This is a genomic window from Polaromonas sp. P4_F4, from assembly GCF_056401355.1.
In genome coordinates this window covers 1-56,203 of record NZ_JBFUJO010000004.1, presented here as the reverse complement: position 1 = coordinate 56,203, position 56,203 = coordinate 1, and the positions used below count along the sequence as shown (strand labels likewise).

The following is a 56,203-nucleotide window of genomic DNA, read 5'->3' as shown; positions in this document are numbered from 1 at the left end:
GCATGTGCAGTTGAGCGCACGCCGCGTTGAACGAGGTCACACCGGGCACGATGTCGATTCGCGCGTCCGCATCGAGCTCGCGCAGGACGCGCGCCAGGTAACAAAAGCTGGCGTAGGTGGAGGCATCACCTTCGACCAGAAACAGCACGTCTTGCCCGGTCGCCAACAAGTCGCGCACGGTCTCGGCCGCCTTGAGCCAATGGCGCGCCAGTTTTTCCACGTCATGCGTCATCGGAAACAGCAGTGACTGGTGTTTTTCGGGCAAAGGCAGGCCAGCGCGCAAAGCGATGTCCAGCGCATAGCTTTCCTTGCGCAGGCTGCGCACCGGGTAGGTCCAGACGGCATCGGCGCGCTCAAGCAAGGCCCAGGCGCGGCGGGTGATGAGGCCCGGGTCACCGGGGCCCAGCGATACGCCGTAGAGTTGACCGGGCTTAACCATGCTGAACTCCCGCCTGCGCACACACCAGCCACACCGGGTTCTCGGCCGCCATGCGGTTCATGTGCAAAATAGGTTTGCTGCGCGAGGCCTGGAGCTGCAGGACATCCCAGCTGGCGCCCAGGGTTTTGAGCGTTTCGACCGCCGTGCCCAGGTTTTCAATGGTCACAAAATTCATCACCAGCCAGCCACCCGGTTTCAGGCGTCTCAGAGTCAGCGCAATCAGCTCGGCCAATTCACCGCCCGAGCCACCGATAAACACCGCGTCCGGGTCAGCCCAGGCCGCCAGGCCCTCGGGGGCTTTGCCGTGCACCAGGGTATGGTTGCTGATGCCCATGGCCTGCCGGTTACGGCCCACGATGGTGCTGTCGTCGACGTTTTTCTCGATGGCATAGACATGGCCCTGGCGGCACAGCCGCGCCGCCTCCAGGCCGACCGAACCGGAGCCTGCACCGATGTCCCACACCACGCTGTCGGCACGCAGCTGCATACGCGCCAGCGAGACGGCGCGCACCTCGTTTTTGGTGATCAAGCCCTTATCCGGGTGACGCTGCTCAAAGCTGGCATCGGGCAGGCCAAACAACACCTGCGGTGCACGCAATTTGCTGCGCCACAGCAGCACCACGTTGGGGTCGGCAAACGGCATTTGGGCGGCGGCATGAATGCTGATTCCGCTGACGATGCGTTCATCGTTCTGGCAAAGGCGCTCGGCCACCGCCATTTCAAAGTCATCGGCCAGGCCTTCCGTCACCAGCATGCGGGCGATGCGATCGGGCGTGTTGTCGGGGCTGGTCAGCACGGCCAGGCGGTCGTGCTGGCGGATGTCGCGCAGCAGCGCGTACAGGCCGTGGCTGGGCTCGGCGCCTGCCACCCAGTCGCCCGCGTCGCGGCTGTGCACGGAAGAAAATTTCATTTCCTGCCACGGCAGCCCCAGGCGGGCGCAAGCCAGCTGCAGTGTAGAGACATTGGGCAGCACCTCGATCGCCTCGATGCACAGCCGCGAAGCCAGGTAAGCCGCAATGCCGTGGCACAGCGGATCGCCCGTGGCCAGCACCACCACGCGCTGCCCGATGGCCTGCGCGGCACGAATCCACTCGGGGACCTGCGACAAGGCTCCGGTCAGGTCGCGCTGCACCGCATCGGGGGAGATCTGCACGGCCAGCAACTGCAGCGTGCGTGCGCCGCCAATCACCAGCTGGGCAGATTGCAGATGCGCCAGCGCACTCTGGCTCAGGCTGTTGATGCCGTCGTCCAGCACGCCCAGGATGCGGCATTTTTCAATGGCTTCCACGGCTTCCGTGGTTTCCATGGCTTCGATAGTTTCGATCGGTTCAGAATTCAAGAGGCCTCCGCAATCTTGCGACCGTCAAAGTCGCAGACCAGCACTTTCAGTTCAAATTGATCGGGGTAGCGCGTGCGCAGGGTCTGTATGACCCGCTGCGCCAGCGCGGTGTGAAAGGCCTGCCCCAGGCCCAGCGCGTCCATGCGCTCGCCGGCGTAGCGGGCGGTTTCGTTGCCACGGATGGCATCGCACACATCGGGCGCTGCGCCCACGCTGGCAGCGAGTTCGGCCAGCAAACCTGTGTCCACCTCGGCCCGGCCCGCGTGGGTGATGGTTTCGCCTTGGGCAATCTTGGTGAGCTTGCCGACCATGCCGCCGATGACGACTTTCTTCAGGCCCGCCTTGACCGCCGCACCCATGGCGTAGCGCAGGAAGTCGCCCATCTGCACAAACGCGGGCTCGGGCAGTTCGGGCATTTCTTCCATGACAAACTTTTCGGTGCGCCCGCCGGTGGTGAGCACCACCACGCCGTGGCCCAGCGTGCCCGCTACCTGCACGCCCTGCACCACGCTGGCGCGGTAGGCAGCAGTGGAATACGGCTTCACGATGCCGGTGGTGCCCAGGATGGAGATACCGCCCAGAATGCCCAGCCGCGCGTTCAAGGTCTTCTTGGTCATCTCCTCGCCCTGCGGCACGGAAATGGTCACTTCCAGCCCCACTTCATCCAGCAGGCCCTGCCCCACGGCACGCACATTGGCCTCGATGTTGCGGCGCGGCACCGGGTTGATGGCCGGGCCACCCACCGCCAGACCCAGGCCCGGCATGGTGACCGTGCCCACGCCAAAACCACCGGCCAGCAACACCTGGCCCGGCAGATCATGACGCAGCCGCACATCGGCGGTGAGATGCGCTTTGTCGGTGCAATCCGGGTCATCGCCCGCGTCCTTGATGACCATGGCGTGGGCTGATGCGCCCCCACCCACGCCTCCACCCACGCCCTCAACGCGGCCATCCTGCACGGCGAAGGTCACCAGGTCGCCATTGGGCAGCAGGCACTCCACCGCATCGGGCACCTGACCGGTGACCAGGCCAATCACCGCCGCACGCGCCGCTGCAGCAGAACACGCACCGGTGGTGAAACCGGTGCGGGTGCCGCGGGGCGCGTCTTTTTTCATCATGCGGCGAGTTCCCTGGCCTCGGCCAGACCCAGGAGCGCATGGATGGCTGCCACCACCAGGGTAGAGCCGCCCTTGCGCCCACGGATCACGACCCAGGGCACCTCGGTTTCCAGGGCCATCAAGTCCTTGGATTCGGCGGCTGAAACAAAACCCACCGGCATGCCCACCACCAGCGCCGGGCGGGCGCCCTCTTCGTGAATCAGCCGCACGATCTCGATCAGCGCGGTGGGCGCATTGCCGATGCCGACGATGGCGCCGTCGATCAGGCCCAGCCGGTGTGCCTTGCGCATGGCCTGTACCGCACGGGTGGTGCCCTCGTCTTTGGCGGTCTCGATCACATCGGCATCGCTGATGAATTGGTGCGTGCGCATGCCGAAGTGCCCCAGGCGTGGCGCCGACAGACCGACGCAAATCATCTCGACATCGGCCACCACGCGGGTGGCGCGCGACACGATGGCGGCCAAACCCGCGTTAACCGCCGCGGGATGGAAATCGGTCAGGCCGTTGAAATCAAAATCCGCATTGGCGTGAATCATGCGACGCACAATGGGCCACTGGTCGAGGCTGTAGGCGTGCGGCCCCACTTCGCGGTCGATCACGGCAAACGAGTCGTGCTCGATGGCCCGGCCGGCCGCAGTGAGCTGCTCGGTGACAGTGTTGACGCTGCTCATGCCCGGACTGCGCTGGGAGCGTGCTGGTGATGTTCGTGATGCTCGTGATCGTGGGGATGATCGTGACCATGGTCATGGTGAGCGTCGTCATGGCGATGCCCTTGCCACTGCGCCGCTTCCGCGCTGACGGGCACCGCCGCCAGGCTCCCATTAAGCAGGCCCTGCACCCGCTCGGCCAGCAGCTCGGCCACCTCGGGCTCGAAACCAAAGTACGAACCCAGCGCGAAGCGCACACCAGGGTACTGCAGCCGCAAATGCGCCACCTGGCGCCCGATGCGCTGGATCAGCGTACCCGTGAACAGGTAGTACGGCAACACCACAATCTGGCGCAGACCGATGAGCGCCTGGCGCTGCACCACGCGTTCCAGCCGCGGGGTCGTGATACCCGTGAAAGCGAGGTCGACCAGTTCATGGCGACTCTCCTCCTGCAGCCAGCGCGCCATCTTGGCCATCTCGCCATTGGCCAGGCGGTCCGACGAGCCGCGCCCCAGCAACACGACACCGGTGCCACCGGGGTCGGGCATGTCCAGCGCCTGCATGCAATCGCGCAGCTGGCGCTGCAACACCGTCAGCAGCGGATCGCACACACCCAGGTGCGGTGCGTAGTCAAAGCGCACACCGGGAAAGCGCTGGCGGGCCTGCGCGATATGCGCCGGGATCTCCATCTTCACGTGGCCGGCCGCATTGAGGATCAGCGGCACCACGATCACCCGTTGCGCCTGTTGTGCAGCGCGCGCCAGTCCCTGGTCCACGCCGGTGTCGGCGAATTCGATGAAACACAGCTCGGTATGCCATTGCGGATGGGCCAGGCGCCAGCGCGCGGTAAAGGCCTCGATCTCGTCGTTACCGGCGGGCTCGCGCGAGCCGTGGCCCACCAGCAAAATGGTTGTCATGGTCATGGGGTCTCCTGGATGAGGTTTGAGACTGGGACGCTGGCGCGCCGGAAGCGATGCGTGAAACTGGCGTCATACAGCTTTGACTTGGCCAGGGTCGTCCACTGGCGCGCGCCCAGCGTCGGGCTGGCAATGATCATGGCCTGGCTGACAATTTTGGCCTCGCGGCACAGGCTCTGGATGGTGCTCACGGTGCCGCGAACGATCTTCTCCTCGCCGGGCCAGCTGGCCTTGTGCACCACCACGATGGGGGCATCCGGCGACCAGCCCGCCGCGGTCAACGCCGCGGTAACGCGGCCCATCAAGGTAATACTCAAGAAAATGCACAGCGTGCTGTGGTGCGCGGCCAGCACCTCCAGCGACTCGCCCTCGGGCATGGGCGTGCGGCCTTCCACTCGGGTAAAGATCACCGTTTGTGTCACCTCAGGCAGCGTCAGGCTTTCCACCGCAGCCGCAGCGGAGGCCATGGCGGACGACACACCGGGAACGACCTCGATGGCGATTCCAGCAGCGTCCAGCGGTTGCACCAACTCAATCAGCGCCCCATACAAACCGGGATCGCCGGTTTGCAGGCGCACCACGGTTTCGCAGCGCCCAGCCTGCTCAATCAGCCAGGCCGACATCTGCTCCAGCGTCATGTCCTTGCTGTCAACAATCACGCAACCCACTGGGGCCCAGCGCGTGGCAGCCTCGCTGACCAGCGAACCGGCAAACAGGATGGCGCCCGCACGCTCAATCAGCGCGCGGCCCTTGACGGTGATGAGTTCCGGGTCGCCCGGCCCTGCACCGACAAACCAGACCTTGCCCGACGCAGCAGTGTCGCGATCAGCCTCCGGATGCGAAGTGAGAGTTTTCATGATGTGTTGGGGTTTGAAGTTTGCTGGTGACGCGCTAGATTTTTGGCAAAGTCACCCACTGGCCCGAGAGCTGGTGCACGGTGATGCGATGATCAAACACCTCCTCCAGCGCGCGGTGCGTGGCGGCATCGGTGCAGGCCCCCTGGTGCGTCACCCGGCCTTTGTCCATGACGACCAATTCATCGGCCTGCAACGCGATTGAAATTTCGTGCAGCACGCTGACCACCGTTTTGCCGCCCGCCACCAGCTCGCGCACCATAAGCAGCCAGTCGGTCTGGTGCGGCGGGTCCAGGTTGGCAAGGGGCTCGTCCATCAGCAGCACCTGCGCCTCTACCGCCAGCGCACGCGCCAGCAGCACGCGCTGGCGCTCGCCGCCCGAGAGCTGGCCTAAGGGGCGGCCGCGCCAGTCCCAGGCCTGCGTGGTGCGCAGGGCCCGCTCCACCGCCGCGCGATCGGCCGCGCTGGGCGGCGCCAGCCAGGCCTGGTGCGGCAGACGGCCCAGCATGGCGACGTCGTAGGCGGTCAGATCTTCCGCCGAGCTTTCGTTCTGGCCCAGCCAGGACAGCTGCCGGGCACGCTCGCGCGCGCGCAGCGCGGCCAGCGGACGGCCCAGCAGGGCCACGTCGCCGGCGTGAGGCAGCAGGCCTGCCAGCACCTTGAGCAAGGTGGACTTGCCCGCACCGTTGGGCCCCACGATGCTGCTCCAGCGTGCCAGCGGCAGCGCCAGCGTTATGCCGTGCAACACTTCGACATTTCCGAGGCGAGCCCTGACGGCATGGGCGCCAACCGCTATGGGATTCATGGCGACCGGATCCATGGAAGCCATCACAATCCTGCCCCTCTTCCGGTATGCCGGTGCATCAGCCACAGCAGGTAGCCGCCGCCCAACACCGCCGTGAGCACGCCCACGGGCAACTCCTGCGGCGCAATCAGCCAGCGCGCCAGAATGTCGGCGGCCATCAGCAGCACCGCGCCCATCAGGCTGGACAGCACAATGAGCCGGCCGTGCGTCGTCTTGACGACCGAGCGCACCAGGTGCGGCGCGGCCAGGCCGACAAAGGCGATCAGCCCGGTTTGCGCCACTGCCGCACCGGTGGCCAGCGCCAGCACCGCCACCAGCGCGGCCCGCATCTGCGGCAGCTGCAAGCCCAGGCTTTGCGCGGTGGCCTCACCCAGCGCCAGGCCATCCAGCACATGGCTCATCATCCAGGCAGCAATCACGCTGACGGCCAGCACCAGGGCCATCACGGCACAGGCGGTCCAGTCCACAAACGCCGTGCTACCCAACATGAAAGACTGCATGGCCTGCATGATGTTTGGGCTCAGCAGCAAAATGAGCGAGCTGACGGCGCCCAGCACCACCCCCACGACCACACCGGCCAGCAGCAGCCGCAGCGTGTGTTGCACGCCCTTGGCCAGCACCAGGGTCAGCAACACGGCAAGCACGGCGCCGACAAAGGCAGCGCCCGTCAAGCCAATCCGCACGAGCCAATGCGCGGCCAGAGGCGATACGCCCAGCAGCACCATCGCACACGCCTCACCCAGCAAAGCACCCGAGGCGCTGCCCAGCAAATACGGGTCGGCCAGCGGATTGCGAAACAGGCCCTGCGCCACGGCGCCTGCCAGGCCGAACAGCGCCCCCGCCAGCCACGCACCAGCCGTGCGCGGCAGGCGAATCTCCCAGACGATTTGCATGGCCTGCGGGTCGCGTTGCATGCTCATCACGCTCTCAAAGCCGATGCTGCCCACGCTGGCGCCCAGCAGCAACAGCGCCGCGGTGGCCACCAGCAGTGCGCCGGCCAGCCAGAAGGCCTTGCGGTGCTGGTCATGCACGGCGAACGAACGGTCCGGTGCCCTCACCGCTGCTTGCCTTCAAGGCACTTGGCCATGATGCGCGCCGCCTCGGCCATGCGCGGGCCGGGACGCACCACCACGTCGGACTCGTCCACGTCGAACACGCAAATACGCCGCTCCCTGACCGCCTTGATGCTGCCCCAGCCGGGGTAAGGCTCCATGGCCTGCATGCTGCGGTTGCCGATCATGATCACGTCCGGATTGGCGCGCACCACAAATTCGGGGTTCAGCTTGGGGAAGGGGCCGAGCGACGCCGGCACCACATTCTTCACGCCCAGCCGGGTGAGCGTTTCGCCAATGAAGGAGGACTCGCCGGCGGCATAGGGCCCCCGGCTGACCTCAAAGTAAACCCGACTCTCCCTGGCTTTGGGCGAGAGCGATTGCGCGGCGGCCGAGACACTGCTGTCGATGACGCGCCACAGGCGGTCGGCGCCAACGTCGTCGGGAACCTCCAGCAGCGCGCCGAGCTTGCGAAGCACGCGCCGCACATCGGCATGGGTTTTTGGCTCCAGCGCCACGACTTTTATGCCCAGCGCCTCCAGCCGGCCGGTGGCCCGGGAAGACGTGGCCACCAGGACCACATCGGGCTTGAGCGCCACGATGCCCTCGATGTTGGGATCGATTCCGCCGCCCAGCACGGGCAGGCGCTTCACGCTGGCCGGGTAATTGGAATAACGATCCACCCCTATAAGGCGATGGCACTGCTCGAGCGCGCAGACGCTTTCGGTCAGCGAAGGCAGCATGCTGACGATGTGCTGCGGCGACTGCGCAAACGTGAGGGTCACGCCGCGGTCATCGGTCAATTGCAAGGGCAAGGCGCGGGCCGGCGCTGCCAGCACCAGGCACAGCAAAACCAGCCAACCGGCGATGCGCTTCACGGCGAGCCTTTCAGCGTGAGCGGCAACCCGGCCGCCATCAGGGTCACGCGTTCGCAGGCGCCGGCCACGTCCTGGTTGAGCCAACCCAGCGCATCGACAAAGGCGCGCGTCTCACGGCCCATCGGAATCACGCCCAGCCCGATTTCATTGCTGACCAGCACCACCGGACCGGCAGCCCCATGGATTGCGCTCGAAATCATGGCGATATCCGCGGATAAATCACGGGCTGGAGCTTCTGTTGGCCGTGAACTTTCACCTGGCCTTTCACCTGGCCTTTCCGCAGGCATCAAGCGATTGGTCAGCCACAGGGTCAGGCAGTCGACCACGACCAGGGTGTTGCTGCGGCTGCGCTGCGCGATGGCCTGCGCCAGGTGCAGCGGCTCCTCCACAGTGGCCATGCCGGGCAGCCGCTCGGCCCGGTCCTGCCGGTGGCGTGCAACGCGTTCGCGCATTTCATCATCCCAAGCCTGGGCCGTGGCGATGAACACGGCGCCATGGTCCGGTGAATCAGCCAGCCAGGCTTGCGCGAGCCTTTCTGCGCGACGCGACTTGCCGCTTCTCTGGCCACCCAGAATCAGTTCACTGCGGACCACCGGCATGTTCGTCATGGCGTGCTTTCGGGGGGCAAGGACGACCCGCCGGTGCCGGCCGTAGCGCCCACGGTTTGGCTCCAGGCCATGATGATCCGGTGCAATTGCTCCACGCCATCTGTCAGGGCGGCCGGACCTGGCTGCAGAATTTCGGCCGACTTGATCTCGAACAGCTGCCTGTTTCTGACGGCATTGACGTTTTCCCAGCCGGGGCGCGCCACCACATGCTCGGGGCGAAACTTGCGGCCGCACCAGGAGCCGAAAATAATGTCGGGGTTGCGCCGCACGATCTCGCTGCCGTCGGCAATGATGCGGTCCTTGCCCATGGCCTTGGCGGCGAGCTCGGGAAAGCAGTCGTCACCCCCGGCAATGCCGATCACTTCCGACACCCAGGCAATCCCGCTGATATGCGGGTCGTACCACTCTTCAAAATACACGCGCGGGCGGCGCTTGAGCGTGGCCGCGACCTGCTCAATCTCCAGCAGGCGGCGCTGCATGCCCTGCATTAACTCCAGGCCCCGCGCTTCCTGGCCCACCATGGCCGCCAGCTGGTACAGCATGGAAAAAATCTCGGCCACGCTGCGCTGGTTGAAGATCGTGACCTGAATGCCCTTTTTGACCAGTTGCGAGGCAATGTCGGCCTGCAGATCGGAAAACCCGATCACGCAGTCGGGCTGCAATTCCACAATCTTGTCTATCTTCGCGCTCAGGAAAGCGCTGACCTTGGGTTTTTCTTCGCGCGCACGCGGCGGCCGCACGGTGTAGCCGGAAATGCCGACAATGCGGCGCTCTTCACCGAGCAGGTACAACCACTCGGTGGGCTCTTCCGTCAGGCAGACGATGCGCTGCGGGCCATACAGTTGACGGACGGCCGAGGTGTCCTGCTGGCCAGCCAGCGCACGCCAGTCCATTTGCCAGCCCATTTTCTTGTCAGTCATGGCGATCTTTCAGGAACAGGCGCGCCAAACAACTGCGCGGTCGCAACCGGGCAGGAGGCGAACCAGGCGTGAAAATAACTGGCCCTCACCGAGGAGGTCGGCCCGGCCACAAACAGCGCCTCGCCCTCACCACGCAGCGTGCGCCCGGGGGCCGCCCGGGTTCGCGCGACGGCTTGCAGCGGCGTGACGCAGGTGGAGTAATGAAAAGCATGGCCGCGCAAGGTACCGCCCACCACATCGAGCTGCTGGGGGCCCAGGGCGGCGAGACGTTTTTGCATGCTGACGCTGCCGGGCAGCACGCCCCACATGGGGTAGCTGGCGCCATCGACTGTCACGAGCTGCTCAAACAGCGCCATCATGCCGCCGCATTCGGCCCAGACCGGCCTGTCGGCCTGCACATGGGCGGTAATACTGCTTTTCATGGCACGGTTGGCCGCAAGGGTTTCGCCGTGCAGTTCAGGGTAGCCGCCGGGCAGCCAGAGGGCGTCGCATTCAGGTAAAGCCGTGTCTACCAGGGGCGAGAAAAACACCAACTGAGCCCCCAGCGCACGCAAACAGTCGAGGTTGGCAGCGTAGAGAAAACAGAAGGCCGCATCACGCGCCACCGCGATGGTCCGCCCCTGCAGTGCACCGGCGGGGAAAGCTTCGCCCGGCGCTTCAGGCGCTTCGAAGGTCACGGACCAAGCCAGCAACTCTGTCGTTCCCATCTGCCCCAGCGGCGTACCCGCCAGCGCGTCGGCGGCCGCGTCCAGCCGCGGCAGGGCGTCACCTAACTCATCCGACATGACCAGGCCCAGATGCCGCTCGGGCAGCGTAAAAGCCTCGCTGCGCATTAGCGCGCCTTGCCACTGCGCCGCATCGCGCAGGCCGCCTTCCAGCATCGCGGCATGACCCGGCGAGGCCACGCGGTTGGCCAGCACGCCGGCGAACCGCAGGCCTTCGCGGTAATGCTGCAGGCCCCACGCCAGCGCGCCAAAGGTGCCGGCCATGGCACTGGCGTCAATCACCGCCAGCACCGGCAGGCCGAAGCGCTGCGCCAGGTCCGCGGCGCTGGGCTCACCGTCAAACAAGCCCATGACCCCTTCCACAATGATGAGGTCAGCCTCCTGCGCGGCGGCATGCAGGCGTTGGGCGCAGTCGGCCTCGCCGGTCATCCACAAATCGAGTTGGTGCACCGGCGCGCCGCTGGCCAGGGTCAGCCAATAGGGATCCAGAAAGTCGGGCCCGCACTTGAAGACACGCACCCGCCGGCCCTGGCGCGCGTGCAACCGCGCCAGGGCGCAGGCCACCGTTGTCTTGCCCTGGCCGGAGGCCGGGGCGGCGACGAGGATGGCGGGGCAACAAGCGTTGGACAATGGGATCCCTTTCCTTTTTAGGCGTTCACATCGTTCAGGCGGGCCTGAGTCGTCATCCCTAGAAGTTCACGCGCACCGCAGCCGTGAAGACCCTACCGGCTTCCGGATAAATTGACGAGGTGACCCCGGCGGTACAGGAAAAAGCCTGCGAGTAATACTTGCGATCGGTCAGATTGCTGACCCCCAGCGAGAACTCTGCATTTTTAAACTTGTAGGCATAGCGGGCATCCGCCGTGGCGTATGCCGGTATGGTGCAGGCGTTCGAAAAATCAGGGTGCTGTTTCGCCACCCAGTTGACACCGCCGCTGAGTCGGTGCGCTGCGGCCACTTGCCAGTCTGCCTGAATTGCCAGCGTTTGGCGCGGCGTCAGGGGAACGTCTTTTCCGGCGTAGGAACCGCTCCTGAAGCTGGCCTTGCGCAGCGCCGCATTAACCCGCATGTCAATGGTTTTTGTCAATGCGTGCGAGACCTCCAGCTCCAGTCCCTGGCGCCGCGTGGGGTCAAAATTGACGTTGGCCCCGAAGCCCGAAAAGGCGATTGGATTGGGAAAGAGCGGATCGAAACCAATCTCGTTGGTCAAATCACTGCGGTATGCACGAACTTCCGCCTTGCCTTCACCGTAATTCCAGCGCGTCCCCAGCTCCAGGTCTTTTGAGGTTTGCGGCTTGATGGGAATCAGGGGTGTCGTAAAGGAGAATTCGTCCGCATTCGCCAGCCTGAAGCTGCGCCCAACGCGCCCATACATCGTCACGTCCTGGCTCAAAGGCTGGCTGAGTCCAAGATCCCAAGCATGCAGGCGATCTTCCAGCCTGGTCGTCGGGGGGGTCAGGTCTTTCTTGATCTGTTCCGTGCGCAAGCCGACGCTCAGGCGTGTGCCCGTCGAAAGCAGGGTGACGTCATCCTTGACGTAGTAGGCGCGCGACTTCGCATTGCTCTCGGTGCCGAAAGCCCCTGCGATCACGCGTTTCCAATCGCTGTTATCCGTGCCGAAGATCAACACGTTGGACAGACTGGACCCTTTAGCCTCATGCCGTGCGCGCAAGCCCATGGTCGACGCATCCACGTCGTACTCGAAAACACTGGTGGGCCTGCGGCTGATGAATTTCTTGGTACGCCAGCCGAGATCAGCCCCGAGCTGCCAGTCGCCTACCAGGGCCTCGGCGAAAACACCCTGGCGCTCATTGTCAACGGATCCGTTGTCAAAGGGTCTGCTCGCCTGCTTCGGATTCGACGCGTATTGCGCGGCAGTCAGTCCGCCGGGAAGCCCGCTTTCCAGGGAGTCACGGCCATACCGGGCACCCAATCGAAGCCAGTCATTGCTCCACTGGCCCGTGAGTGAAGCACCATCAATGACAGAGTGAAAATTATCCCGATGATTGTCCGTTTCGCGGCGATTGGCCGCTACGTCAAGAGAAAAATCTCCGGCTGCTACCGTAGCGCTGGCACCTGCGTCACGCAGGCCATAACTACCCACCGCGCCATAAAGCTGCGCGGTATTGCCCCGTTTAACCCCTTTGCCAGCCTTGGTCGTGATCACGATGACACCGCCTGTAGCGCCCTCACCATACAGCACAGCCCCGTTGCCCCGCAAGACCTCGATGCGTTCCACGGAATCCACCGGGATGCCGGCCAGGCTGGGGCTGGAAAGATCGGCCTCATTGAGGCGCAAGCCGTCCACCACCACGACCTGATTGCTGCTAGCCGTCGCTCCAAAGCCTCGCAAATCCAGCGTAGAGTTGCCGCCCCCAAAAAAGTCGAGCCGTGCAGGCACGCCCAGCAGTTTGCTGATGGCCTCATTCACCGTGGTGGCCCCCGACTTTTGAATCTCATCTGCCGTGATCACGCTGACGCCAAAGGTCAGTCCGCTGCCAGACTCAGCAAAGCGCGTCGCCGTCACCACGGTCTCTTTCAATTGCGGCGTATCCGGGTTTTGCGAAAAGGAAGGAAATGCGGCGGCCATAGCCAGCGGAAGTACAGCAAGGCGTGCACCGGAAACACAGGTTTTCATGGGTCAAACAATCAACAAAATGCCCTCACCGGCTTCCCCGCCAGTGCATGAGCGTTACGAACGCTCGTCAAGTTACGGACGCGCGCGTTCACCTTGTTGGCCGGTATCCGGGCTGGCGGAACTGCTTTCATCGCCTTCCCAAGCGCGTGTTCAAGACGCTCAGTGGCTAGTGATGAAAGCTGAATGCGTCCTCCACTGTGAAGTGGGAGTGGCATTCGTCCGTTTACCGTTGCGGGGGCAGCGCAGGTTAAAAGTCGCAGCGCCTGCAGCCTAGGGTTGACCCTGACCGGATGGCTTTGACTTCCTCCTGCTTCCCGTTGAACTGCGGCATGTGAACCACACCGCGAGCACCAACAAACAGGATTCTACGCCGCCTCATGCGGCAAACCATACAATCAACATTGCCATGTCGAATCAAACCCAAATCGACCAGATCACCGAACGCGTCGAACGGCTGCTGGTGCGCTACGAGGAATTGCAGCGGACCAATGCACTGCTCAGCGAACAGGTCAGCGTCCTGACGCATGAGCGGGATTCACTCCGATCGCGGCTCGCCGCGGCGCGTGCACGCGTCGACGCCCTGCTGGAACGCCTGCCCGAAAACGGCGATCATGCGGCCCAAACGCCCGTGGGAACCGAATGATGAAACAGCTTGAAGTGCAAATCATGGGCCAGAGCTATCTGCTGAGCTGCCCCGAAAATGGCGATGCCCGCATGCTCGACGCGGTCAACCGGGTCGACCTTGCCATGTGCAAAATCCGCGACGCCGGCAAGCTCAAGGCGCGTGACCGGATTGCGGTTTTGGCGGCCCTGAATCTGGCGTTCGAATTGYCTGACCGCCCGGCCCAGGCGCCGGCTCCAGCCGTGAAATCCACAACGACCGGCAGCAGCACCCCCAGCAGCGCGGAGCACGCAAGCCAGCCGCAACTGACCGCCCTGCTGCAGCGCCTTGACAATGCCCTCGGCATTGACGGCCGCCTGCTCTGAAGCGGTTTCCCGCACGCCGCCCATGGCAGGCGGCATCCACCATCTTCCGGGCACGATCTGCGGCGAGGGCCTACAATCGAGCCTGTCTGCGATGCGCACCGGGCTTTATATTTCCTTGAACCAATGCTCATAGAGCTCGGGCTTGGTAAATTGTTTGGCAGGCGTGATCGTCTCGCGTCAGGCGAACCCGAAACCAAACTGCCCTCGCCCACCTGAACCCTGCGTTCAGGATGACGGTCCGGTGGCACTCGCAGACACCTTTATCCCTTTACCGGACGGTGTACCGCCGGCCCGCGCCGCATCCTTCGCCCGCTTTTTTCGGGCGCTCTGTTTCACCTGTCAACGGGGTCTTCAGGCTCTGGCAAAACATGACCCTCGAACCCCTGCTCATCCTTGAAATGGCCCTGCTGGGTGTCTGCACCGGTTTTCTGGCGGGCCTGCTGGGAATCGGTGGCGGCATGCTGATGGTGCCTTTCATCACCCTGATCCTGACTTCCCAAGGCTATCCGCCGGAGTACACGGTGAAGATGGCCGTGGCCACGTCGCTGGCCACGATCTGCTTCACCTCGCTGTCGTCGGTACGCGCGCACCACCAGCGCGGTGCGGTGCTGTGGCCCATCGTTCGCCTGCTGGCGCCCGGCATCCTGCTGGGTTCAGTGGTCGGCGCCCAGGTGGCGGTGGCGCTGCCAGGCAAGATCCTCGGGGTGCTGTTCGCGATCTTCGTGGCCTTCTCTGCCACCCAGATGTTCCTGAACCGCAAGCCCAAGCCCACCCGCACCTTGCCCGGCCACCTGGGAACCTTCAGCATGGGCGGGCTGATCGGCATGCTGTCTTCACTGGTGGGCGCCGGCGGCGCCTTCGTCTCCGTGCCTTTCATGACCTGGTGCAACGTGAAGATCCACGACGCCGTGGGTACGTCGGCGGCGCTGGGGTTCCCGATCGCGCTGGCGGGCACGCTGGGCTACATGTGGGCGGGCCAGGACCTGCCGCAGATGCCAGCCGGCTCGGTGGGCTACATCTATTTGCCGGGCCTGCTGGTGATTTCGCTGGCCAGCATCAGCACGGCGCCGCTGGGCGCGCGCACAGCCCACCGCATGGACATACAACCGCTGAAAAAGGTCTTCGCAGCAGTGTTGTACGTTCTGGCAGGCTACTTCCTGCTGCGCTGACGCAGGAGCCCAGGCAGCGTCAGCGCTTCACGCTGAAGCCGACCGTCTGCTCGATCCAGGCCGCGCCGTCGGTCAGCAAAAATCCCTTGAAAGCCTGCGCCACGGGCGGCAGGCGCTTGTGCTTGCGGTGCACCACGTACCAATTGAGCATCAGCGGGAAGCCCTGCACGTCAAGCACCGCGAGACTGCCCGCCTGCAACTCCCGGCTGACCGTGTGAGCTGACAGAAAGCTCACGCCCATGCCCGCGATCAGCGCCTGCTTGATGGTCTCCGTGCTCTTGATCTCCATGGCGATGTTGAGATCGGCGAGGTGCCCCCTGAAACCCTCCTCCATGGAGTTCCAGGTGTCGGAGCCTTTTTCGCGCACCACGAATGGCTCGCGGGCCAGGCGCGACACCGGGATGCGCTTCTTCCGAGCCAGCGGATGGTCAGGCGGCGCCACGATGACGTAGGGGTGCGGCGCAAAAGGCTCGCTCACGGTGTCCATGTCCAGCGGAGGGCGCACCATGATGGCCAGGTCGGTGACATTGTTGGCCAGCTGGTCCAGCAACTCTTCGCGGTTGCAGACGCCAAAGTTCAGCGTCACACCCGAGTGGCGCCGCGCAAATTCCACCAGCAGCCGCGGGAAGAAATAATCGCCGGCGCTGATGACGGCCACGTTCAGCTTGCCGCCCGAGACGCCCTTGAATTGCGTCATCGCCTCCTCGAGCTCCTTGAACTGCTGGATGATGAGCCGGCTGGAATGCAGCATCTCCACCCCCGCAGGCGTGAGGTGAATTTTCTTGCCCAGTTGCTCGAACAGCGGAAGGCCTGCGTGGTCCTCCAGCTTCTTCACCTGGATGGACACCGCCGGCTGGGTGAGGTGCAGCTCTTCGGCGGCCCGCGAAAAACTCAGGTGGCGGGCCACGGCCTCGAACACCTTGAGCTGGCGCAACGTGGCGTTCTTCATGCGGGTTTCCTTTTAATCCATAACTTAAACGTAATCAACATTATTAAATACTTTAACTATCGCTAATCGTTATTTTTTCCTACATTTGCTTCAAGCCCGGTGCAAGACGCACCGGCAGTGCCTCAAAAGCACCCAACCATAGAAGGAGACTTGCCATGTTCAATGCCCTGGATCACGCCGCCGACCACGCCGTCGAAGCCCACCGCCATGCCTACAACGCCGCTTTCGGGGAACTGGGCCTGAACTGGCACTGGGACGCCACCACCTACGCCCGCCTCCAGGCCCAAGGCCGTGACGCCGTGCGCACCTACCTGGAAACCGAGCAGTCGCACCTGCTGCGCGCCTACGAGGCGGACTTCCTGGTTGCCGCCATCGAAACCGCCAAGGTTCGTTGCTACGCCAGCATGGCGAATATCCCGGCACGCCCCGCCCCCTGCGTCAGCTGGGCCCGTGATTCGCGCACACGGCTGACAGCCTGAACCGCTCATTGGCCACGCCAGGGCGCGCAGACCGGGGTGCCGTTACCCGGTCTGCGCCGATTTTTTTAAAACTTGAGAGGTTGGTATGTCAAAACAATGGGTGCGTTTTCGAGACGGCAACACGATTCGCTTTGGAACCCTGGAGGGCGAGCGCGTGAGAATGTGGGACGGCGACATGTTCGCCGGCGCCACACACACGGACCGGATGTTCCCGCTGGCCGACGTGACGCTGCTGATGCCGGTACAGCCCGGCAAAGTCATTGCGCTGTGGAACAACTTCCGCGCACTGGGGGAAAAGCTCAACCTGCCCGTGCCTGCCGAGCCGCTGTACCTGCTCAAAGCCCCAAATTCCTACCTGAACCCCAACGAAACCATCCGCAAGCCCGCCTGCGACGGCAAGGTGGTTTTCGAAGGGGAACTCGGCATCGTGATTGGCAAGACCTGCAAGGCTGTTGCCGAGGGCCATGCGCTGGACCATGTGTTTGGCTACACCTGCGCCAACGATGTGACGGTGGCCGACATCCTGAACCGCGATGCGTCCTTTGCCCAATGGGTGCGCGCCAAGGGCTTCGACACCTTTTGCCCTCTCGGACCGGTGGTGGCAACAGGTCTTGACCCGACAAAGCTGGTGGTGAAAACTATCCTCAACGGAGACATCCGCCAGGACTACCCCATCAGCGACATGCGATTTTCAGTGCAGCAACTGGTGAGCCTGATCTCGAAGGACATGACGCTGTACCCTGGCGATGTCATCCTGTGCGGCACCTCGATCGGGGTGGGGTCCATGAAGCCAGGAAGCACTGTTGAGATCGAGATTGCCGGTATCGGCAGACTCAGAAACCAGTTCGAATAACTTTTTTGGAGCACGGTGTGAAAATTGCAATCATTGGCGCAGGAGCGATCGGCGGCTACGTGGGGGTGAAGCTGGCGCTGGCCGGCGAAGACGTTACCTTCATCGTGCGGGGCGCCAACCTGGAAGCCATCCGGAAAAACGGCATGAAACTCATCATGCATGACGGCGTGGAGCATGTTGCTTTCGGCGTCAAGGCCACCAATGACTACGCCGAGGCCGGCCCGCAGGACCTGGTGATCCTGGCGATGAAGGCACACCAGCTTGAAGCGGTTGCCGGCGACCTGCCCAAGCTCTTCGGCCCCGACACGGCGGTGGTGACCATGCAAAACGGCATCCCCTACTGGTACTTCCACCAGCACGGCGGCGCCCTCGAGGGCAGCCAGGTGCACAGCGTGGACCCTACCGGCATGATCGCGGAGATGATTCCGGCTCGACGCGTCATCGGCTGCGTTGTCTATCCGGCCTCGGAGCTGGTGGCACCGGGCGTGGTCAAGCACATTGAAGGCGACCGCTTCCCTTTGGGCGAGCTGGACGGCTCGTCAAGCGAGCGTGTCGCGCGTATTTCAGAGTGCTTCGGCAAGGCCGGGTTCAAGGCGCCCGTACTGGACAATATCCGCTGCGAAATCTGGCTCAAGCTGTGGGGTAACCTGACGTTCAACCCGATCAGCGCCCTGGCCCACTCCACGCTGGTAGACATTTGCCAGTTCCCGCTGTCGCGTGAACTGGCCGCCAGCATGATGCGCGAGGCGCAGGACGTGGCCCACAAGCTCGGGATTGAATTCCGCGTGACGCTGGACAAGCGCATCGCCGGCGCAGAAAAGGTGGGCAAGCACAAGACCTCCATGCTGCAGGATATCGAAGCCGGCCGTGCGCCTGAAATCGACGCACTCGTGGGATCGGTTGTGGAACTGGGCCGTCTCACGCAAACGCCGACCCCCCACATCGATACCGTGTACGCGCTGGTCAAGCTGCTCGCCAAGACCATGGAAGAAGAACGCGGCCAGGTGCGGCTTCAGTCCGCTGTTTGAAAGCGGCGCAGAAGGCTCAGGCCTGCGGCCAGGTCGAGCCGGGTCATGCCGCGACGAGGCTTGGTGATGCGGACCGCACCGGCCTGCGTCTGCAGACCTGGAGCCGCCACCACCTCCCCCCAGTCACTCGCAGGCCGTCACAGGGAAGTCCTGTTCAGGGGGTTGTGCCCAGCGACTGCTTCATTGCCTGGACGGACTTCTCGGAGGGGGTGGAAAACTCGTATTTGCTGCCCAAATCCAGCGCCCGCAGCAGCGAGGGATTGCTCGTCTTGAGGGACGTGAACTGGTTCGCGATCTTTTTCAGGGCGTCGGCCGCGACATCGGGATGAACATACATGCCGTAACCCCAGCTGGGATTGGCCGCAGGCACGACCACCAGCCGCGCCATGTGAATCCGCTCGTCGGTGCCGTAGTGGTTTTTCATGCTGGAAGCCTGGGCCGTCTGAAGCCGGGTGATCAGGCCCACCCACCGGTCCGCCTGCCAGTGAAAGGCTGCCTTGGTGGGCAGATAGCTCTGCCCCAAACCTTGCTGGGGCGTCACTTCGATCACCGTGCCGCAAAGACTTTCGGCCTTCACCAGCGTGGTGGTGACGCCGCTTTTCATGCCAAAGCAGCTGGTGGCCTTGAGTTTGGCGAGCACCTTCGCCTGTTCGTCGGCCGGCAGACTTTTCAATTCAACGGGTTTGCCATCCTTGACAGAACCGATGTCCGCAAGAATAAGCACCGCCGACTGGATGGGTTCCATGTTGATCGCCACGGGGCGATAACCCGAGGCCAGGCCCACCACGGGATTGCCGTAGACCCAGCACGGAGGCGCTGGCCGCTTGACCGCCGTCAGGACTTCCTGGGTTTCCTTGATGTTGAGAACCGGCGTGACCGACAGGCCGGTCGGCCGCACAAACTCGATCAGTTCCTTGAGCGCACTTTCAGTTTGCGAGGATCCCTCGCCGCGAATGACCTGCGGATTGAGGTACAGGCCCCCCTCACACGACTGTGCATGGACTTGCGCCCCGCAGAGCAACGTGCCAACCAACAGCAACAGCTTGTTCATGGCTTTTCCACCTTTTTTAAACTGCGTGGACCCCCCGGGTTGCTGCAGAGTGCCAGCTCCCTACCCGTCCTCATGGTAATGCGGATGTGACAGATTTCTTCTAGGAGAATACGCTACCGTCGTCCTTGTGGGAGTGGCTACAAACCCCTCCGGAGAAACCCTAGAACGGTTCGAAATTTGGACAAACTTGATCGTCGTCAAGAGCTTTTCCACCTACTTAGGAAGACCATACGACCGTGATACGTTCAAACCATGGGATCAGCGAAGAATTCCAGGCGAAAACAAAGCAGAGTTACCAAACACAGGAGACAACGTGATGAATACCAGACTTGCAAACATCAGGAATGGCTTGGCGATGGCCACCACAGGGGCAATTGCAGCGGCAATGCTGACAGTCGCAGCCCCGGCCCAGGCGGCCTGGGAGCCCACCAAGCCGGTGGAGTTCGTGGTGCCGGCGGGTACCGGCGGCGGCGCCGACCAGATGGCCCGCCTGATCCAGGGGATTGTCATCAAGCACAAGCTGATGAAAGAGCCGCTGATCGTCGTCAACAAATCCGGTGGCGCCGGCTCTGAAGGCTTTCTCGAGGTCAAGAATGCCAAGGGCGACCCCCACAAGATCATCATCACGTTGTCCAATCTGTTCACCACCCCGCTGGCAACCGGCGTGCCTTTCAACTGGCGCGACATGACCCCAGTGTCAATGATGGCTCTCGACCAGTTCGTTTTGTGGGTCAACGCTGAAGCGCCCTACAAAAACGCCAAGGACTACCTGGCAGCCGTGAAGGCCGCCGGTCCCAGCAAAATGAAGATGGGCGGCACCGGCTCCAAGCAGGAAGACCAGATCCTGACCGTCGGCATCGAGCGCGCCACCGGTACCAAGTTCATTTACATTCCATTCAAGGGCGGCGGCGAAGTGGCTGTGCAACTGGTGGGCAAGCATGTCGACTCTTCCGTGAACAACCCGATTGAAGCCGTGGCGCAATGGCGCGCCGGCCAGTTGCGTGCCCTCTGCGTCTTCGATGATCAGCGCATGCCCTACAAGACCAAGGTGACCGATACCATGTCGTGGGCCGACATCCCCACCTGCAAGGAGGCAGGCGTGCCTGCCGACTACACGATGCTGCGTGGCATCTTTATGCCGTCCGGCGTGTCCAAGGACCAGCTTGAGTTCTACAACAACCTGCTCAAGAAAGTCCGCGAGACCCCGGAGTGGAAGGACTACATGGAAAAAGGTGCTTTCAACCAGACAGCCATGTCCGGCGAAGAGTTCACCAAATGGCTCGGCACCGCCGAGAACACACATCGGGAGCTGATGAAAGAAGCCGGCTTCATCGCGAAATAAGGAACGCCCCTCACGGAGGGGCCTCCACCACGGGCCGGGCAGTTCCTGCGCCGGCCTGTCATTCAATCAATGTTGCCCTCTCCAGGGTTATTCAATTCAGCGGGAGTTCCTGATGGAGCCAAACGAGCAATCCGGCACGGAGCGTCGCACGGGCGTCGCCACCAATATCATTGAAGCCATCGTGGCATTCGGCATCATCGTCATGGGCGCCGTGGTCATACAGGGCAGCCGCGCGCTGGGGTCGGGCTGGACCAGCGACGGCCCGGGCTCGGGCTATTTCCCCTTCTACATCGGCATCATCCTCTGCGTATCCGGCGCTGGCACCCTGTACCAGGCCCTGTTTGGGAAAAACCGCAATACCGAGGTTTTTGTCGACGGCGAACAACTCAAGCGCGTCTTGTCCGTGCTGTTACCGGCTTTGGTCTACGTCCTGGTGGTTCAGGTCGTCGGCCTTTATGTGGCTTCGGCCTTTTACATCGCCCTGTTCATGATCATCCTGGGCAAGTTTTCCCCCATCAAGAGCGTGATCACAGCGCTCATGGTGGTCGTGCTGTTTTTCTGCATGTTCGAAGTCTGGTTCAAGGTGCCCCTGTTCAAGGGCTACTTTGACCCCCTGAGTTTCCTCGGCTACTGAACCACACCCCACCCGCCTCTAGCTCACCGAATACTGAACCTTTACTGACCGGACAATGAAATGGACGAACTAAACGCGCTTTTTCACGGATTCAGCGTCATCTTGACGCCGATGAACATCGTACTGATGTTCGTCGGCATCATTCTTGGCGTACTGATCGGAGTGCTGCCCGGCCTGGGCGGCGCCAACGGCGTGGCCATCCTGCTGCCGCTGACCTTTACCATGTCGCCGACCTCGGCCATCATCATGCTGTCGTGCATCTACTGGGGCGCGCTGTTCGGCGGGGCGATCACCTCGATCCTGTTCAACATACCGGGTGAACCCTGGTCGGTAGCCACCACCTTCGACGGCTACCCCATGGCCCAGAATGGGCAGGCCGGCGCGGCGCTGACGACAGCTTTCACTTCGTCGTTCATCGGCGCTTTCGTGGCCGTATTGATGATTACCTTCCTGGCGCCGCTGGTTGCCAAATTCGCACTCAAGTTCGGCCCGCCCGAATTTTTTGCCGTCTACCTGCTGACTTTCTGCAGCTTCGTGGGCATGGGCAAAGGCTCCCCGTTCAAGATTCTGGCCTCCATGGCCATCGGTTTTGCACTGGCGGCCGTGGGCATGGACACGGTTACCGGCCAGCTGCGCCTGACCTTCGGTATTCCTGACCTGATGCGCGGCTTCGACTTCCTGATCGCCGTGATCGGCCTGTTCGGCATCGGCGAAATCCTGTTGTCCATGGAAGAAGGCCTGGCCTTCTCCGGCAAAAGCGCCAAGATCGACCCCAAGGTGGTGCTGGAGACGTGGAAGAAGCTGCCCAAATACTGGATGACCTCGCTGCGCAGTTCCCTGATCGGCATCTGGATGGGCATCACCCCCGGCGGCGCAACGCCTGCATCGTTCATGAGTTATGGCCTGGCCAAGAAAATGTCCAAGAACGGGGCCAAGTTCGGCACCGGCGAAATCGAGGGCGTCATCGCCCCTGAAACTGCCGCACATGCTGCGGGCACGAGCGCCCTGCTGCCCATGCTGGCCCTGGGTATCCCAGGCTCGCCGACCGCTGCCGTGCTGCTGGGCGGTTTGCTGATCTGGGGCCTGCAGCCCGGGCCGCTGCTGTTCGTGGAGCAAAAAGACTTTGTCTGGGGCCTGATCGCCAGCATGTACCTGGGCAACCTGGTCGGACTGATCGTCGTGCTGACCACGGTGCCGCTGTTCGCCTCCATCCTGCGCATTCCGTTTTCCATCATTGCCCCGGTGATCGTGGTGATCTGCGCCATAGGTGCCTACACAGTCCACAACGCCATGCTGGACATCTGGTTCATGATGCTGTTCGGCGTGATCGGCTACCTCTTCAAGAAGCTGGACTATCCGCTGGCACCGCTGGTCCTGGCACTGGTACTGGGCGACAAGGCCGAAGACTCCTTCCGCCAGGCCATGCTGGTTTCCCAGGGCGAGGTGTCCATCATGTGGTCCAACCCGCTGGTTGGCGGCATCAGCACGCTGGCCATGATCCTGCTGTTCTGGCCGCTGATCTCCCGCATTCTGGCCAAAATTCGCCCTCCCAAACATGCGGAGTTCGCGGCAGAGCAACCTGTTGATTAAACCCCGAGGAGAAACACCATGCCGGTAATCGCCATGACCCAGGAGATGGGTTCCCTCGCCAAGGACGTCTCCCTGCAGCTGGCCCAGACAGCCAATCTGGCCGTGATGCGCCATGAGGTGCAGGAACATGTGGCCGATAGGATGCACGTGCCCGGCAGCCTGATCAGCCGGTTGCGGGAAGGCAAGGCCGGCCTGGTCGAGCGCCTGACCACGGACAAGGAACGGGTTGCCGTGTACACCGCACAGGAAGTTTTCGACCTGGCCGACAAAGGCAATATCGTGCTGCGTGGCTGGGGCGCGACCTGCCTGCTGCGCCCTGTGCAGCATGTGGTGCGGGTTCGGGTAACCCGCTCGTTCAAAAAACGCGTGGAGTGGCTGATGGACCACCTGGGCACGGACGACAAGGCATTTGCCGAGGCGGAGGTACAGCGCAGCGACGGCGCCCACGCCTCACGCATGCATGAACAGTTCGGCGTGACCTGGGGTGACCCGCTGCTCTACGATCTGGTACTCAACACCGATCGCGTGTCCGTGGAAAGCTGCGTGGCCCAGATCCAGCAGCTGGCCAGCAGGCCGGAATTCCAGGAAACCCCGGAGTCGAGGGCGATGCTGGCAAACCTGGCACTGAACGCGCGCGTCCGGGCGGCGCTGAAAGACCATGAATCGACCCGCGATATCAACATCAGCATCGAATCAGATGCAGGCCAGGTGGTCCTCAGCGGGATCGTTCTGAACGCGCAGGAAAGCGCGGAAGCCGCCAGGGTGGCCAGTACGGTGGCCGGCACTGCGCGCGTCGACAACCAGTTGCGCCTGATGGCCACGACCCGGCGATTCACATCGGCCAAATACTAGACACTGGAAAATAGGCGCTCTGGCGCCTGCAGTCGAAGTCGCGGCCCGCCCCGCGGGGCCCTCCTGGAGGCGCTTATATCTTGCCGCGCTGCTTCAGCCGGCTAAGGGTTTCCGCCGACAGATTCAGGTAGGACGCCAGCTCCTTCTTCGGGATGCGGTCAAACAGCTCGGGATGTTTGCGCCGGAAGCGCTGGACACGCCCCGGTGCATCCAGCAGGTGCAGCGTGATGGTGTGAGCCATGATCTCGCTCATCAGGCGCATGACGTAATACTCGAAGGACTGTTTGATCTCGTGGTGGCGCTCCAGGAATGCCACCCATTCCGGCAGCGGCAGCTTGGCCACCCGCACTTTGGTCACGCAAACGGTGCTGTAAGGCGTCGGCGTACCCAGCCGCCAGGCTGCATAGCTGGTTTCCATGTCACGCTCATCGGCAAAGCGAAGAATCATCTCCTTGGCCTCCTGATTGGTCACGACCCGCTTCAGGATGCCCTCCAGGATGAAATACTGCTCCATTTCGTGCGCGCCCTGATTCAGGAGCGTCTCCCCCTTCTGGCAGTCAACAATGACCAGGTGTGATTCAAGTTCTGCGCTTTGTTCTGCGGTCATTCCCTTCAGAACGATGTTCTGCGCCAGCTGGACGCGAATGACGTTTCTCTCGGGATGGTTTTGTATGGATGACATGAATACGTTAGGGTAGGAGGGATGCAGGATTCAGTCTTTCGCCCGCTTCAAATACAGCGAAAGTTGACCGTGGTCAATGGTGAAAACTGGATCAATTCCTATGATACCTCGACGGTGTGAATGACCCGCCTGGGCAGACGAGCGAGGCGGGAAATCCACCTACGGAGGCGTTGGCTTGAGTCAACGGTTTTTTTCTGGCGCCAACCGATATTGCCAGCCGCTAGCTCAACCTTTATCGAAGTCAAACGAAGAGACATTTCATCATGACAAACGACACTCAATCACCAGAACTGACCGACGGGTTTCATCTTGTAATCGATGCCCTGAAACTCAACGGGATCGACACAATCTTCGGTCTGCCCGGTATTCCCATCACCGATCTGACGCGTATGGCGCAAGCCGAAGGCATGCGGGTCATTTCATTTCGTCACGAGCAGAACGCCGGCAATGCCGCCGCCATCGCCGGCTTTCTGACGCAGAAGCCAGGCATCTGCCTGACGGTTTCCGCCCCCGGCTTCCTGAATGGCCTGACCGCGCTGGCCAACGCGACGACGAATTGCTTCCCGATGATCCTGATCAGCGGCTCCAGCGAGCGCGAAATCGTCGACCTGCAGCAGGGCGACTATGAAGAGATGGATCAGCTGGCCATCGCCAAGCCCCTGTGCAAGGCGGCTTTCCGCGTGCTGAACGCCGAAGACATTGGCGTGGGCATCGCGCGCGCTATCCGCTCCGCCGTCTCTGGCCGGCCAGGCGGCGTCTATCTGGACCTGCCCGCCAAGCTGTTCGCGCAGACCATGGACGCGCAAGCCGGCAAGGACTCCCTGATCAAGGTCGTCGATCCGGCCCCGCGCCAGATTCCAGCGCCCGACGCCGTCCAGCGTGCGCTGGACCTGCTCAAGGGCGCCAAACGCCCTCTCATCCTGCTGGGCAAGGGCGCAGCCTATGCCCAGGCCGATGCCGAGGTCCGTGCCTTGGTCGAGAAGACTGGCATCCCCTACCTGCCGATGTCCATGGCCAAGGGCCTCCTGCCTGACACGCATGAGCAGTCCGCCGCGGCCGCGCGTTCCTATGTGCTGCCCGAAGCTGACGTGGTGCTGCTGATCGGCGCGCGCCTAAACTGGCTGCTCTCGCACGGCAAGGGCAAGACCTGGGGCGGCAAGGACCACAAGGACTGGGGCCGCCAGAAATTCATCCAGATCGATATCTCCCCCACCGAGGCCGACAGCAACGTGGCCATCGACGCCCCGCTCGTCGGCGACATCGGCTCCTGCGTCTCGGCCCTGCTGGCCGGCATTGGTTCAGGCTGGGCCAAGCCGCCGGCCGATTGGCTGGGTGCCATCGCCGAGCGCAAGAGCAAGAACATCGCCAAGATGGCCGAGACCCTGAACAAGAACCCGTCGCCAATGAATTTCCACAGCGCCCTGGCTGTGGTCCGCGACGTCTTCAAGGCCAACCCGGAGACCATCATGGTGAACGAAGGCGCCAACGCGCTGGACTTCACGCGCAGCATCGTGGACATGTACCAGCCGCGCAAGCGCCTGGACGTCGGCACCTGGGGCATCATGGGCATCGGCATGGGCTTTGCCGTGGCCGCAGCCGTGGTCACCAAAAAGCCGGTCGTCGCCATCGAGGGCGACAGCGCCTTCGGCTTCAGCGGCATGGAAGTCGAGACCATCTGCCGTTACAACCTGCCGGTGTGCGTGGTCATCATGAACAACAACGGCGTGTACCGCGGCACCGACGTCAACTCGTCCGGCACCCCCGACGTGGCCCCCACCGTGTTCGTCAAGAACGCGCGCTACGACAAGCTGATGGAAGCCTTCGGTGGTGTCGGCGTGAACGCCACCACCCCGGCCGAACTGCGCCGCGCCATGGACGAAGCGATCAAGTCCGGCAGGCCAACCCTGATCAATGCCGTCATCGATGAGACCGCCGGCACCGAGAGTGGCCGCATCACCAGCCTGAACCCGCAAAGCGCTGCGAAAAAGAAGTAAATTACCCCGAGCAATTCACAAGGAGATATGGAAAATGTCAAACAAACCGCTTAACGGCATCAAGATCATCGACTTCACCCATGTGCAGGCCGGCCCGGCTTGCACGCAGATGCTGGCCTGGTTCGGCGCCGACGTCATCAAGGTCGAGCGCCCCGGTTCGGGCGACGTCACGCGCAGCCAGTTGCGCGACATCCCCGATGCCGACGCGCTGTACTTCACCATGCTCAACAGCAACAAGCGCGGTCTGACGCTGGACACCAAGAAGCCCGAAGGCAAGGAGGTGCTCGAGCGGCTGATCAAGGAATCCGACGTCATGGTCGAAAACTTTGGCCCCGGCGCGCTGGACCGCATGGGCTTCACCTGGGAGTACATCCAGAAGCTCAACCCCAAGATGATCCTGGCCTCGGTCAAGGGCTTCAGCGAAGGCCACCACTACGAAGACCTCAAGGTCTACGAGAACGTGGCCCAATGCGCCGGCGGCGCCGCCTCCACCACCGGCTGGTGGAAGGGCGAGAACTCCGAGCCCACGATTTCCGCTGCTGCCCTGGGTGACACCAACACCGGCATGCACCTGGCCATCGGCATCCTGACGGCCATCATCGGCCGCCAGCAGACCGGCAAGGGCCAGAAGGTGGCCGTGGCCATGCAGGACGCCGTGCTGAACCTGTGCCGCGTCAAGATGCGCGACCAGCAGCGCCTGGAGAAGGTGGGCTACCTCGAGGAATACCCGCAGTACCCGCACGAGATGGAAGCTTTCGCCGACAAGGTGACGCCGCGCGGCGGCAATGCCGGCGGCGGCGGCCAGCCGGGCTGGATCCTGAAGTGCAAGGGCTGGGAAACCGACCCCAACGCCTACATCTACTTCACGGTCCAGGGCCACGCCTGGGAGCCGATCTGCGACGCACTGGGCAAACCCGAGTGGAAGACCGATCCGGCCTACAACACGCCCAAGGGTCGCCAGCCGCACATCATGGACATCTTCGCCACCATCGAAGACTTCATCAAGGACAAGACCAAGTTCGAAGCGGTCGACATCTTCCGCAAGTTCGACATCCCTTGCGCCCCGGTGCTGTCCATGAAAGAACTGCTGCGCGACGAGTCGCTGCGCAAGAGCGGCTCCATCGTCGAAGTGCCGCACAAGGTGCGCGGCAGCTACTACACGATCGGCAGCCCGATCAAGTTCTCGGACCTCAAACCCGAAGTCACGGCCTCGCCCCTGTTGGGCGAGCACACCGACGAGGTGTTGGCTGAACTGGGCTACAGCAAGGACCAGATCGCAACAATGCACGCCAACAAGGCGGTCTAAAACGGGCATCTGAACAGCGACCCTTCAATGTGGAACGGCGCCCGACCCAGGCGCCGTCTTTACTTCAGAGACCTTTTTTCAGCACAAGGAGTAGGCCCATGCAATCCGGAATTGATATGAAACAACTCGTGGAGGCAATAGGCGATGCGATCGTGGCCTCCGACGCCGGTGGCACCATCGTGCTGTGGAACCCTGCCGCCGAGCGCATGTTCGGCTTCACCGAAAGCGAGGCCCTGGGCCAGTCGCTGGACCTGATCATTCCGCAGCGCCAGCAACAGCGTCACTGGGATGGCTACCACAAAACCATGGCAACGGGGCAAACCCGGTATGGCAATGACGTGCTGCGGGTACCTGCCATGCACAAGGATGGGCACGCAATCTCCATTGCGTTTACCGTTGCCCTGCTTCACTCTGCGGACGGCAAGGTGTCGGCCATTGTTGCGGCCATCCGCGATGAAACCAGCCGCTTCGCCGAGGAGCGCAACCTGCGCAAACGCCTCACGGAACTTGAAATCCAGCACGGCACAGGTGTCAAAGGCACGTCGCTGGCGCAGTGATTAACATAGGGGGATAACCGGCCGCTTGGGCGTCCGGCACCATGGCTCAAACCGTGTACCAGTAACCGATTCAACTTCCCAGCAGGATTTTTCATGAGCAAAGCGTTAGACGGCGTTCGCATTCTTGATTTCACCCACGTCCAGTCGGGCCCCACCTGTACCCAGTTGCTGGCCTGGTTCGGTGCCGACGTGATCAAGGTGGAGCGCGCCGGCGAAGGCGACGCGACGCGCGGGCAGCTGCGTGACATCCCCGGAGTGGACAGCCTGTATTTCACCATGCTGAACCACAACAAGCGCTCGATTACCCTGGATACCAAGAGTGCCAAGGGCCGGGAAGTCCTGGACAGGCTCATCAAGCAGTGCGACGTGATGGTTGAAAACTTCGCCCCCGGTGCGCTGGACCGCATGGGCATCACCTGGGAGCATATCCAGTCGATCAACCCGCGGATGATCGTGGCGTCGGTCAAGGGCTTCGGCCCCGGCCGGTACGAAGACCTCAAGGTCTATGAAAACGTGGCGCAATGCGCGGGCGGAGCCGCCTCCACCACCGGTTTCGACGACGGCCCGCCGATCGTCACGGGCGCGCAGATCGGCGACAGCGGCACCGGCCTGCACCTGGCCCTGGGCATAGTCGCGGCACTGTACCAGCGCAACACGACAGGCCGCGGCCAGAAGGTGCTCGCGCCGATGCAGGACGCGGTGCTGAACCTGTGCCGCGTCAAGCTGCGCGACCAGCAGCGCCTGGAGCGAACACACACCTTGCACGAATACCCGCAATACCCGGACGGCAAGTTCCACGACGCCGTGCCGCGCGCGGGCAACGCATCGGGCGGCGGCCAGCCCGGCTCCGTCCTCAAGTGCAAGGGCTGGGAAACCGACCCCAACGCCTACATTTACTTCATCACGCAGGCGGCCGTGTGGCCCGCCGTGTGCAAGGTGATTGGCGAGGAAGGCTGGATCACCGACGAGGCATTCGAAACGCCCGCGGCGCGTCTGCTGCACCTGAAGCCGATTTTTGCTCGCATCGAGCAATGGACCATGACCAAGACCAAGTTCGAGGCCATGGAGATTCTCAACAAGTACGACATCCCCTGCGGACCGATTCTGTCGATGAAGGAGATCGCCGAGGAGCCTGCCCTGCGCGAAACCGGCACCATCGTCGAAGTTGACCATCCCACGCGCGGCAAATACCTGACCGTGGGCAACCCGATCAAGATGTCGGACAGCCCCACCGAGGTGACACGCTCTCCCCTGCTGGGCGAGCACACCGACGAGGTTCTGGCGCAATTGGGTTATGGCGCAGGGTATATCGCGGAATTGCGCGCAGAACGGGTGATCTGAACCACGCGCAAAGTACCGGCGAGCCCGCGGCGCGGGCGTCCCGCGAGTCGATTCCAAACAAAATGCAAATGTAAGCGAGCCCCCATGAACCATCCCATCATCCCTATTGCCGTCGTGCAAGCGGTTTCCAAGGAGCGAAAACGCCAGGCACCCAAGGGACGCCGCGTGGACCCGAGCGCGCTGGCCGACGTGCAACGCCTGCTGGGCTCCGAGTCGCGTCAGGCCGACCTGCTCATCGAACACCTGCACAAGATCCAGGATCACTTTGGCCACCTGTCGGCAGCCCACCTGGCGGCGCTGGCGCAGGAGATGCGCCTGGCGCAAACCGAGGTGTATGAGGTCGCGACTTTCTACCATCATTTCGACGTGGTCAAGGAAGGTGAAGCCGCGCCGGCGCCGCTCACCGTGCGCGTATGCGATGGCCTGTCCTGCGAGATGGCGGGCGCACGCGATTTACTGGCCCGGCTGCCTGCCCTGCTGGGCCGCGAGGTACGCGTGATCGCGGCGCCTTGCATAGGCCGCTGCGAGCAGGCGCCTGCCGCGGTGGTTGGGCAAAACCCGGTACCGAACGCCACCGCTGAAGCTGTCGTGGCCACCGTGGCAGCGGGGGCTGCGCAGCACGCCCCCGAAGACTTTGTCGACTTTTCCAGCTACCGGGCCGCCGGCGGTTATGCGCTGCTCGGGCAATGCGTCTCGGGAGACCGCGACGTCGAATCAGTCCTCAAAACCATGGAAGATTCTGGCCTGCGCGGCCTGGGTGGCGCCGGTTTTCCGGCCGGCCGCAAGTGGCGCATTGTTCGCGCCGAAGCCGGCCCGCGCCTGATGGCGGTCAACATCGACGAGGGCGAACCGGGCACCTTCAAGGACCGTGTCTATCTCGAACGCGACCCGCACCGCTTCCTTGAAGGCATGCTGATCGCCGCCTGGGCCGTGGGCATCGAGAAGATCTATATCTACCTGCGCGACGAATACCATGGCTGCCGCGCCATGCTCGAAACCGAGCTGGACAAGCTCAGGCTCGCCCCTCCCATGGCCGGCATGCCGCAAATCGAGTTGCGCCGCGGCGCCGGCGCCTACATCTGCGGCGAAGAGTCGGCCATGATCGAATCGATCGAAGGCAAGCGCGGCATGCCGCGGCTGCGCCCGCCCTATGTGGCGCAAGTAGGCCTGTTCGGCCGGCCGACGCTGGAACACAACTTCGAGACCCTGTTCTGGGTACGCGAGATCCTGGAAAAAGGCGGCGCCTGGTTCACCTCGCACGGCCGCAACGGGCGCAAGGGCCTGCGCTCGTTCTCGGTCTCGGGTCGCGTGAAGAGCCCGGGGGTCAAACTGGCGCCCGCGGGTATCACCATCCAGGAATTGATCGACGAACACTGCGGCGGAATGCAGGACGGGCACACCTTCTACGCCTACCTGCCGGGCGGCGCATCGGGTGGCATTCTGCCGGCCACCATGAACAACATCCCGCTGGATTTCGACACGCTGCAGCCCTATGGCTGCTTCATCGGATCGGCCGCCGTGATCGTGCTGTCCGACCAGGACACCGCCACCAATGCGGCGCGCAACATGATGCGATTCTTCCACCACGAGTCTTGCGGCCAGTGCACGCCCTGCCGCGTCGGCACGGCCAAGGCCGCGCATCTGATGGAAAAGCCCAAATGGGATCTGGCACTGCTGGCAGACCTGTCGCTGGTCATGCGCGATGCATCGATCTGCGGCTTGGGCCAAGCGGCACCCAACCCGATGGACTGCGTTATCAAATATTTCCCGCACGAACTATGAGCCCCCACGCTTGTCGCTTCGCGTACTGCGCTGCCCCCCGAGGGGGCTGGCCTTGCTTGGGGCGGCCCGGCGCTGCGGCCTGAGCAGCTTTGCTGAACCTGCTGAATTTAAGGACCACGATGAACGCGATTACCAGACATGAACTAGCCCAGCTTGACGTGCCGCTCGTGAGCTTCAGCCTCAACGGCCGTGAAGTGACCGGACGGGCCACCGAAACCCTGCTGCAGGTGGCAAAACGCGAAGGCGTGGAGATCCCCCACCTTTGCTACAAGGAAGGCATGGAGGCGGTAGGCAACTGCCGCTCCTGCATGGTCGAAATCAACGGTGAACGGGTGCTGGCGCCCTCCTGCTGCCGCGCGCCGACGGCCGGCATGAAAGTCGTCACCGACAGCGAGCGCGCCGTGGCATCGCAGAAGATGGTGCTTGAGCTGCTGCTGTCCGACATGCCCGAGAAGGAATACACCCGCAACAACGAGGTGGACCAGTGGGCCAGCAAAATCGGCGTCGGCAAGCCGCGCTTCGAGGCACGCCAGCAGGTGCGCCAGGACCTGACACACCCGGCCATCGCCGTCAACCTCGACGCCTGCATCCAGTGCACGCGTTGCCTGCGCGCCTGCCGCGACGAACAGGTCAACGACGTGATCGGACTGGCATTCCGGGGCGACCAGGCCAAAATCGTTTTCGACATGGATGACTCCATGGGAAGCTCAACCTGCGTTGCCTGTGGCGAATGCGTGCAAGCCTGTCCCACCGGTGCGCTGATGCCGGCCCGCGATGCTGCGCTCGCGGTACCCGACAAACAGGTGGCTTCTGTCTGCCCCTACTGCGGCGTCGGCTGCCAGCTTACCTACAACGTAAAAGACGACAAGATCCTGTTCGTGGAGGGCCGTGACGGCCCGGCCAACCACAACCGGCTTTGCGTCAAGGGCCGCTACGGCTTTGACTACGCCCACCACCCGCAGCGCCTGACCAAACCGCTGATCCGCCGCGAAGGCATGCCGAAAACCGGCGACTTCACCATGGACCCTGACCGCGTGATGGACGTGTTCCGCGAAGCCAGCTGGGAAGAAGCACTGGAGTTCGCCGGCGGCAAGCTCGCCGCCATTCGTGACCAGTACGGCAAGAAATCCCTGGCCGGCTTCGGCTCCGCCAAGGGCAGCAACGAAGAAGCCTACCTGTTCCAGAAGCTGGTGCGTACCGGTTTCGGCAGCAACAACGTCGACCATTGCACCCGCCTGTGCCACGCCTCTTCGGTCGTTGCATTGCTCGAGGGCATTGGCTCCGGCGCCGTGTCCAACCCCGTGATGGACGTCACCAAGGCCGAAGTGGTGGTCATCATCGGCGCCAACCCGACAGTGAACCACCCGGTGGCCGCGACCTGGATCAAAAACGCCGTGAAGAACGGCACCAAGCTGGTCGTGATGGACCCGCGCCGCTCGGACCTGACGCGCATGGCGCACCGGCACCTGCAATTCAAGCCCGACACCGACGTGCCGATGCTCAACGCGATGATGAATGTCATCGTGACCGAGGGCCTGGTGGACGAGGAGTTCATCGCCAGCCGCACCATCGGCTACGAGGAGCTGCGCAAGAATGTCGAGGGCTATACGCCCGAGCTGATGGCGCCGATCTGCGGTATCGACGCTGACACGCTGCGCTATGTCGCACGGCTCTATGCCAGCTCGAAGGCCTCCATGATCCTGTGGGGCATGGGCGTGTCGCAGCATGTGCACGGCACTGACAACGCGCGCTGCCTGATCGCCCTGTCGCTGATGACCGGCCAGATCGGACGTCCCGGCACCGGCCTGCATCCGCTGCGCGGCCAGAATAACGTGCAGGGCGCCTCGGACGCGGGCCTGATCCCGATGATGTTTCCCGACTACCAGCACGTGTCCGACCCGAAGGTGCGCGCCACCTTCGAAAAGGCCTGGGACGTGCCGGCCGGCACGCTGGACGACAAGCCAGGCCTCACGGTGGTCGAGGTGATGCACGCCATCAAGAAGGGCGGCATCCGCGGCATGTACGTCCAGGGCGAAAACCCGGCGATGTCCGATCCCGACGCCAACCATGCGCGTGAGTCACTGGCGGCGCTGGACCACCTCGTCGTGCAGGACATCTTCCTGACCGAGACGGCCTACCTCGCCGACGTGATCCTGCCTGCGAGCGCCTTCCCCGAGAAGGACGGCAGCTTTACCAACACCGACCGTCTGGTCCAGATGGGCCGCAAGGCCATCAACCCGCCGGGCGACGCGCGCCAGGACCTGTGGATCATCCAGGAGATCGCGAACAAGCTGGGTTGCGGCTGGAACTACAAGCACGTGTCGGAAGTGTTCGACGAGATGCGGCACACCATGCCCAGCATCGGAGGCATCACCTGGGACCGGCTGGATCGCGAGCACGCGGTCACCTACCCCTGTCTGAAGGAAGGCGACCCCGGCCAGTCGGTGGTGTTCGTGGAGGATTTTCCGCGCGACAACGGCCGGGCGCGCTTCGTGCCGGCCGACATCATCCCGGCGGCCGAACGCCCCGACACCGAGTACCCCATGGTGCTGATCACTGGCCGCCAGTTGGAGCACTGGCACACCGGCAGCATGACGCGGCGCGCCACGGTGCTGGATGCGATCGAACCCGATCCGGTGGCCCTTGTCCACCCCCTTGACCTTGCTGACCTAGGCGGCAAACCGGGCGACGTCGTGACCATAGCGTCGCGCCGCGGGGAGGTCGCGCTGTACGCGCGGGCCGACGAAAGCTCGCCGCGCGGTGCGGTCTTCGTGCCCTTCTGCTACTACGAGGCGGCCATCAACAAGCTGACCAATGCCGCGCTGGATCCGTTCGCCAAGATCCCGGAATTCAAGTACTGCGCCATCAAGGTTTCGCTGGGCGGCACGCCGCCCCAGCAGGCCAGCTACGGCGGCGGACTGGCGCTGGAGAATTCCATCGCTTTGAGCGCGGCGTAAACAGTCCCGGCGGCCTCAGCCGTGCGCCTGGCGTGAATCGGCCGGCGCCTCGTCGCGTTCCTTCAGCCCGTAGTCGCGCGTCACCTCGGCAATGCGCAGCCGATAGTCCTTGAACATGGTGCTGCGGCCCGCAGCCTGCGCTGCGCGGTGCGCTTCCAGGTTGCGCCAGGCCGTCAGGCAGGCGTCGTCGCGCCAGAACTGCAGGGACAGCAGCTTGTCGGGCTCGCTCAAGCTCTGGAAGCGTTCGATGGAAATAAAGCCGTCCATCTTCACCAGCTCGCTCTTGAGTTCGGCCGCCCAGTTCAGGTAGCCCTCGCGATGGGCCGGATCAGGCCAGACTTCGAAAATCACGGACACCATATTTGCTTCCTTTCAGGTTTCAAAAACAGGGATGCGGGCGTTGGCGAGTGGCCGAAAACCCATTTGACGCCCAAAATAATCATCAAATCGACCTTCAGCCCTGATCCATCGGACGCAAGCGGCTACTATTTCGATAGCGATTGCGGCGCCGGGGCAGGCATGGGCGCCCGCACCGAAGCCCATGCTGCGGCGTTCGCTACGCTGCGGATCGAAGCAGTCAGACTGCGGGTTAAGCGCTTCATCGCGGTTGGCGCTGGCCAGCACGAGCAGCACGCCCTGCCCTGCCTCGATCGACCGGCCCGCCAGCACCACGGGATCGGCGGCAAAGCGCCGCGTGTTCTGGATAGGCGCTTGATGGCGTTCGACCTCGGCCACGAATTCGCGCATCGCGCCCTGCGAGCGGTCCGCCGCGGCGGCAAGGGCCGGGTTCTGCGCAAGCATCAGTGCCGTATGCCCAATCAACCCTGATGTGGCATCCAGCGATTGCTGCATAAACGCGATGCGGTTCGCGGCCTGCACCGGCGACAAACCCAGCACCCTGCCCTGCGCCATCAGTGCCTCCGCGGCGCTGGCGGCCAGGGACACGGCCAGCGCCGGGGCGCCAGGCGCGATTCCCTGGGTGAATTGCTGCACCCAGCGGCCGGTGTCATCAAGCTTGTCGCCAGGCACGCCCAGCAGGCGCGCCATGGCCTGCACCGGCAGCATAGCCATGAAATCGTTGACGGTCAGACGCGAAAATTTGAGCCCCACGCTACGCTGCCCCCCAAGGGGGCCATGTTTGCCTTGGGGCGGCCCGGCGGCAAACAGATCCAGATCCCGTGCTGCCGCTTCACTGGCCTGCGCCACATCGGCCAGGCTCCAGCGGCGCGCGGCTTGCTCCACCGCGGGCTTGTGGGCAGCGTGAAATTCACCGTCCGTCATGCGTACCAGCTGGGCAAAAACCTCGCCCGCGGCTGTACCCAGCAGGACTTGGGGCACCGGCTCGGCCGGCGGGCGCACACGCAGCGCCGCGTTGTGAAAGGCCTCTTCTATCACGGCATGGCTGCTGGCCACCCAGAGCTTCAGGCCTTCATCAAAATACAGCGGCCGCTGTTCCCGCAACTGCCGGTAGTAGGGGTAAGGGTCGGCATGGGTGACCGCCTCGATCGGGTTGCCGGGTTGTGGAAGAACGCCTTCACTCATGGGCATACACCGGCTCGCTGCACACTTCAGTCTTGACCGGGTTGGCGATAAAACACTCTGCGTGGGCTTCGTGGTGGAGCTGGTCAATCTGCTCACGCATCGGCATGACAATCCACGCAAAACTTGTATTTGACGGCGATAGCTGGCCATAACGGTTGCCAGGAAAATCCTGTCCGCCGCGCTGCCAGAGAATCTCTGCGCTGTACTGGGCCATGGTTGCTCGCTCTGTTTGTTTGACAAGACCTCCAGTGTCGCCAGCCGCCCCCCGCTTGTCGAGCAACAACAGTTTGGTTAGGATCAAATCATGAATGCAGAACCCGACCTTGCCAGGCTGGCATCCACCGTGGGCGATCCGCGCCGCATCCAGATGCTGGCACTGCTGATGGAAGGCCGCGCACTCACCGCAAAGGAACTGGCGCTCGGCGCGAGGATTGAGCCCGCCACAGCCACTTCGCACCTCAAACGGCTGCTTGACGATGGCCTGCTGGTATCCACCGCGCAAGGCCGCCACAAGTATTTTCGCCTTGCTTCAGAGCACGTGGCTCATCTGGTCGAGTCGCTGATGCGCGTTGCGCCGCGCACGACGAAATCCGCGAGCCCTGCAGCTCCTGAGCCGATCCGCCAGGCACGCTACTGTTATGACCATCTCGCCGGCGAACTCGGTACGACCCTGCTGGCCATGATGCGCCGCAAAGGCTGGCTGGTAGCGGACGCCAGCCAGGACCTGCCGAAGGCCCTGGCACTTTTGCCCAAAGGCGATCAGGCCCTCGGCGCGCTGGGCATCAACGTCACCGAGGTGCGCGGCAGGCGCCGGCAGTTTGCCTGCACCTGCCTGGACTGGTCGGAGCGGCAGGACCACCTGGGTGGTGCACTCGGTGCCGCGCTGGCAACGCACTTCACGCAGCAGGGCTGGATAGAGCGTAAAAAACACACACGCGTGGTGAGCATCACCGCCGCAGGCACAGAGCAATTGAAGCGCCTCGGCATCAAGCTGCGGACCTGAGCCGCGACCGCTGCGCGGCGAAGCTCAAGCTTCTTCCAGCGGCGGCGGCAGCACCCGAAGGCTGCCTGAGCTGTCATTTTTATGGGCACCGCAAAGGTCGCAGGTGGCGAACAAAACAGGGGTGGTCCTTGTCATTTCCCCGTGACCTTGTTGATGGTGGGTTTGATGTTTTCCCTGCGGGCTGGCAGCACAATGGCGTTCTCACGAGGGGCGTTGAGCACGATCGCGGTAGAAGTCTCGGTCAGGATGCAGAATTTGGTCACGACGGCATCCAGGTGCGAGACATCAATGACGGCGATTTCCAGCACCCAGCTGTCTTCTCCCGTCACGTTGTAGGCATTGATCACTTCCGGCGTCTGCTCAATCAGCTTGACCACCCGGGCGTACTCAGCCCGTGCCACGCGCATGATGGCGCGAATCCCATAACCCAGCCGCGCCAGGTCGACCTCGGCGCGGTAACCCCTGATCACGCCGCCCAGCTCCAGCTTGCGTACACGTTCCGTGACTGCGGGCTGGCTCAGATGGACGCGTCGCCCCAACTCCGCCATGGTGATGCGGGCATCCCGCTGCAATTCAGTCAGGATGCGGCTGTCGTAGTGATCGTATTCGTCAGTTTCGGTCATCGTGCTTTTCAAGCGTTAAATTTAAAGTAGTCCCGGCTTTTCACCTTTAATTTTGCATGGCTTGGCCGTTATTGGCAATTTACGATGACGTGGATGAGCTCCGCAATCTCCCTCCCTTCCCCGCCCACCCGGGCAGCACCGCTGCTGGTCCCCGCCTTGATCGCCTGCTATGTGGTGTGGGGTTCCACCTACCTGGCGATCCGTTTCGCACTGGTGAGCTTCCCGCCTTTTTTCCAGATGGGCACCCGCTTCCTGGTGGCGGGCATGCTGGTCATGGCCTGGGTGATCATCCGCCGGCAGGCTCTCCCTACCCTGCGCGAATGGCGCAATGCGCTCGCCATAGGCACGCTGATGCTCGGCGGCGGCATGGGGCTCACCGCCAGTGCGGAAGTCCACATTGGCTCCGGCCTGATCGCCACCTTCATTGCGGTGGTTCCCCTGATGGTGTCCGCATGGGGCCTGTTGCTGGGCCAACGCCCCAGCCGGCTGGAACTGGTGGGCATGGCCGTGGGGGTGGCTGGCGTGCTGCTGCTGGTGAGAGGCGCCAGCTTTTCCGCGGCGCCCGTGGGCCTGGCCTGCATCGCAGGCGCAACCCTGCTGTGGTCGCTGGGCTCCGTGTTGTCCACCGAACGACTGCCTCTGGCCAACGGCCCCGCGGGTTTCGCGAGTGAAATGTTGTGTGGCGGCGCGGTGTTAATGGCGATCTCTCTTGCACTGGGTGAGCAGCACGAGGTCGCCAGCAACTGGCCTTTCCAGCCCGCAGCCATGATGGCCTGGCTGTACCTCGTGGTGTTCGGCTCGCTAATAGCGTTCAGCGCCTACCTCTACCTGCTGGCCAATTCCTCCCCTGCAGTGGCCACCAGCTATGCCTTTGTGAACCCGTTGATCGCGATTTTTCTGGGTGCGTTTTTTGCCGGCGAGCAAGTCACCCGTGGCGAGTGGGTGGCTTGCGGTGTGATTCTCACAGGCGTTTTTTTGATTTTCAGAGGTAAATCTGCAACAGGCGGGCGCAAATAAAGTGCTTTTTCGCTATGAAACTGCGTTTTTCTCCAGTAGCATCCGCATTGCCGCAAGGAAGTAGTTATCCCTGCGGTGATTTATCAACTTCTAGAAGGAAAATCAATCATGGCAACTGCAAAAAAAGCACCGGCTAAAAAAGCGCCTGCTAAAAAGGCTGCTCCGGCAAAGAAAGTAGCTGCGAAGAAAGCAGCTCCTGCCAAGAAGGTCGCCGCAAAAAAAGCAGCGCCCGCCAAAAAGGTAGCTGCGAAGAAAGCAGCGCCTGCCAAGAAGGTTGCGGCCAAAAAGCCAGCAGCGAAAAAAGCGCCCGCCAAAAAGCGTACGCCCAATGCAGCGTTCATGAAAGCGCTGACCTTGAGCCCCGCCCTGGCTGCCGTGGTGGGCGACAAGCCTCTGCCACGCACCGAAATTGTCAGCAAGCTGTGGGTTTACATCAAATCCAAGGGCCTGCAGGACAAGGTCAACAAGCGCATGATCAATGCCGACGAAAAGCTCAAGGCCGTATTTGGCAAACCGCAAGTGTCGATGTTCGAGATGGCTGGCCTCATTGGCAAGCACGTCAAGTAATCGGCTTTGCCGACACCCCAAAGGCCGGTTTCCACCGGCCTTTTTTTATGCTCCGACGCACTGCCTGCCGAAAGCAGCGCCTCGAAACGCGCCGACGGATCCGTCGCTGCTCACTGGCGTCTCGTGGCACGCTTCCTGCGTAACCCCGTGGCCTCGCGATCATCAAAAGCTTCGCGAGGCAATACGGGTTACTCGGTAGCAGATTGCCGGCAACCCTGCCAAAAATAAACGGGTTTGTTGATAAGATAAAAATTTGCCTGCGACGCTACCGGCTACCGGCGCGCGAAGGTACAAAACCATCATTTCATGCACATGCATCCAATAAAAACCAGCGTGGCAAAGATTTTCGTGATCCCGATTTGCCGCTTCCACGATGAATTTTCTGCAGCCCGCGTGAGTGCCTGCCAGGGTCGCCCACAATAATGCTCCGCTTTATTTTTACCCGGTTCAGCCTGATCATCCCCACTTTTTTGGGCATGACACTGCTGGCCTTTTTTCTGATCCGCCTGGTGCCGGGCGACCCCATCGAAACCCTCGCTGGGGAGCGTGGCATTGATCCGGTGCGGCATGCACAGCTGCTCAAGGAATACGGCCTGGACCGGCCGATTCTGGTGCAGTACGGCATCTACATCGGCCGCGTGCTCAATGGCGATCTCGGCAAATCCCTCATCACGCAGGAACCCGTGCTGCGTGAATTCCTGACGCTTTTCCCCGCCACCATCGAACTGGCTCTCTGCGCGATTGTGTTCGCCCTGGTGATCGGCATTCCTGCCGGCATTCTGGCCGCGGTCAAGCGCAACTCGATACTGGACCACGGGGTCATGGGCGTCTCCCTGACCGGTTACTCCATGCCGATTTTCTGGTGGGGCCTGCTGCTGATCCTGCTTTTTTCGGTGCAGCTCGGCTGGACCCCTGTCTCGGGCCGTATGGCGGTGCAGTACTTCATTGAACCCACGACCGGCTTCCTGCTCATCGACTCGCTACTGTCGGAGGACAAAGGCGCATTCTGGTCGGCTGCATCGCACCTGATTTTGCCGATGATTGTGCTGGGGACCAACCCGCTGGCGGTGATCGCACGCATGACGCGCTCGGCCATGCTGGAAGTGCTGGGTGAAGACTACATCCGGACCGCACGCGCCAAGGGTCTTTCCAACCTGCGCGTCGTCGCCCTGCATGCCCTGCGCAATGCCTTGATCCCGGTGGTGACCGTGATCGGCCTGCAGGTCGGCGTCCTGTTCACGGGGGCCATCCTCACCGAGACCATCTTTTCCTGGCCCGGCGTCGGCAAATGGCTGATCGAAGCCATCAGCCGCCGCGACTACCCGGTCCTGCAAGGCGGCATCCTGCTGCTGGGCGCGATCGTGATGGCGGTCAACCTGCTGGTGGACATCACCTACGGCATCATCAACCCACGCATCAGGTATCAGCGATGAGCACGGCCACCTTGAAAACAGCAACCGTTGCGCCGGGTACACCACCGGCACCGCCGCATCCGCTGCGCGAGTTCTGGAGCTACTTCAGCTCCAACCGCGGCGCCGTCATGGGCCTGATCATTGTGGTCGGTGTTCTGCTGGTCGCACTTTTCGCGCCCTGGCTGGCGCCGCACCCACCCAACATCACCAACAATGCGGTGTTTCTCAAACCCCCTGCCTGGCAGACGGGCGGATCGTGGACCTACCCCCTGGGCACCGACGCGATCGGCCGCGACATCCTGTCGCGCCTGATGCACGGCGCCCGCCTGTCCCTGGTTATCGGGCTGGCCGTGGTTACGCTGTCGGTGGTGGTCGGGACCGTGCTGGGCCTGCTGTCGGGATTTTTCCGCGGCATCTTCGAGATCGCGGTCATGCGCCTGATGGACATCATCCTGACCCTGCCCAGCCTGCTGCTGGCCATCGTCATCGTGGCCATCCTGGGCCCCGGCCTGATGAATGCGATGCTGGCCGTCGCCATCGTGGTGCTGCCGCATTACGTGCGCATTACCCGCGCGGCGGTGATTGCCGAAACCTCCCGTGACTACGTTACCGCCGCGCGCATGAGCGGTGCCAGCCGCGCCCGCCTGATGTTCAGCGAAATCCTTCCGAACTGCACGGCGCCCCTGATCGTGCAAGCCTCGCTGGGGGTGTCCACCGCCATCCTGGATGCGGCGGCGCTGGGCTTTCTGGGTCTTGGCGCCCAGCCGCCCTCCCCGGAATGGGGCACCATGCTGGCTGACGCCCGCGAATTCGTGCTGCGTGCCTGGTGGGTGGTGACTTTCCCCGGCCTCGCGATTTTGATCACTGTGCTGGCCTTCAACCTGCTCGGAGACGGACTGCGCGATGCGTTCGATCCAAAACTTAAACGATGAACAAGATCCACCCACCCCTCATGAGCCTCTTCGCAAGTAACAGCGCGGAACCGGCTTCGCCGGGCCGCAGCTGTTGCCCCCGGAGGGGGGATCCGGCTACACGAAGTGAGCCGAGAAGGGGGAGTTACTAAACATGGCCCTGCTTGAAATAGAAAACCTGTCCGTCGAGTTTCCCTCGCAAAACGGCATCATGTACGCCGTTGACGGCGTCAGCCTGTCGCTCGAAGAAGGCGAAGTGCTGGGTATCGTCGGTGAATCCGGCTCCGGAAAAAGCGTCACCATGATGGCGCTGATGGGGCTCGTGGCCTATCCGGGACGGGTTCGCGCCGACAAACTCCGCTTTGCCGGCCATGACCTGCTATCCCTGTCGGCCAGCGAGCGCAGCAAGCTCACCGGCAAAGACGTGGCCATGATTTTTCAGGAGCCCACGACCAGCCTGAACCCCTGCTTCACCGTCGGCTTTCAAATCACCGAAACCCTGCGCCTGCATTTGGGCATGGACCGCAAGGCCGCCACGCGCAAGGCCATAGAACTGCTCGAGCAGGTTGGTATCAATTCGCCCGAAAGCCGCTTGAAAGCCTATCCGCACCAGCTGTCGGGCGGCATGAATCAGCGCGTGATGATCGCCATGGCCATTGCCTGCAATCCGCGCCTGCTGATTGCCGACGAACCCACCACAGCCCTGGATGTGACCATCCAGGCGCAAATCCTGGACCTGCTGCGCAGCCTGCAAAAGGAGCGCGGCATGGCCCTGGTGCTCATTACCCACAACATGGGCGTGGTATCCGAAATGGCGCAACGTGTAGCCGTCATGTATGCCGGCCAGATCATGGAAGAGCAAAGCTCGCACGCGCTTTTCAACACCCCCCAGCACCCCTATACCGAAGCGCTGCTGTCAGCCCTGCCGGAGCGCAGCGATGGCAGCACCCGCCTGGCGACCATCCCCGGCATGGTGCCCGGCCTTTACGATCGGCCAGCCGGCTGCCTGTTTGCGCCGCGTTGCGCCTACGCCACCGAGCATTCGCGCACCGAGCGCCCGTTGCTGCGCGCCTGGAAAGACGGCAAGGTGCGCTGCCACTATCCGCTGGGTGACCCCGACCGTGAAGCGGCCATACTGCGCGACACCCCTGTGCTGGTGGAGGAGGCACCATGAGCGCGCTGCAAGATGCCCCGGCGCTGTCAGCGCTGGCAGCGCAGCCCGTGGTGGAAGCCCGGGATCTCAAGCGCGTTTATGAAATACGGCGCGGCTTCATGCGCGCCCCCGATCACCTGCAGGCCGTCGGCGGCGTCTCCTTTGCAGTCCATGCCGGCAAGACACTGGCCGTCGTGGGGGAATCGGGCTGCGGCAAGTCCACGCTGGCGCGCATGGTTTCCCTCATTGAAACCCCTACCAGCGGCCAGCTGCGCATCAAGGGCGTAGATGCGGTCACCGCACGTCACGAAGAGCGCCAGGGCCTTCGCAAGGCTGTGCAGCTGGTGTTCCAGAACCCTTACGGCTCGCTCAATCCGCGCAAGAAGGTCGGCGCCATTCTGGAAGCACCGCTCGAAATCAATACCGACCTGTCTCCCGCCGACCGTGCCGCGCGCGCGCGCGCCATGCTCGCCAAGGTGGGCCTGCGCCCCGAGCACTATGACCGATATCCCCACATGTTTTCGGGGGGGCAGCGCCAGCGCATCGCCATCGCACGCGCCCTGATGCTCAACCCCACCCTGGTGGTGGCCGACGAACCGGTGTCGGCGCTGGACGTGTCAATTCAGGCCCAGGTGCTGAACCTGCTGGCCGACCTGCAGCAGTCGATGGGGCTGGCCTACCTGTTCATCTCGCATGACCTGGGCGTGGTGCGCCACATTGCCCACGATGTACTGGTGATGTACCTCGGCCATGCGGTCGAGCAAGGCGAAAAAAACGCGCTGTTCGCGCAGCCACTGCATCCTTACACCCAGGCCTTGCTGGCATCCACACCAGGCCTGGCTGGCAGCACTGGGGTCAGGCACCGCATTGTGCTCAAGGGCGAATTGCCCTCACCGCTCAATCCGCCCACGGGCTGCGTGTTTTCCACCCGTTGCCCCCATGTGACCGATCGATGCCGTGCCGAAAGGCCGGTTCTGCGCGAAGTGGCAGGCCGGCAGGTGGCTTGCCACTATGCAGAAAATTTCATTACCGCGTGATATGGTGCAGTACAAACCATGTATTGCCCCATGCCACGTTTTTCAAAGACCGGGGAGCGCAGAACACAATTCGCGCAAACTGGCCGCCAGCCCGCTGCATCGCAGCATTAACCCCCAAAGGGAGTCCATCAAATGATTCAGACCAAACCAAGTGCAAGCCGGCTACGCCCGGTCCAGCGCGCATTGCTGTGCGCGGTCGCCCTGCCAGCATTGCTGGCGCTCACGCCAGTCTCCGCCAAGACGCTGGTGTTCTGCTCTGAAGGCAGTCCTGAAAACTTCTACCCCGGTATCAACACCACGGGTACCTCGTTTGATGCCAACGAACCGATCTACAACCGCATCGTGGAGTTCGAGCGTGGTGGCACCAAGGTCATTCCCGGTCTGGCCGAGAAATGGGACATTTCCGCCGACGGCAAGGAGTACACCTTCTACCTGCGCAAAGGTGTGAAATGGCATAACACCAACAAGGGTTTCAAACCCACGCGCGACTTCAATGCCGACGACGTGCTGTTCATGTTCGAGCGCCAGTGGAAGGAAGACAACGCCTTCTTCAAGGTTACCAGCCCTAACCACTCCTACTTCAGCGACATGGGCATGCCCAAGCTGCTGAAATCGGTGCAAAAAGTCAACGACTACACCGTCAAGGTCACGCTTGACAAACCTGAAGCGCCATTCCTGTCCAACCTGGCCATGCCTTATGCAGCGGTGCAGTCCAAGGAATATGCCGACGCCATGCTCAAGGCCGGCACGCCTGAAAAAATTGACCAGGACCCTATTGGTACCGGCCCCTTTTACCTGGTGCAGTACCAGAAAGACGCGATCATTCGCTACAAGGCGTTCCCCGCACACTGGGCCGGCAAAGCGAAAATTGACGACCTGGTTTACGCCATCACCCCGGACGCGTCGGTACGATGGGCGAAGCTGCAAAAGGGCGAGTGCCATGTCATGCCCTACCCCGCTCCGGCTGACCTCGAGGCCATCCGCAAGGACCCGAATATCCAGGTCATCGAGCAGCCCGGTTTGAACGTGGGCTATATGGCTTACAACACCACGAAAAAACCGTTCGATGACGTGCGCGTTCGCAAGGCCATCAACATGTCCATCAACAAGAAAGCCATTGTTGACGGCGTGTACCTGGGCACCGGCATTCCCGCGAAAAACCCGATCCCACCGTCGATGGCTGCCTACAACGACAGTATCAAGGACGATGCGTACAACCCTGAAGCCGCCAAAAAACTCCTGGCAGAAGCAGGCTACCCGAACGGTTTCACCACCGATTTGTGGGCCATGCCGGTACAGCGCCCCTACAACCCCAACGCCAAACGCATTGCCGAGCTGATGCAGGCGGATCTGGTCAAAGTGGGCGTCACGGCCGAGATCAAGAGCTTTGAGTGGGGCGAGTACCGCAAGCGCCTGCAGGCGGGCGAGCACCAGATGGGCATGCTGGGCTGGACCGGCGACAACGGCGATCCGGACAACTTCATGTACACCCTGCTCGGTTGCGCTTCGGCCCAGTCCGCCAGTGGTTCCAACATCGCCAAGTTCTGCTACCAGCCTTATGAAGATCTGGTCCTGAAAGCCAAGACTGTCACCAACCCGGCTGAGCGCACCAAGCTCTACCAGCAGGCGCAGGTCATCTTTAAAGAGCAGGCTCCCTGGTTCACCATTGCCCATGCGGTGCAGCTCAAGCCGGTACGCAAGAGCGTGATCGACTTCAAGAACAGCCCGTTTGGTCGCCACAACTTCTACGGCGTCGACATCAAGGAATAGGCCGTAGCGGGATGGGAAACGCCGGGGTTCTCCCGGGCGTCCTCCAAAACGCTGAAGCGTAAGATGCCCTCCTGGGATCCGGGAGGGTTTTTTTTTGCCAGGTCAACGCTCCACTCCAGCGTGCTCTTGCCGCTCTTCCACCGCTTGCAAGAGGACAGGATTTACGCCAAGCCTTGCAAGGGGCCACAATGCACCGACCTGGGGTAGGCCCGTCGCCAAAGGGCTTCTGTGAAGGTCATGCCCAAACCATAGGCGAGATGATCCATGCTGGAGTATTTGGTCAACCTGATCGGACGCCTGGGGCAATGGGGCTACCTGGTTGTCTTCCTTGGAGCGATGCTTGAATCAGCAGCTTTTTTGGGATTGCTCATTCCAGGAGAGAGTCTTGTGTTGGTTGCAGGCTTCTTTGCGGCACAAGGCTTGCTCGATGTCGATGTGCTGATCATCACCGTCGCGATGGGGGCGGCGCTGGGCGACAGCATTGGCTACGAATTGGGGCGCCGGATGGGGCGTCCGGCATTGGTTCGCTATGGCAGTCACTTCGGACTGACTGAGGCGCGCGTCGGTAAAGCGGATGCTTTTTTTACACGGCACGGTAGCAAGGCAGTGTTCCTCGGGCGATTCGTTGGCTTTGCCCGCGCCCTGGTGCCCTTCCTTGCCGGCTCGTCCCGAATGACCTACCGGAAGTTCCTGTCCTATAACGCTGGCGGTGCGGTACTGTGGGCCTCTGGTGTGGTGTTGCTGGGGTACTTTTTGGGCGCCAGCTGGCAGACGGCTGAGCGATGGATCGGACGCGCCAGCGCCATCCTTGGCGGCATCGTGGTGTTCGTGTTGTTGCTTGTCTGGCTGTGGCGCTGGACGGTGCGGCATGAGACCGCAATCAAACAAGCCTGGACTGGTTTTCTTCAGCGCCCACGCGTTAAGGCATTGCGCCACCGCTTTGCGCCACAAATTGCGTTTGTACAGGCCAGGTTGTCGCCCCAAAGCTATCTTGGGTTGCAGCTGACCATAGGGGCAACAGTTCTGATCGGCGCAAGCTGGTTATTTGGCGGGATTACAGAAGACGTGATAACCGGCGACCCGCTGACTCTCGTCGATTTGCAAGTGGCGCAATGGTTTCATGCCCATTCCACAGAACGGTTGACCCGGGCAATGCTGGCGGTGACTCATCTACACGACCCAATTTCCATCGCGCTGGCTGTAGCGTTGATCGCAGCCTGTCTGGCCTGGAAGCGGAACTGGTACTGGCTGATCTGCGTGAGCATGGCAGTCCCGTTCGGAATGCTGCTAAATGTTTTCATGAAGTATGCAATTCACCGGGCGCGCCCCAGCTTCGACAACCCGCTGGTGGTGCTGACGACTTACAGCTTTCCCAGCGGTCATGTCGCTGGAGCGACCTTGTTTTATGGCGTCATAGCGGCAATGCTGATAACGAAAATCAACGCCTGGCGCTGGCGTGTCATGGTGGTACTCGTTGCGATCACGCTGGTGGCACTGGTAGCGCTGACGCGTGTGTATCTCGGTGTTCATTACCTCAGTGATGTGCTGGCAGCGTTTGCGGAAGGAATTGCCTGGTTGACGCTATGCCTTACCGGAATGCACACCTATTGGGAGCACCGTTTTTCCGGACAAGGCAAGAAATAGCAAAGACGGTTATAGATCGTTATAGACCAATAGCCCATATAAAACCTCGATAGCTTGCTATTTTTTTTGTAGCGATTGAGTCAATGCAGTCTGAGTAATTGACGACAGCGTGCCGCGCGTGGTGATGACTTCCGGGTCCAGCGTGACCTCGATCACCGTGCCCTCCTTGCGCGCCAGTGCGGCCAGCAGCTCGGCCTCGAATTCGGCGGTGCGCGCGATGCGCACACCCGCATAGCCGTAGGCACGCGCCAGGGCGGCGAAGTCCGGGTTGTTCAGGCGGGAGCCGCTCTCGTGCTGCGGGTACTCCCTTTCCTGGTGCATGCGTATGGTTCCGTACATACCGTTGTTGAGCAGCACGATGATGCTTTTGGCGCCATGCTGCACCGCTGTGGCCAGCTCCTGGCCGTTCATCAGGAAGTCGCCGTCGCCCGCAATCGTGAAAGCCACCCGGCCGGTCGTGATGGCCGCCGCAATGCCCGCCGGCACACCATAACCCATGGCGCCCACGGTGGGCGCCAGCTGCGTCTTGTGGCCCTTGACGAGGCCGTGGTGCCGGTAGAAGCGGTGCACCCAGCTCGCGAAGTTGCCCGCGCCGTTGGTCAGTACCGCATCTTCCGGCAAATGCTTTTGCAACAGGCCGACGATGGCAGGCATGTCGATATCGCCCGGCAGATTGGCCGAAGGCGTCGGCTTGAGGTTTTCCAGATAGTCCTCGTTCGCCGACGCCGTCCAGGCCTCCCAGGCTACCGTCACCGGCGCCGTCAGCACCTCCAGCGAGCGCGCAGCGGCATTCATGGTGGCGTTGATGGCCAGGTCGGCCTGGTAGACGCGGTTGAGCTCTTCGGCACTTGAATGGATGTGCACCAGCTTCTGCTTGGGCCGGGGCGCTTCCAGCAAGGTGTAATTGCCGGTCGTCATTTCCCCCAGGCGCGGGCCGATGGCGAGGATGAGGTCGCTGGCCTTGATGCGCGCGGCCAGTTTGGGGTTGAGGCCGATTCCCACGTCGCCGGCGTATTGCGGATGGTGGTTGTCAAACGTGTCCTGGAAACGAAAGGCGTTGCCCACCGGCAGTTTCCAGTTTTCGGCAAAGCGCTGCAAGGCCTGCGCCGACTGCGGCGTCCAGCCGCCGCCCCCGGCAATGACAAACGGCCGCTGCGATTGGAGCAGCATCTCGCGCAGCGTACGCACGGAGCCGGGGTCGCTCCAGGCCTGGACCGCCTCCACGCGGGGCAAGGGCTGGGCGCCGGTCATCTGCGTCAGCATGTCTTCAGGCAACACCAGCACGACCGGACCGGGCCTGCCGTTCATGGCCGTCGCAAAAGCACGCGCCACATACTCGGGAATCCGGTCGGCGTCGTCAATGCGCTCCACGCGCTTGGCAAAGCCCTTGGTGCTTGGTCCGAAAAAGCTGGCGTAATCCACCTCCTGGAAGGCCTCCCGGTCGCGGCAGTCGCTGGCCACATCGCCCACCAGCAGCACCATGGGCGTCGAGTCCTGAAACGCGGTGTGGACACCGATGGAAGCGTTGGTGGCGCCCGGCCCACGCGTCACCATGCAAACGCCCGGCCGGCCGGTGAGCTTGCCGTGCGCCTCGGCCATGAAGGCCGCACCGCCCTCCTGGCGGCAGGTGATGAATTCAATCTGGCCCTGACGTGCATGCAAGCCGTCAAGGACGGCCAGGTAGCTTTCACCGGGTACGCCAAACGCATGGGTAACGCCCTGGGCAATCAGGCAGTCAACGAGAAGGTGGCCCGCAAGTTGTGTAGTCATGGGCCGTATTGTGCCGCGCTGGGAAATTGCCCCCACGCTTGTCACTTCGTGTACTGCGCGAGGCCTTGCAGGCCGCGGCTCGCGAGACGCTTCGCCTCTGTCGCCCGTCCAAGCCTGCGCAGGCAGGCTTGGAGCCGCGGGCTCCAGCCCCTCGGGGGCCGTTTTCCTTGGGGCGGCCCTGTGGAAAAATGCCGCCGTGCTTTCAGGGTCCTATTCGTCCTGAGCCTGTCGAAGGATGCTCCAAGGAGGCTGTACTTGCCCGGGCCGCCCAATCAGATCAGTTCGGATAGGGGGCGCACTGCTGCCGTATCGACCGGGGGAAATGCGCTACTCGGGCGTGTTGTTGTCGCTGTCTGCACCGCCGGCTGCCAGTGCCTGCTTGGCCAGCTCTTCGTCACTCAACGGTGGCGCATCCTCAAGAGCCGCCAGTTCTTCAAGAAACTCCTGCGTCGGCTCTTCATGCTCCAGCAGCACTTCTTCAAGCTTTTGCTGGCCAGTCTCGACATGTACCGAAGGTGAATGCAGTGCAGTGGGCGGCACAGGAAATTTCTCGCCGAGTTCGAATTTCAGCGCCTGTGATTTCTCGTCGACCCAATGCGCGAAATCGCCGCCTTGGGGGGGATTCGAATTGCTCATGCCGTCATCTCCTTGCTTGCGTTGCGGTTCCGGCGCGGGTGGCCGGCTCTGCTCCGGCTTCATTATGGCGCTATGTTCGACGCAGTGGTAGTACCCCAATAGATTCACAGATTCACGCGTCAGGGCTTATGAGCGGTCAGCCGCCCGGCGACCGTGAAGCGCCCGCCGCCTTGGGGCGTGAGCACCACCATCTCCGCCATGCCGGGTGAAATGCCGGTTAGCGCCGCGATGGTGGAGCCGTGCGAAACCAGCACCGTGTTGCCGCCCGCAGGTAGCTGGCTGGCCAGCGGTTTGAGCTCAGCCACCTGACGGGCCGCCAGCTCCGGACGGCCAAACAGGTTGCCCAGCGCCGGCGAGATCTCGGGGGCCTTGCCGAAGGCCAGCCTGGCGGTTTCGGTGCAACGGCACCATGGGCTGGAGAGCAGCTTCCCCACCGCAACGCCTCGGGTACGGAAAGCGTCGCCAAGCTGCCGCGCATGGGCGCGGCCCTCGTCGTTCAGGTTGCGCTGCGTGCTGCAATCGCCGAGCGTCATTCCCTCCGGGTCGCCCACGCCCGGGGTCGTCAGCGCGTGCCGGATCAGGATAACCTGGCCGCCGCCCTTGAGCAGCGACCACAGCGCTTCATCGGCCGACGCGAACGGCGTCCAGGCCAGCGCGGCAAGCAACAGCGGGAGCAGCCGCGCGATTCGGCTCAGGTTCATCATGCAGTCTCCGTAGGATGGGCATTGATTGGTATTCATACTACGCCGCCCGCCTTGTCCCTGCCCTTGTCCCTGTGTTAGTGTGGTGTTGCACGCTATCAGGCACATAAAACCGCGCTTTTTTTCCCATGGCCGCGTTGCAAATCCTCGCCATGGTTGGGCTATGGCTGCGGTTTTCGCCTTGCCCTGAACAAAAATCCATCGGTTTTATGGGTACCTGCAAGCATGCAACACCACACCGGTCTGGAAAAATGAGACGCCGCACCCTGCTGCTGCACCTGCTTCCCGCGTCAAGCGCGCTGGGCATGGTGGGAGCCTACGCACAAAACGCTGCGCCGTCACTGCCGATGTCCAGGCCCGTTCCCTCGTCCGGCGAACAGATTCCGGTGGTCGGGCTGGGCAGCTGGATCACCTTCAACGTCGGCAACGACCGCCCGGCGCGCGCGCATTGCGCCGAGGTCATGCGCCATTTTTTCGATGCCGGCGGCCGCCTGATCGATTCCTCGCCGATGTACGGCTCCTCGCAAGGCGTGATTGGCGATGGCCTGCAAAAACTCTCGGTACAGCAGCGCGTCTTTTCCGCCGACAAGGTCTGGACTTCCTCGGCCGGGGCGGCGCAGATCGAGATGTCGCGCCGGCTCTGGCGGCTGCCTCGTTTCGACCTGCTGCAGGTTCACAACCTGGTGGCCTGGCAGGAACAGCTGCCACTGCTGCAGGCCATGAAAGCCGCAGGCCAACTGCGTTACGTGGGAATCACCACCTCGGAGGGGCGCCGCCACCACGAGATGGAACAGATCATGCGCGGCCACCGTATTGACTTCGTACAGCTCAGCTACAACCTGCTCGATCGCGAGGCTGAAGAGCGGCTGCTGCCGCTGGCGCGCGAGCGTGGCATCGCCGTGCTGGTCAACCGGCCGTTCCGCCAAGGCGCCCTGCTGCACCAGCTGCAGCGCCATCCGCTACCGGCCTGGGCCAGCGAGATCGACTGCGCGAACTGGGCCCAGTTCGCGCTGAAGTTCATCGTCTCTCACCCCGCGGTGACCTGCGCGATTCCCGCCACCAACCATGTGGCCCACGTGCGCGAAAACATGGGCGCAGCGTTCGGCCGGATGCCTGACGAGGCGTTTCGCAGGCGCATGGCCGCTCACATCGAGAGGCTGTGAGCCATGTCCGAGTGGTGGACCTACCGGCTCTCGGACTTCCTGATGTTTTCACCCGGGACTTATTGGCGCCTGGTCGAGCTCTACAACCGCGATGTCTGGCCGGCGCAGCTGGTCGCACTCGCCGCCGGCCTCGCCTCGCTTTGGCTGGCCGGGACCCGGCGCGCCGGTGCAGGCCGTGTGCTCACGGCCCTGCTCGCCGCGGCCTGGCTCTGGGTGGGCTGGGCCTTTCATTGGCAGCGCTACTCAACGATCAACTGGGCGGCGCCCTACTTCGCCGTGGCGTTCGCCGTCCAGGCCGTGCTGCTTGTTGCCCTGGGGGTGTTGCTCCGCGACGCGCACGCACCGACCGCCGGCGTCACCGTGCAACGCCTCGGCTGGCTGCTGGCCGTGACGGGCGTGGTGCTCTACCCGCTGGCCGGGCTGCTCGCTGGCCACCCGCTGCGCCAAGCGGAGGTGTTCGGTATGGCGCCGGAGCCGACAGCACTGGCCAGCCTGGGCCTGCTGCTGGCCAGCGGGCACCCGCCATCACGCGCCCTCCGCTGCTTGCTGGCCATCATTCCCACGCTTTCCCTGCTGGCGGGCGCGGCGACCTTGTGGTCGATGGCTGGCTGATCGCCTTATTCCATTTCTAACTCGATACGAGATGAGGCGCACCGCCGCAGACAGTGCTGTAACGGCCAAGGCGGGGCAACGACATATCGTGTTGAAGCAGGAACGGAATCAGTACGCCACCGCGTAGCGATAGCCGCGATACTTCAGCACCGCGGTCTTGGCACGGATCTGCTCCAGCACCACGCCCGGGGCCGGCACTGCGCCTTCGCCCACCACCTGGCCGTTGACAATCAGCATGCGCTGCGCTGGGTTGTCGGAATAGACGCCGCCGCTGATGGCCAGCTTGGGCAGGTCACGCTGTACATCGGCCGGCAATTCATTGACGGACAGCAAGCGATCAGGGGCTGCCGCTGCGGGCGCCGGTGAGGAAGCCGCCAGCGCCGGAGCCGGCTTTCGCGCTTCACGCAAAGGAACCGCGGGCGGGGCCACAGGCGCGGCGGGCGGTGGTGCTGCGGGCAACACCTCGGTCGCCGGCAGAGGCCTGATCACGGCAGGCGCCGGGGACGTGCCGGTCCCTGCAGCGGGCAAATACACGGCCGGTGGCGCGTCAGGCCCGGCCAGCTGCCATGCCGCCACAGCCAGCAAGCCGGCGCCGATGACCACTGCCCCTCCCAGCCAAAACCGGGTCTGAGGGCCTTCAGGTGGCTCGAGTGCCGACATCTGCAAGGGCTGAGCATGGATGCCCCGTGCCGGGTCGCGTTCGCGCTGGGCGTCGGCTTTCCGAAGTGCGTCGAGAATGTAAGACATGGGGTCAAGGCCCGGTTCGAAGGCGCGGCTCGTCCACGCCGGCCGTGCGATTGAGCTGCATAAAAGTCAACGGCCCGAGTCGGCCGTCCGTGGGCAGGCCCTGGGCCAGTTGAAAAGTGCGCAGGCGAGCTCTGAGCGAGGCATCCAGCACGGGCCGGCCCGCCTGCGGCGCCGTGCCATCCACCGCGGTCAACCGGGTCGCAACCCATTCGACCACCGGACCGTGCTGACCATCAAGGGGGCGGCCTCCATAACCGGCGGGTGAACGCCAGAGCGTGGAAAAGTCGCCTTGCCAGCGCGCGGCCAGCGCGGCCAGTGTGACGGTCTGCTCGGTGCCTCCGGCGCGCAAGGTGGCGCTGTCGTCTGTCAGGGCGGTGAGCAAGGCAAAGGAAGGCGAGCCGCTCTGGCTGTCGAGCTTGACGATGCCGGGGCGGCCCAGCTGGCGGATCAGGGCCAGACTGGTGTTGCTGCTGAAGCACCGCACCTGCTCGCGCTGCAGCGCCTGGCAGGGGTCGCCCTCCCCGGGGGTCAGTTTCCAGGCCTGCGCCAGTTCGCGCCAGGCCTGGCCTTCGTCGCGCAGCAAGGTGGGGGGCGGTGCGGGCGGAGCGAGGGTTGCGTCGGCTGCCGCAGCGGCCACCACCGGTCCGGAGGCCGCAACCGCTGCAATCTCGGACGCTTGCTGCGCTTGCGGCACCTGCGTCGCAAGGCGGGCCGTGGCGAGCAGCCCGGCGCCGGCGGCGACACTCAGGCCCACCAAGGCAAGGCTGCGCTGCCAACGCCATGGTGCGCGCACCGGCTGGTCGAACACCTCGTCCGCCGCCTTGTTGACGATGCCGCGGTTGACCGTGGCCTGGCCGCCCGCAAAGGCTCCCAGCAAGGCACGATCGCACAACAGGTTGATGCGGCGGGGCACGCCGCGCGCCCGCTGGTAAATGCGTTTGAGCGCCTTGCGATCGAACGGCAGCGCGCGATTCAGGCCCGACACTTCAAGGCGGTGCAGGATGTACTGCGCCGTCTCGGCCTCGGTGAGTGCATCGAGGTGAAAGCGTGCGATTACGCGCTGAGCCAGTTGCTCCAGTTCGGGCCGCTGCAGCATGGTGCGCAGCTCGGGCTGGCCGATCAGGACGATCTGCAGCAGCTTGCGCTCGCTGGTTTCCAGGTTGGTGAGCAGGCGCAGCTGCTCCAGCACCTCGGCAGACAGGTTCTGCGCCTCGTCAATGATCAGCACGTTGTTCTGCCCGGCGGCATGGGCCTGCAGCAGGAAGGTGTTGAGCGGGTCGAGGTAGTCCTTGACCGTGAGCGGCAGCAGCTCTTTTTGCGGCACCGTGACGTGGAACTCGTCGCAGATCGACTGCAGCAGCTCGGTTACCGTGAGCTTGGGATTGAAGATGTAGGCGACGTTGCAGTGGGCCGGAATCTGCTCCAGAAAGCAGCGGCACACCGTGGTCTTGCCAGTGCCGATCTCGCCGGTCAGCAGCACAAAGCCACCGCTGCCGCCCAGCCCGTACAGCAGGTGCGCCAGTGCTTCGCGATGCCGGTCGCTCATAAACAGCAGCCGCGGATCGGGAGCGAGCGAAAACGGCGCCTGTGTCAGGCCGAAAAATGGCATGTACATGGCTGCAAAGGATACCGCACCACCATCGCCGGGCGCTAGTCATAAACAACGCGCGCCGCGCCGGCGGCTACGCTCCCCGTAGCAACAATGTCACCAATGGCGCACTCCTGGTGGGACGCCTGCGCGCCCAGGCGCCCCGACCGATACCCCCAGAGCCCTTTTGAACAAAGAGCCTCCGGCCGGCATCACGGGTTTATGCGTCGACAGTCAACCTGTTTGCGCTCAGCAGATTGGTGATGATCGCCTGGTCATTCGCACCCACCAACTGGATGTTGTCCAAAACGATTGTCTGGTCTACCGAGCCGCCGACACCAGAGGATTTAACCGAAATTGTCGTATCGCCAGTTGTCGAATTGAAGTTGAAATCCAGATAGGCGTCCAGACTCACAGCTGTTGCATGTTCGCCCTGCAGGAGATCCTTCAAATCCAGCTTGTCGGCGCCGCCAGGTACCCAGTCCGTGATCGTATCGACTGGAACAGATGAAGAACTGGCATCCGCCAGCGTCCATTTGAAGATATCAATACCATTCCCACCGGTCAGCGTATCGCTGCCGGAACCACCTGCAAGCGTGTCGTCGTTGTTGCCGCCATCGAGCACGTCGTTCCCTTCGCCACCGTTCAAAACGTCATCGTTCTCATTGCCGAACAGCGTGTCATTGCCACCACCGCCGCGCAGAGTATCGGTGCCGTTGTTACCAATAAAAGTGTCGATGCCAGCGTTGCCGGAAAGGGTGACATCACCGATCAGTGTGTCCCCACCACCAAGTGCATCGATATACGAGAAGTCGTTGCCATCCAGCGTAAAGCTATTAGCGGCAGAGGTAGTGTCAATCACGTTGATCGTGACGCTTCCCGCATCGGCAAGGCTTCCGTCGCTCAAGGTATAGCTGAGGGTATAAGAGCCCGCCGCCGGCGAAGTGCCGGTGATACCGACAAGATGGCCTGCACCGTCATAGGTCGCTGCAAGCCCGGAGGGCAGACCAGTGACTGCGGTGACGAAAAGAGGGTTGCCGTCGGGATCGGTATCGTTGTGGGTGAACCACGATGCCGTGATAACTCCCGCCGCGATTGGGGTGCTGTCGGAGAGCACCCAGACGTCGCTGTTCGCATGGGGTGCAGCATTCACGACATCAGAAGAGCCATTGATCGTCACCGTCACGGTCTGGGTGTCAAAGGCGGCGCTGAGGTCCGTGCTTTTAACCGTGTAGGTCAGCACGAGAGACTGGCCCTCCGCCAGGTAATCGAAGGCCTGCGTCCCCGAGTTGAATGTCCAGGACAGGTTGTGTGTCTCACCCACATCCGCCGTGAGCCCTGATGACGGCACGACATTGAACATGCTCAGCAGTTGAGCGTCCGTCAGCCCAAGTCCCGCGACGGTGCCCGAAGCCGCCACCGACAGTACCGTCGTACTCACGGTATCACTGAGGTCCACGTCAGTGACCGTCAGCGTACCGCCATCGCTCAGACCCGCATTGGTTTCAAGCAGGGTTACCGCCGCGGTGTCGGTCGATACAACCTGAATATTCGGCGTATCGTTGCTGCCGGTGATGGTGATCGTCACCGTCGTGGCCGCCGAGGCGGCGTTGCCCGCCCCCGAGTCGTCGGTGGCCACCACGTTGTACGAGAAGGTGATGGTTTCACCGGCGCGCAGGAAGTCCAGGTTCTGGCTGGCGCTGTAGTCCCAGCTGTCCTGGTCGACCGAGAAGCCGGCCACCAGCGCCGAGGCCACGCCCGCAGCCAGCGTGCCGCCGCTCCAGGCGATGTCGCCGTTGGAGCTCTGGCTCTGG

General features: G+C 62.9%; 53 protein-coding genes, 1 pseudogene and 1 riboswitch (1 of these 55 cut by a window edge). Of the genes and pseudogenes, 27 read left to right on the top strand and 27 right to left on the bottom strand.

All coding sequences use genetic code 11. The features are described 5' to 3' along the window. The 13 genes in view from cobI to AC1DUR_RS05925 are tightly spaced (at most 58 nt apart) and all read right to left on the bottom strand, a layout consistent with a single transcriptional unit that may run on beyond the window. A protein-coding gene (gene cobI, locus AC1DUR_RS05985) for a precorrin-2 C(20)-methyltransferase (protein ID WP_477720380.1) crosses the window boundary here: on the bottom strand, positions 1–439 show its 5' portion. The gene continues 353 nt to the left of window position 1, outside the view; the window shows 439 of its 792 coding nt (coding positions 1–439); it begins with the start codon at positions 437–439; its stop codon lies beyond the left edge, outside the window. Next, positions 432–1,745 (bottom strand): precorrin-6y C5,15-methyltransferase (decarboxylating) subunit CbiE, encoded by a 1,314-nt coding sequence (cbiE, locus tag AC1DUR_RS05980; protein WP_477720433.1) that lies wholly within the window; start codon positions 1,743–1,745, stop codon positions 432–434. Before cbiE ends, cobI begins: the two co-directional genes overlap by 8 nt. Positions 1,746–1,774: 29 nt before the next feature. Next, positions 1,775–2,896 carry a cobalt-precorrin-5B (C(1))-methyltransferase gene (locus AC1DUR_RS05975; protein ID WP_477720381.1) on the bottom strand — a complete coding sequence of 374 codons (1,122 nt, stop codon included), beginning with the start codon at positions 2,894–2,896 and terminating at the stop codon, positions 1,775–1,777. Continuing rightward, on the bottom strand, positions 2,893–3,567 hold the full coding sequence (locus tag AC1DUR_RS05970) for a precorrin-8X methylmutase (RefSeq protein ID WP_477720382.1): 675 nt from the start codon (positions 3,565–3,567) through the stop codon (positions 2,893–2,895). The genes AC1DUR_RS05975 and AC1DUR_RS05970 overlap by 4 nt, the downstream gene beginning before the upstream one ends. Then, on the bottom strand, positions 3,564–4,466 hold the full coding sequence (locus AC1DUR_RS05965) for a sirohydrochlorin chelatase (protein WP_477720383.1): 903 nt from the start codon (positions 4,464–4,466) through the stop codon (positions 3,564–3,566). The genes AC1DUR_RS05970 and AC1DUR_RS05965 overlap by 4 nt, the downstream gene beginning before the upstream one ends. Further along, positions 4,463–5,317 (bottom strand): precorrin-4 C(11)-methyltransferase, encoded by an 855-nt coding sequence (cobM, locus tag AC1DUR_RS05960; protein WP_477720384.1) that lies wholly within the window; start codon positions 5,315–5,317, stop codon positions 4,463–4,465. Before cobM ends, AC1DUR_RS05965 begins: the two co-directional genes overlap by 4 nt. Positions 5,318–5,351: 34 nt before the next feature. Continuing rightward, the gene (locus tag AC1DUR_RS05955) at positions 5,352–6,119 is read right to left on the bottom strand and encodes an ABC transporter ATP-binding protein (RefSeq protein ID WP_477720385.1); all 768 of its coding nucleotides are present in this window, start codon (positions 6,117–6,119) and stop codon (positions 5,352–5,354) included. Between the two features lie 23 nt (positions 6,120–6,142). Continuing rightward, the gene (locus tag AC1DUR_RS05950) at positions 6,143–7,177 is read right to left on the bottom strand and encodes a FecCD family ABC transporter permease (RefSeq protein WP_477720386.1); all 1,035 of its coding nucleotides are present in this window, start codon (positions 7,175–7,177) and stop codon (positions 6,143–6,145) included. Beyond that, the gene (locus tag AC1DUR_RS05945) at positions 7,174–8,049 is read right to left on the bottom strand and encodes an ABC transporter substrate-binding protein (RefSeq protein ID WP_477720387.1); all 876 of its coding nucleotides are present in this window, start codon (positions 8,047–8,049) and stop codon (positions 7,174–7,176) included. Before AC1DUR_RS05945 ends, AC1DUR_RS05950 begins: the two co-directional genes overlap by 4 nt. Continuing rightward, entirely contained in the window at positions 8,046–8,657 is a 612-nt protein-coding gene (cobU, locus tag AC1DUR_RS05940) for a bifunctional adenosylcobinamide kinase/adenosylcobinamide-phosphate guanylyltransferase (RefSeq protein ID WP_477720388.1), read from the bottom strand. Before cobU ends, AC1DUR_RS05945 begins: the two co-directional genes overlap by 4 nt. Further along, entirely contained in the window at positions 8,654–9,550 is an 897-nt protein-coding gene (locus AC1DUR_RS05935; protein ID WP_477720434.1) for a cobalamin-binding protein, read from the bottom strand. The genes cobU and AC1DUR_RS05935 overlap by 4 nt, the downstream gene beginning before the upstream one ends. Positions 9,551–9,573: 23 nt before the next feature. Then, entirely contained in the window at positions 9,574–10,932 is a 1,359-nt protein-coding gene (locus AC1DUR_RS05930) for a cobyrinate a,c-diamide synthase (RefSeq protein ID WP_477720389.1), read from the bottom strand. Between the two features lie 58 nt (positions 10,933–10,990). Further along, on the bottom strand, positions 10,991–12,940 hold the full coding sequence (locus tag AC1DUR_RS05925) for a TonB-dependent receptor (RefSeq protein WP_477720390.1): 1,950 nt from the start codon (positions 12,938–12,940) through the stop codon (positions 10,991–10,993). 81 nt (positions 12,941–13,021) lie between these two features. Beyond that, positions 13,022–13,310, bottom strand: a riboswitch (cobalamin riboswitch). 36 nt (positions 13,311–13,346) lie between these two features. On the opposite strand from AC1DUR_RS05925, the gene AC1DUR_RS05920 reads away from it, so the two are divergent. The 3 genes from AC1DUR_RS05920 (at position 13,347) to AC1DUR_RS05910 (ending at position 15,096) form a co-directional block, all read left to right on the top strand. Beyond that, positions 13,347–13,583 carry a DUF904 domain-containing protein gene (locus tag AC1DUR_RS05920; RefSeq protein ID WP_477720391.1) on the top strand — a complete coding sequence of 79 codons (237 nt, stop codon included), beginning with the start codon at positions 13,347–13,349 and terminating at the stop codon, positions 13,581–13,583. Next, positions 13,583–13,927 (top strand): cell division protein ZapA, encoded by a 345-nt coding sequence (locus AC1DUR_RS05915; protein WP_477721478.1) that lies wholly within the window; start codon positions 13,583–13,585, stop codon positions 13,925–13,927. Before AC1DUR_RS05920 ends, AC1DUR_RS05915 begins: the two co-directional genes overlap by 1 nt. Positions 13,928–14,295: 368 nt before the next feature. Further along, positions 14,296–15,096: a sulfite exporter TauE/SafE family protein gene (locus tag AC1DUR_RS05910; RefSeq protein WP_477720392.1), complete on the top strand. Its 801-nt coding sequence runs from the start codon at positions 14,296–14,298 to the stop codon at positions 15,094–15,096. A gap of 19 nt (positions 15,097–15,115) precedes the next feature. On the opposite strand, the gene AC1DUR_RS05905 is transcribed toward AC1DUR_RS05910, so the two are convergent. After that, positions 15,116–16,045: a LysR family transcriptional regulator gene (locus tag AC1DUR_RS05905; RefSeq protein ID WP_477720393.1), complete on the bottom strand. Its 930-nt coding sequence runs from the start codon at positions 16,043–16,045 to the stop codon at positions 15,116–15,118. A gap of 155 nt (positions 16,046–16,200) precedes the next feature. Between AC1DUR_RS05905 and AC1DUR_RS05900 the strand changes: the two genes are divergently transcribed. From AC1DUR_RS05900 to AC1DUR_RS05890, 3 genes are all read left to right on the top strand, one after another. Then, entirely contained in the window at positions 16,201–16,524 is a 324-nt protein-coding gene (locus tag AC1DUR_RS05900) for an HAD family hydrolase (protein WP_477720394.1), read from the top strand. Positions 16,525–16,609: 85 nt separating this feature from the next. Continuing rightward, positions 16,610–17,377 (top strand): fumarylacetoacetate hydrolase family protein, encoded by a 768-nt coding sequence (locus tag AC1DUR_RS05895; RefSeq protein WP_477720395.1) that lies wholly within the window; start codon positions 16,610–16,612, stop codon positions 17,375–17,377. A gap of 17 nt (positions 17,378–17,394) precedes the next feature. Continuing rightward, complete coding sequence (locus AC1DUR_RS05890; RefSeq protein ID WP_477720396.1) at positions 17,395–18,405, top strand: 2-dehydropantoate 2-reductase; 1,011 nt, start codon at positions 17,395–17,397, stop codon at positions 18,403–18,405. A gap of 154 nt (positions 18,406–18,559) precedes the next feature. Here AC1DUR_RS05890 and AC1DUR_RS05885 read toward each other — a convergent pair whose 3' ends face one another. After that, positions 18,560–19,456: a hypothetical protein gene (locus tag AC1DUR_RS05885; RefSeq protein WP_477720397.1), complete on the bottom strand. Its 897-nt coding sequence runs from the start codon at positions 19,454–19,456 to the stop codon at positions 18,560–18,562. Positions 19,457–19,772: 316 nt separating this feature from the next. On the opposite strand from AC1DUR_RS05885, the gene AC1DUR_RS05880 reads away from it, so the two are divergent. From AC1DUR_RS05880 to AC1DUR_RS05865, 4 genes are all read left to right on the top strand, one after another. Further along, on the top strand, positions 19,773–20,798 hold the full coding sequence (locus tag AC1DUR_RS05880) for a Bug family tripartite tricarboxylate transporter substrate binding protein (protein ID WP_477720436.1): 1,026 nt from the start codon (positions 19,773–19,775) through the stop codon (positions 20,796–20,798). A 112-nt stretch (positions 20,799–20,910) separates the two neighbouring features. Beyond that, the gene (locus AC1DUR_RS05875) at positions 20,911–21,432 is read left to right on the top strand and encodes a tripartite tricarboxylate transporter TctB family protein (RefSeq protein WP_477720398.1); all 522 of its coding nucleotides are present in this window, start codon (positions 20,911–20,913) and stop codon (positions 21,430–21,432) included. Positions 21,433–21,492: 60 nt separating this feature from the next. Further along, a complete protein-coding gene (locus AC1DUR_RS05870; RefSeq protein WP_477720399.1) occupies positions 21,493–23,022 on the top strand; it encodes a tripartite tricarboxylate transporter permease in 1,530 nt (509 codons plus the stop codon). A gap of 18 nt (positions 23,023–23,040) precedes the next feature. Continuing rightward, on the top strand, positions 23,041–23,874 hold the full coding sequence (locus AC1DUR_RS05865) for a cytidylate kinase family protein (RefSeq protein ID WP_477720400.1): 834 nt from the start codon (positions 23,041–23,043) through the stop codon (positions 23,872–23,874). 73 nt (positions 23,875–23,947) lie between these two features. On the opposite strand, the gene AC1DUR_RS05860 is transcribed toward AC1DUR_RS05865, so the two are convergent. Beyond that, entirely contained in the window at positions 23,948–24,556 is a 609-nt protein-coding gene (locus tag AC1DUR_RS05860; protein WP_477720401.1) for a Crp/Fnr family transcriptional regulator, read from the bottom strand. A gap of 263 nt (positions 24,557–24,819) precedes the next feature. On the opposite strand from AC1DUR_RS05860, the gene oxc reads away from it, so the two are divergent. The 6 genes from oxc (at position 24,820) to fdhF (ending at position 34,493) form a co-directional block, all read left to right on the top strand. Further along, entirely contained in the window at positions 24,820–26,550 is a 1,731-nt protein-coding gene (gene oxc, locus AC1DUR_RS05855) for an oxalyl-CoA decarboxylase (RefSeq protein WP_477720402.1), read from the top strand. 34 nt (positions 26,551–26,584) lie between these two features. Continuing rightward, positions 26,585–27,856: a formyl-CoA transferase gene (frc, locus tag AC1DUR_RS05850; RefSeq protein WP_477720403.1), complete on the top strand. Its 1,272-nt coding sequence runs from the start codon at positions 26,585–26,587 to the stop codon at positions 27,854–27,856. Between the two features lie 98 nt (positions 27,857–27,954). Next, positions 27,955–28,413 (top strand): PAS domain-containing protein, encoded by a 459-nt coding sequence (locus tag AC1DUR_RS05845; protein WP_477720404.1) that lies wholly within the window; start codon positions 27,955–27,957, stop codon positions 28,411–28,413. A 93-nt stretch (positions 28,414–28,506) separates the two neighbouring features. Beyond that, entirely contained in the window at positions 28,507–29,754 is a 1,248-nt protein-coding gene (gene frc, locus AC1DUR_RS05840; RefSeq protein WP_477720405.1) for a formyl-CoA transferase, read from the top strand. Positions 29,755–29,838: 84 nt separating this feature from the next. Beyond that, a complete protein-coding gene (locus tag AC1DUR_RS05835; protein WP_477720406.1) occupies positions 29,839–31,536 on the top strand; it encodes an NAD(P)H-dependent oxidoreductase subunit E in 1,698 nt (565 codons plus the stop codon). Positions 31,537–31,655: 119 nt separating this feature from the next. After that, positions 31,656–34,493 carry a formate dehydrogenase subunit alpha gene (gene fdhF, locus AC1DUR_RS05830; RefSeq protein ID WP_477720407.1) on the top strand — a complete coding sequence of 946 codons (2,838 nt, stop codon included), beginning with the start codon at positions 31,656–31,658 and terminating at the stop codon, positions 34,491–34,493. Between the two features lie 15 nt (positions 34,494–34,508). On the opposite strand, the gene AC1DUR_RS05825 is transcribed toward fdhF, so the two are convergent. The 3 genes and pseudogenes from AC1DUR_RS05825 to AC1DUR_RS05815 form a co-directional block, all read right to left on the bottom strand. Further along, on the bottom strand, positions 34,509–34,853 hold the full coding sequence (locus AC1DUR_RS05825) for an antibiotic biosynthesis monooxygenase family protein (protein ID WP_477720408.1): 345 nt from the start codon (positions 34,851–34,853) through the stop codon (positions 34,509–34,511). Positions 34,854–34,865: 12 nt separating this feature from the next. Beyond that, positions 34,866–36,035: a cytochrome P450 gene (locus tag AC1DUR_RS05820; RefSeq protein WP_477720409.1), complete on the bottom strand. Its 1,170-nt coding sequence runs from the start codon at positions 36,033–36,035 to the stop codon at positions 34,866–34,868. Then, a pseudogene (locus AC1DUR_RS05815) lies at positions 36,028–36,138 on the bottom strand (OsmC family protein); the annotation flags it as partial. The pseudogene AC1DUR_RS05815 and the gene AC1DUR_RS05820, both read right to left, overlap by 8 nt. A gap of 201 nt (positions 36,139–36,339) precedes the next feature. Here AC1DUR_RS05815 and AC1DUR_RS05810 point away from each other — a divergent pair. Further along, a complete protein-coding gene (locus AC1DUR_RS05810; RefSeq protein WP_477720411.1) occupies positions 36,340–37,038 on the top strand; it encodes an ArsR/SmtB family transcription factor in 699 nt (232 codons plus the stop codon). 131 nt (positions 37,039–37,169) lie between these two features. Here AC1DUR_RS05810 and AC1DUR_RS05805 read toward each other — a convergent pair whose 3' ends face one another. Beyond that, positions 37,170–37,661, bottom strand: coding sequence for an Lrp/AsnC family transcriptional regulator (locus AC1DUR_RS05805; RefSeq protein ID WP_477720412.1), 492 nt, complete (start codon positions 37,659–37,661; stop codon positions 37,170–37,172). Positions 37,662–37,745: 84 nt separating this feature from the next. Here AC1DUR_RS05805 and yedA point away from each other — a divergent pair, with 84 nt between their 5' ends. Continuing rightward, positions 37,746–38,678, top strand: a complete 933-nt coding sequence (yedA, locus tag AC1DUR_RS05800) for a drug/metabolite exporter YedA (RefSeq protein WP_477720413.1) — start codon at positions 37,746–37,748, stop codon at positions 38,676–38,678. Positions 38,679–38,786: 108 nt separating this feature from the next. Next, positions 38,787–39,245 (top strand): SWIB/MDM2 domain-containing protein, encoded by a 459-nt coding sequence (locus AC1DUR_RS05795; RefSeq protein ID WP_011483725.1) that lies wholly within the window; start codon positions 38,787–38,789, stop codon positions 39,243–39,245. 162 nt (positions 39,246–39,407) lie between these two features. Here AC1DUR_RS05795 and AC1DUR_RS05790 read toward each other — a convergent pair whose 3' ends face one another. After that, the gene (locus tag AC1DUR_RS05790; protein ID WP_477720414.1) at positions 39,408–39,617 is read right to left on the bottom strand and encodes a hypothetical protein; all 210 of its coding nucleotides are present in this window, start codon (positions 39,615–39,617) and stop codon (positions 39,408–39,410) included. A 50-nt stretch (positions 39,618–39,667) separates the two neighbouring features. Here AC1DUR_RS05790 and AC1DUR_RS05785 point away from each other — a divergent pair, with 50 nt between their 5' ends. The 6 genes from AC1DUR_RS05785 (at position 39,668) to AC1DUR_RS05760 (ending at position 47,172) form a co-directional block, all read left to right on the top strand. Continuing rightward, complete coding sequence (locus AC1DUR_RS05785; RefSeq protein WP_477720415.1) at positions 39,668–40,678, top strand: ABC transporter permease subunit; 1,011 nt, start codon at positions 39,668–39,670, stop codon at positions 40,676–40,678. Beyond that, a complete protein-coding gene (locus AC1DUR_RS05780; protein ID WP_477720416.1) occupies positions 40,675–41,589 on the top strand; it encodes an ABC transporter permease subunit in 915 nt (304 codons plus the stop codon). The genes AC1DUR_RS05785 and AC1DUR_RS05780 overlap by 4 nt, the downstream gene beginning before the upstream one ends. A 133-nt stretch (positions 41,590–41,722) precedes the next feature. After that, positions 41,723–42,742, top strand: a complete 1,020-nt coding sequence (locus tag AC1DUR_RS05775; protein ID WP_477720417.1) for an ABC transporter ATP-binding protein — start codon at positions 41,723–41,725, stop codon at positions 42,740–42,742. After that, complete coding sequence (locus AC1DUR_RS05770) at positions 42,739–43,758, top strand: peptide ABC transporter ATP-binding protein (protein ID WP_477720418.1); 1,020 nt, start codon at positions 42,739–42,741, stop codon at positions 43,756–43,758. Before AC1DUR_RS05775 ends, AC1DUR_RS05770 begins: the two co-directional genes overlap by 4 nt. A 132-nt stretch (positions 43,759–43,890) precedes the next feature. Continuing rightward, positions 43,891–45,528: an ABC transporter substrate-binding protein gene (locus AC1DUR_RS05765; protein WP_477720419.1), complete on the top strand. Its 1,638-nt coding sequence runs from the start codon at positions 43,891–43,893 to the stop codon at positions 45,526–45,528. A gap of 264 nt (positions 45,529–45,792) precedes the next feature. Beyond that, positions 45,793–47,172: a bifunctional DedA family/phosphatase PAP2 family protein gene (locus AC1DUR_RS05760; protein WP_477720420.1), complete on the top strand. Its 1,380-nt coding sequence runs from the start codon at positions 45,793–45,795 to the stop codon at positions 47,170–47,172. Between the two features lie 57 nt (positions 47,173–47,229). Here AC1DUR_RS05760 and AC1DUR_RS05755 read toward each other — a convergent pair whose 3' ends face one another. The 3 genes from AC1DUR_RS05755 to AC1DUR_RS05745 form a co-directional block, all read right to left on the bottom strand. Continuing rightward, a complete protein-coding gene (locus AC1DUR_RS05755) occupies positions 47,230–48,942 on the bottom strand; it encodes a thiamine pyrophosphate-binding protein (RefSeq protein WP_477720421.1) in 1,713 nt (570 codons plus the stop codon). A gap of 327 nt (positions 48,943–49,269) precedes the next feature. After that, on the bottom strand, positions 49,270–49,578 hold the full coding sequence (locus AC1DUR_RS05750) for a hypothetical protein (protein ID WP_477720422.1): 309 nt from the start codon (positions 49,576–49,578) through the stop codon (positions 49,270–49,272). Positions 49,579–49,697: 119 nt separating this feature from the next. Beyond that, complete coding sequence (locus AC1DUR_RS05745; RefSeq protein WP_477721477.1) at positions 49,698–50,279, bottom strand: histidine phosphatase family protein; 582 nt, start codon at positions 50,277–50,279, stop codon at positions 49,698–49,700. A gap of 251 nt (positions 50,280–50,530) precedes the next feature. Here AC1DUR_RS05745 and AC1DUR_RS05740 point away from each other — a divergent pair, with 251 nt between their 5' ends. Both AC1DUR_RS05740 and AC1DUR_RS05735 read left to right on the top strand, forming a co-directional pair. Further along, complete coding sequence (locus AC1DUR_RS05740) at positions 50,531–51,442, top strand: aldo/keto reductase (protein WP_477720424.1); 912 nt, start codon at positions 50,531–50,533, stop codon at positions 51,440–51,442. 3 nt (positions 51,443–51,445) lie between these two features. Further along, positions 51,446–52,054: a DUF6064 family protein gene (locus tag AC1DUR_RS05735; RefSeq protein ID WP_477720425.1), complete on the top strand. Its 609-nt coding sequence runs from the start codon at positions 51,446–51,448 to the stop codon at positions 52,052–52,054. A 108-nt stretch (positions 52,055–52,162) separates the two neighbouring features. On the opposite strand, the gene AC1DUR_RS05730 is transcribed toward AC1DUR_RS05735, so the two are convergent. The 3 genes from AC1DUR_RS05730 to AC1DUR_RS05720 all read right to left on the bottom strand — a co-directional run. Continuing rightward, positions 52,163–52,801 carry a general secretion pathway protein GspB gene (locus tag AC1DUR_RS05730; protein ID WP_477720426.1) on the bottom strand — a complete coding sequence of 213 codons (639 nt, stop codon included), beginning with the start codon at positions 52,799–52,801 and terminating at the stop codon, positions 52,163–52,165. A 4-nt stretch (positions 52,802–52,805) separates the two neighbouring features. Then, positions 52,806–54,416, bottom strand: a complete 1,611-nt coding sequence (locus AC1DUR_RS05725) for an ExeA family protein (RefSeq protein WP_477720427.1) — start codon at positions 54,414–54,416, stop codon at positions 52,806–52,808. Positions 54,417–54,609: 193 nt separating this feature from the next. Then, positions 54,610–56,203: type I secretion C-terminal target domain-containing protein (locus AC1DUR_RS05720; protein ID WP_477721476.1), on the bottom strand; the 1,594-nt coding region annotated here is incomplete at its 5' end.

Bases quoted from the DNA above. Each gene is read 5' to 3' on its own strand.
- AC1DUR_RS05785 (WP_477720415.1), top strand. From the start codon at position 39,668: ATGCTCCGCTTTATTTTTACCCGGTTCAGCCTGATCATCCCCACTTTT.
- yedA (WP_477720413.1), top strand. From the start codon at position 37,746: ATGACGTGGATGAGCTCCGCAATCTCCCTCCCTTCCCCGCCCACCCGG.
- AC1DUR_RS05725 (WP_477720427.1), bottom strand. From the start codon at position 54,416: ATGTACATGCCATTTTTCGGCCTGACACAGGCGCCGTTTTCGCTCGCT.
- AC1DUR_RS05740 (WP_477720424.1), top strand. From the start codon at position 50,531: ATGAGACGCCGCACCCTGCTGCTGCACCTGCTTCCCGCGTCAAGCGCG.
- AC1DUR_RS05885 (WP_477720397.1), bottom strand. From the start codon at position 19,456: ATGAACAAGCTGTTGCTGTTGGTTGGCACGTTGCTCTGCGGGGCGCAA.
- AC1DUR_RS05745 (WP_477721477.1), bottom strand. From the start codon at position 50,279: ATGAACCTGAGCCGAATCGCGCGGCTGCTCCCGCTGTTGCTTGCCGCG.
- AC1DUR_RS05875 (WP_477720398.1), top strand. From the start codon at position 20,911: ATGGAGCCAAACGAGCAATCCGGCACGGAGCGTCGCACGGGCGTCGCC.
- AC1DUR_RS05780 (WP_477720416.1), top strand. From the start codon at position 40,675: ATGAGCACGGCCACCTTGAAAACAGCAACCGTTGCGCCGGGTACACCA.
- frc (WP_477720403.1), top strand. From the start codon at position 26,585: ATGTCAAACAAACCGCTTAACGGCATCAAGATCATCGACTTCACCCAT.
- AC1DUR_RS05955 (WP_477720385.1), bottom strand. From the start codon at position 6,119: ATGAATCCCATAGCGGTTGGCGCCCATGCCGTCAGGGCTCGCCTCGGA.
- AC1DUR_RS05810 (WP_477720411.1), top strand. From the start codon at position 36,340: ATGAATGCAGAACCCGACCTTGCCAGGCTGGCATCCACCGTGGGCGAT.
- AC1DUR_RS05755 (WP_477720421.1), bottom strand. From the start codon at position 48,942: ATGACTACACAACTTGCGGGCCACCTTCTCGTTGACTGCCTGATTGCC.
- oxc (WP_477720402.1), top strand. From the start codon at position 24,820: ATGACAAACGACACTCAATCACCAGAACTGACCGACGGGTTTCATCTT.
- AC1DUR_RS05760 (WP_477720420.1), top strand. From the start codon at position 45,793: ATGCTGGAGTATTTGGTCAACCTGATCGGACGCCTGGGGCAATGGGGC.
- AC1DUR_RS05825 (WP_477720408.1), bottom strand. From the start codon at position 34,853: ATGGTGTCCGTGATTTTCGAAGTCTGGCCTGATCCGGCCCATCGCGAG.
- AC1DUR_RS05975 (WP_477720381.1), bottom strand. From the start codon at position 2,896: ATGATGAAAAAAGACGCGCCCCGCGGCACCCGCACCGGTTTCACCACC.
- AC1DUR_RS05870 (WP_477720399.1), top strand. From the start codon at position 21,493: ATGGACGAACTAAACGCGCTTTTTCACGGATTCAGCGTCATCTTGACG.
- AC1DUR_RS05910 (WP_477720392.1), top strand. From the start codon at position 14,296: ATGACCCTCGAACCCCTGCTCATCCTTGAAATGGCCCTGCTGGGTGTC.
- AC1DUR_RS05905 (WP_477720393.1), bottom strand. From the start codon at position 16,045: ATGAAGAACGCCACGTTGCGCCAGCTCAAGGTGTTCGAGGCCGTGGCC.
- cbiE (WP_477720433.1), bottom strand. From the start codon at position 1,745: ATGGAAACCACGGAAGCCGTGGAAGCCATTGAAAAATGCCGCATCCTG.
- AC1DUR_RS05965 (WP_477720383.1), bottom strand. From the start codon at position 4,466: ATGACCATGACAACCATTTTGCTGGTGGGCCACGGCTCGCGCGAGCCC.
- cobM (WP_477720384.1), bottom strand. From the start codon at position 5,317: ATGAAAACTCTCACTTCGCATCCGGAGGCTGATCGCGACACTGCTGCG.
- AC1DUR_RS05820 (WP_477720409.1), bottom strand. From the start codon at position 36,035: ATGAGTGAAGGCGTTCTTCCACAACCCGGCAACCCGATCGAGGCGGTC.
- AC1DUR_RS05935 (WP_477720434.1), bottom strand. From the start codon at position 9,550: ATGGACTGGCGTGCGCTGGCTGGCCAGCAGGACACCTCGGCCGTCCGT.
- AC1DUR_RS05835 (WP_477720406.1), top strand. From the start codon at position 29,839: ATGAACCATCCCATCATCCCTATTGCCGTCGTGCAAGCGGTTTCCAAG.
- AC1DUR_RS05860 (WP_477720401.1), bottom strand. From the start codon at position 24,556: ATGTCATCCATACAAAACCATCCCGAGAGAAACGTCATTCGCGTCCAG.
- AC1DUR_RS05765 (WP_477720419.1), top strand. From the start codon at position 43,891: ATGATTCAGACCAAACCAAGTGCAAGCCGGCTACGCCCGGTCCAGCGC.
- fdhF (WP_477720407.1), top strand. From the start codon at position 31,656: ATGAACGCGATTACCAGACATGAACTAGCCCAGCTTGACGTGCCGCTC.
- AC1DUR_RS05920 (WP_477720391.1), top strand. From the start codon at position 13,347: ATGTCGAATCAAACCCAAATCGACCAGATCACCGAACGCGTCGAACGG.
- AC1DUR_RS05865 (WP_477720400.1), top strand. From the start codon at position 23,041: ATGCCGGTAATCGCCATGACCCAGGAGATGGGTTCCCTCGCCAAGGAC.
- frc (WP_477720405.1), top strand. From the start codon at position 28,507: ATGAGCAAAGCGTTAGACGGCGTTCGCATTCTTGATTTCACCCACGTC.
- AC1DUR_RS05895 (WP_477720395.1), top strand. From the start codon at position 16,610: ATGTCAAAACAATGGGTGCGTTTTCGAGACGGCAACACGATTCGCTTT.
- AC1DUR_RS05775 (WP_477720417.1), top strand. From the start codon at position 41,723: ATGGCCCTGCTTGAAATAGAAAACCTGTCCGTCGAGTTTCCCTCGCAA.
- cobU (WP_477720388.1), bottom strand. From the start codon at position 8,657: ATGACGAACATGCCGGTGGTCCGCAGTGAACTGATTCTGGGTGGCCAG.
- AC1DUR_RS05880 (WP_477720436.1), top strand. From the start codon at position 19,773: ATGAATACCAGACTTGCAAACATCAGGAATGGCTTGGCGATGGCCACC.
- AC1DUR_RS05735 (WP_477720425.1), top strand. From the start codon at position 51,446: ATGTCCGAGTGGTGGACCTACCGGCTCTCGGACTTCCTGATGTTTTCA.
- AC1DUR_RS05925 (WP_477720390.1), bottom strand. From the start codon at position 12,940: ATGAAAACCTGTGTTTCCGGTGCACGCCTTGCTGTACTTCCGCTGGCT.
- AC1DUR_RS05805 (WP_477720412.1), bottom strand. From the start codon at position 37,661: ATGACCGAAACTGACGAATACGATCACTACGACAGCCGCATCCTGACT.
- AC1DUR_RS05750 (WP_477720422.1), bottom strand. From the start codon at position 49,578: ATGAGCAATTCGAATCCCCCCCAAGGCGGCGATTTCGCGCATTGGGTC.
- AC1DUR_RS05770 (WP_477720418.1), top strand. From the start codon at position 42,739: ATGAGCGCGCTGCAAGATGCCCCGGCGCTGTCAGCGCTGGCAGCGCAG.
- AC1DUR_RS05795 (WP_011483725.1), top strand. From the start codon at position 38,787: ATGGCAACTGCAAAAAAAGCACCGGCTAAAAAAGCGCCTGCTAAAAAG.
- AC1DUR_RS05730 (WP_477720426.1), bottom strand. From the start codon at position 52,801: ATGTCTTACATTCTCGACGCACTTCGGAAAGCCGACGCCCAGCGCGAA.
- AC1DUR_RS05900 (WP_477720394.1), top strand. From the start codon at position 16,201: ATGTTCAATGCCCTGGATCACGCCGCCGACCACGCCGTCGAAGCCCAC.
- AC1DUR_RS05970 (WP_477720382.1), bottom strand. From the start codon at position 3,567: ATGAGCAGCGTCAACACTGTCACCGAGCAGCTCACTGCGGCCGGCCGG.
- AC1DUR_RS05845 (WP_477720404.1), top strand. From the start codon at position 27,955: ATGCAATCCGGAATTGATATGAAACAACTCGTGGAGGCAATAGGCGAT.